Origin of the sequence: Maribacter aurantiacus (assembly GCF_005780245.1) — a bacterium.
Classification (GTDB): Bacteria; Bacteroidota; Bacteroidia; order Flavobacteriales; family Flavobacteriaceae; genus Maribacter; species Maribacter flavus.
This window is the reverse complement of record NZ_VBUK01000013.1, coordinates 1-57042: the sequence shown is the minus strand read 5'-3', so window position 1 is coordinate 57042 and position 57042 is coordinate 1. Positions and strand designations below refer to the sequence as shown.

At 42.0% G+C, this 57042-nt stretch carries 57 protein-coding genes (1 of these 57 only partly in view); 33 read left to right on the top strand and 24 right to left on the bottom strand.

All coding sequences use genetic code 11. The features are described from left to right. Together pyrE and FEK29_RS16395 are read left to right on the top strand one after the other, a co-directional pair. Positions 1-622 carry the 3' portion of an orotate phosphoribosyltransferase gene (gene pyrE, locus FEK29_RS16400; RefSeq protein ID WP_138259522.1) on the top strand. 20 nt of this gene lie to the left of the window's left edge, so 622 of the gene's 642 nt are visible here — the last part of the coding sequence; the start codon falls outside the window, past its left edge; its stop codon occupies positions 620-622. 4 nt (positions 623-626) lie between these two features. Continuing rightward, positions 627-1019 carry an SRPBCC family protein gene (locus tag FEK29_RS16395; protein WP_138259521.1) on the top strand — a complete coding sequence of 131 codons (393 nt, stop codon included), beginning with the start codon at positions 627-629 and terminating at the stop codon, positions 1017-1019. On the opposite strand, the gene FEK29_RS16390 is transcribed toward FEK29_RS16395, so the two are convergent. Continuing rightward, a complete protein-coding gene (locus FEK29_RS16390; RefSeq protein WP_138259520.1) occupies positions 1016-1747 on the bottom strand; it encodes a biotin--[acetyl-CoA-carboxylase] ligase in 732 nt (243 codons plus the stop codon). The genes FEK29_RS16395 and FEK29_RS16390 overlap by 4 nt on opposite strands. Before the next feature lie 94 nt (positions 1748-1841). Here FEK29_RS16390 and rsfS point away from each other — a divergent pair, with 94 nt between their 5' ends. From rsfS to FEK29_RS16360, 6 genes are all read left to right on the top strand, one after another. Further along, a complete protein-coding gene (rsfS, locus tag FEK29_RS16385; protein WP_138259519.1) occupies positions 1842-2219 on the top strand; it encodes a ribosome silencing factor in 378 nt (125 codons plus the stop codon). Between the two features lie 9 nt (positions 2220-2228). Then, a complete protein-coding gene (gene ftsH / locus FEK29_RS16380) occupies positions 2229-4232 on the top strand; it encodes an ATP-dependent zinc metalloprotease FtsH (protein ID WP_138259518.1) in 2004 nt (667 codons plus the stop codon). Between the two features lie 63 nt (positions 4233-4295). Further along, entirely contained in the window at positions 4296-4907 is a 612-nt protein-coding gene (locus FEK29_RS16375; RefSeq protein ID WP_138259517.1) for an LUD domain-containing protein, read from the top strand. Between the two features lie 93 nt (positions 4908-5000). Beyond that, a complete protein-coding gene (locus FEK29_RS16370) occupies positions 5001-5804 on the top strand; it encodes a phosphatidate cytidylyltransferase (protein WP_138259516.1) in 804 nt (267 codons plus the stop codon). Then, positions 5794-6477: a phosphatidylserine decarboxylase family protein gene (locus FEK29_RS16365; RefSeq protein WP_138259515.1), complete on the top strand. Its 684-nt coding sequence runs from the start codon at positions 5794-5796 to the stop codon at positions 6475-6477. The genes FEK29_RS16370 and FEK29_RS16365 overlap by 11 nt, the downstream gene beginning before the upstream one ends. Next, positions 6452-6721 (top strand): acyl-CoA-binding protein, encoded by a 270-nt coding sequence (locus FEK29_RS16360; protein ID WP_138259514.1) that lies wholly within the window; start codon positions 6452-6454, stop codon positions 6719-6721. The genes FEK29_RS16365 and FEK29_RS16360 overlap by 26 nt, the downstream gene beginning before the upstream one ends. Before the next feature lie 18 nt (positions 6722-6739). On the opposite strand, the gene FEK29_RS16355 is transcribed toward FEK29_RS16360, so the two are convergent. The 4 genes from FEK29_RS16355 to FEK29_RS16340 all read right to left on the bottom strand — a co-directional run bounded on the left by FEK29_RS16355 (position 6740) and on the right by FEK29_RS16340 (position 10883). Continuing rightward, positions 6740-7504 carry a creatininase family protein gene (locus FEK29_RS16355; protein ID WP_205123425.1) on the bottom strand — a complete coding sequence of 255 codons (765 nt, stop codon included), beginning with the start codon at positions 7502-7504 and terminating at the stop codon, positions 6740-6742. Positions 7505-7613: 109 nt separating this feature from the next. Next, the gene (locus tag FEK29_RS16350) at positions 7614-8855 is read right to left on the bottom strand and encodes a sterol desaturase family protein (RefSeq protein ID WP_138259513.1); all 1242 of its coding nucleotides are present in this window, start codon (positions 8853-8855) and stop codon (positions 7614-7616) included. Between the two features lie 64 nt (positions 8856-8919). Further along, positions 8920-9621 carry a response regulator transcription factor gene (locus FEK29_RS16345; RefSeq protein WP_240042773.1) on the bottom strand — a complete coding sequence of 234 codons (702 nt, stop codon included), beginning with the start codon at positions 9619-9621 and terminating at the stop codon, positions 8920-8922. Further along, positions 9618-10883: a sensor histidine kinase gene (locus tag FEK29_RS16340; RefSeq protein WP_138259512.1), complete on the bottom strand. Its 1266-nt coding sequence runs from the start codon at positions 10881-10883 to the stop codon at positions 9618-9620. The genes FEK29_RS16345 and FEK29_RS16340 overlap by 4 nt, the downstream gene beginning before the upstream one ends. 266 nt (positions 10884-11149) lie before the next feature. On the opposite strand from FEK29_RS16340, the gene FEK29_RS16335 reads away from it, so the two are divergent. Together FEK29_RS16335 and FEK29_RS16330 are read left to right on the top strand one after the other, a co-directional pair. Beyond that, a complete protein-coding gene (locus tag FEK29_RS16335) occupies positions 11150-12283 on the top strand; it encodes a transporter (protein ID WP_138259511.1) in 1134 nt (377 codons plus the stop codon). 20 nt (positions 12284-12303) lie between these two features. Then, on the top strand, positions 12304-12789 hold the full coding sequence (locus FEK29_RS16330; protein ID WP_193554892.1) for a hypothetical protein: 486 nt from the start codon (positions 12304-12306) through the stop codon (positions 12787-12789). Here FEK29_RS16330 and FEK29_RS16325 read toward each other — a convergent pair whose 3' ends face one another. The 3 genes from FEK29_RS16325 to FEK29_RS16315 all read right to left on the bottom strand — a co-directional run bounded on the left by FEK29_RS16325 (position 12790) and on the right by FEK29_RS16315 (position 16437). Continuing rightward, positions 12790-13380: a hypothetical protein gene (locus tag FEK29_RS16325; RefSeq protein WP_138259510.1), complete on the bottom strand. Its 591-nt coding sequence runs from the start codon at positions 13378-13380 to the stop codon at positions 12790-12792. A 127-nt stretch (positions 13381-13507) separates the two neighbouring features. Then, positions 13508-13675: a lmo0937 family membrane protein gene (locus tag FEK29_RS16320; RefSeq protein WP_123803448.1), complete on the bottom strand. Its 168-nt coding sequence runs from the start codon at positions 13673-13675 to the stop codon at positions 13508-13510. 104 nt (positions 13676-13779) lie between these two features. After that, positions 13780-16437, bottom strand: coding sequence for a valine--tRNA ligase (locus tag FEK29_RS16315; protein WP_138259509.1), 2658 nt, complete (start codon positions 16435-16437; stop codon positions 13780-13782). Positions 16438-16617: 180 nt separating this feature from the next. On the opposite strand from FEK29_RS16315, the gene FEK29_RS16310 reads away from it, so the two are divergent. Next, positions 16618-17010, top strand: a complete 393-nt coding sequence (locus tag FEK29_RS16310) for a DUF1573 domain-containing protein (RefSeq protein ID WP_138259508.1) — start codon at positions 16618-16620, stop codon at positions 17008-17010. A 140-nt stretch (positions 17011-17150) separates the two neighbouring features. Here FEK29_RS16310 and FEK29_RS16305 read toward each other — a convergent pair whose 3' ends face one another. Continuing rightward, positions 17151-18443: an aspartyl protease family protein gene (locus FEK29_RS16305; RefSeq protein ID WP_240042772.1), complete on the bottom strand. Its 1293-nt coding sequence runs from the start codon at positions 18441-18443 to the stop codon at positions 17151-17153. 309 nt (positions 18444-18752) lie between these two features. On the opposite strand from FEK29_RS16305, the gene FEK29_RS16300 reads away from it, so the two are divergent. The 9 genes from FEK29_RS16300 (at position 18753) to FEK29_RS16260 (ending at position 27938) form a co-directional block, all read left to right on the top strand. Then, the gene (locus tag FEK29_RS16300; RefSeq protein ID WP_138259507.1) at positions 18753-19943 is read left to right on the top strand and encodes a pyridoxal phosphate-dependent aminotransferase; all 1191 of its coding nucleotides are present in this window, start codon (positions 18753-18755) and stop codon (positions 19941-19943) included. Positions 19944-20034: 91 nt separating this feature from the next. Then, positions 20035-21051: a UDP-N-acetylmuramate dehydrogenase gene (gene murB / locus FEK29_RS16295; RefSeq protein WP_138259506.1), complete on the top strand. Its 1017-nt coding sequence runs from the start codon at positions 20035-20037 to the stop codon at positions 21049-21051. Between the two features lie 204 nt (positions 21052-21255). After that, on the top strand, positions 21256-21816 hold the full coding sequence (locus tag FEK29_RS16290; RefSeq protein WP_138259505.1) for an RNA polymerase sigma factor: 561 nt from the start codon (positions 21256-21258) through the stop codon (positions 21814-21816). Positions 21817-21818: 2 nt separating this feature from the next. Then, positions 21819-22577, top strand: coding sequence for an anti-sigma factor (locus FEK29_RS16285; RefSeq protein ID WP_138259504.1), 759 nt, complete (start codon positions 21819-21821; stop codon positions 22575-22577). A gap of 147 nt (positions 22578-22724) precedes the next feature. Continuing rightward, a complete protein-coding gene (locus FEK29_RS16280) occupies positions 22725-22928 on the top strand; it encodes a membrane or secreted protein (RefSeq protein ID WP_138259503.1) in 204 nt (67 codons plus the stop codon). A 26-nt stretch (positions 22929-22954) separates the two neighbouring features. Further along, entirely contained in the window at positions 22955-23506 is a 552-nt protein-coding gene (locus tag FEK29_RS16275) for an RNA polymerase sigma factor (RefSeq protein ID WP_394347776.1), read from the top strand. A 271-nt stretch (positions 23507-23777) separates the two neighbouring features. Continuing rightward, the gene (lipA, locus tag FEK29_RS16270) at positions 23778-24653 is read left to right on the top strand and encodes a lipoyl synthase (protein ID WP_138259501.1); all 876 of its coding nucleotides are present in this window, start codon (positions 23778-23780) and stop codon (positions 24651-24653) included. A gap of 58 nt (positions 24654-24711) precedes the next feature. Beyond that, positions 24712-25722 carry a type I glyceraldehyde-3-phosphate dehydrogenase gene (gap, locus tag FEK29_RS16265; RefSeq protein WP_138259500.1) on the top strand — a complete coding sequence of 337 codons (1011 nt, stop codon included), beginning with the start codon at positions 24712-24714 and terminating at the stop codon, positions 25720-25722. Next, complete coding sequence (locus tag FEK29_RS16260; protein ID WP_317129191.1) at positions 25719-27938, top strand: hybrid sensor histidine kinase/response regulator; 2220 nt, start codon at positions 25719-25721, stop codon at positions 27936-27938. The genes gap and FEK29_RS16260 overlap by 4 nt, the downstream gene beginning before the upstream one ends. Here FEK29_RS16260 and lpxK read toward each other — a convergent pair. Then, on the bottom strand, positions 27919-28926 hold the full coding sequence (gene lpxK, locus FEK29_RS16255) for a tetraacyldisaccharide 4'-kinase (RefSeq protein WP_138259499.1): 1008 nt from the start codon (positions 28924-28926) through the stop codon (positions 27919-27921). The genes FEK29_RS16260 and lpxK overlap by 20 nt on opposite strands. 51 nt (positions 28927-28977) lie before the next feature. On the opposite strand from lpxK, the gene FEK29_RS16250 reads away from it, so the two are divergent. From FEK29_RS16250 to FEK29_RS16240, 3 genes are all read left to right on the top strand, one after another. Then, complete coding sequence (locus FEK29_RS16250; protein ID WP_138259498.1) at positions 28978-30072, top strand: Nif3-like dinuclear metal center hexameric protein; 1095 nt, start codon at positions 28978-28980, stop codon at positions 30070-30072. 2 nt (positions 30073-30074) lie between these two features. Further along, a complete protein-coding gene (locus FEK29_RS16245) occupies positions 30075-30854 on the top strand; it encodes a zinc ribbon domain-containing protein (RefSeq protein ID WP_138259497.1) in 780 nt (259 codons plus the stop codon). 68 nt (positions 30855-30922) lie between these two features. Beyond that, a complete protein-coding gene (locus FEK29_RS16240; RefSeq protein ID WP_138259496.1) occupies positions 30923-31327 on the top strand; it encodes a DUF4174 domain-containing protein in 405 nt (134 codons plus the stop codon). Here the strand turns inward: FEK29_RS16240 and FEK29_RS16235 are convergent. Next, complete coding sequence (locus FEK29_RS16235) at positions 31324-32679, bottom strand: FAD-dependent oxidoreductase (RefSeq protein WP_138259495.1); 1356 nt, start codon at positions 32677-32679, stop codon at positions 31324-31326. The genes FEK29_RS16240 and FEK29_RS16235 overlap by 4 nt on opposite strands. Before the next feature lie 129 nt (positions 32680-32808). Between FEK29_RS16235 and FEK29_RS16230 the strand changes: the two genes are divergently transcribed. From FEK29_RS16230 to FEK29_RS16205, 6 genes are all read left to right on the top strand, one after another. Beyond that, entirely contained in the window at positions 32809-33438 is a 630-nt protein-coding gene (locus FEK29_RS16230) for a flavin reductase family protein (protein WP_138259494.1), read from the top strand. Next, positions 33439-33588, top strand: coding sequence for a DUF2256 domain-containing protein (locus FEK29_RS16225; RefSeq protein WP_138259493.1), 150 nt, complete (start codon positions 33439-33441; stop codon positions 33586-33588). Further along, a complete protein-coding gene (locus tag FEK29_RS16220; protein ID WP_138259492.1) occupies positions 33581-34882 on the top strand; it encodes a DASH family cryptochrome in 1302 nt (433 codons plus the stop codon). The genes FEK29_RS16225 and FEK29_RS16220 overlap by 8 nt, the downstream gene beginning before the upstream one ends. Positions 34883-34999: 117 nt before the next feature. Then, positions 35000-36571, top strand: a complete 1572-nt coding sequence (locus FEK29_RS16215; protein ID WP_138259491.1) for a cryptochrome/photolyase family protein — start codon at positions 35000-35002, stop codon at positions 36569-36571. Between the two features lie 452 nt (positions 36572-37023). Then, positions 37024-39684, top strand: a complete 2661-nt coding sequence (locus FEK29_RS16210; RefSeq protein ID WP_138259490.1) for a T9SS type B sorting domain-containing protein — start codon at positions 37024-37026, stop codon at positions 39682-39684. Between the two features lie 171 nt (positions 39685-39855). After that, positions 39856-40761: a PorP/SprF family type IX secretion system membrane protein gene (locus tag FEK29_RS16205; RefSeq protein WP_138259489.1), complete on the top strand. Its 906-nt coding sequence runs from the start codon at positions 39856-39858 to the stop codon at positions 40759-40761. Positions 40762-40850: 89 nt separating this feature from the next. Here FEK29_RS16205 and FEK29_RS16200 read toward each other — a convergent pair whose 3' ends face one another. The 4 genes from FEK29_RS16200 to FEK29_RS16185 form a co-directional block, all read right to left on the bottom strand. Then, positions 40851-41399: a ClpP family protease gene (locus FEK29_RS16200; protein ID WP_138259488.1), complete on the bottom strand. Its 549-nt coding sequence runs from the start codon at positions 41397-41399 to the stop codon at positions 40851-40853. An 84-nt stretch (positions 41400-41483) separates the two neighbouring features. Next, a complete protein-coding gene (locus tag FEK29_RS16195; protein ID WP_138259487.1) occupies positions 41484-42311 on the bottom strand; it encodes a mechanosensitive ion channel family protein in 828 nt (275 codons plus the stop codon). A 7-nt stretch (positions 42312-42318) separates the two neighbouring features. Continuing rightward, complete coding sequence (locus FEK29_RS16190) at positions 42319-42507, bottom strand: hypothetical protein (protein WP_138259486.1); 189 nt, start codon at positions 42505-42507, stop codon at positions 42319-42321. Then, positions 42507-43157 carry an RNA polymerase sigma factor gene (locus FEK29_RS16185; protein WP_240042771.1) on the bottom strand — a complete coding sequence of 217 codons (651 nt, stop codon included), beginning with the start codon at positions 43155-43157 and terminating at the stop codon, positions 42507-42509. Before FEK29_RS16185 ends, FEK29_RS16190 begins: the two co-directional genes overlap by 1 nt. Before the next feature lie 234 nt (positions 43158-43391). On the opposite strand from FEK29_RS16185, the gene FEK29_RS16180 reads away from it, so the two are divergent. Then, entirely contained in the window at positions 43392-44066 is a 675-nt protein-coding gene (locus FEK29_RS16180) for a hypothetical protein (protein ID WP_138259485.1), read from the top strand. A gap of 27 nt (positions 44067-44093) precedes the next feature. Next, positions 44094-45260, top strand: coding sequence for a hypothetical protein (locus tag FEK29_RS16175; RefSeq protein WP_138259484.1), 1167 nt, complete (start codon positions 44094-44096; stop codon positions 45258-45260). Positions 45261-45286: 26 nt separating this feature from the next. On the opposite strand, the gene FEK29_RS16170 is transcribed toward FEK29_RS16175, so the two are convergent. The 3 genes from FEK29_RS16170 to FEK29_RS16160 form a co-directional block, all read right to left on the bottom strand. Continuing rightward, on the bottom strand, positions 45287-46435 hold the full coding sequence (locus FEK29_RS16170; RefSeq protein ID WP_138259483.1) for an MFS transporter: 1149 nt from the start codon (positions 46433-46435) through the stop codon (positions 45287-45289). 5 nt (positions 46436-46440) lie between these two features. Further along, on the bottom strand, positions 46441-47715 hold the full coding sequence (gene kynU, locus FEK29_RS16165; protein ID WP_138259482.1) for a kynureninase: 1275 nt from the start codon (positions 47713-47715) through the stop codon (positions 46441-46443). Positions 47716-47888: 173 nt separating this feature from the next. Further along, on the bottom strand, positions 47889-48365 hold the full coding sequence (locus FEK29_RS16160) for a GNAT family N-acetyltransferase (RefSeq protein ID WP_138259481.1): 477 nt from the start codon (positions 48363-48365) through the stop codon (positions 47889-47891). Positions 48366-48426: 61 nt separating this feature from the next. Between FEK29_RS16160 and FEK29_RS16155 the strand changes: the two genes are divergently transcribed. After that, entirely contained in the window at positions 48427-49068 is a 642-nt protein-coding gene (locus tag FEK29_RS16155) for an O-methyltransferase (protein WP_138259480.1), read from the top strand. Here the strand turns inward: FEK29_RS16155 and FEK29_RS16150 are convergent. From FEK29_RS16150 to FEK29_RS16125, 6 genes are all read right to left on the bottom strand, one after another. Continuing rightward, positions 49034-49606 carry a phosphatase PAP2 family protein gene (locus tag FEK29_RS16150; protein ID WP_138259479.1) on the bottom strand — a complete coding sequence of 191 codons (573 nt, stop codon included), beginning with the start codon at positions 49604-49606 and terminating at the stop codon, positions 49034-49036. The two genes, FEK29_RS16155 and FEK29_RS16150, sit on opposite strands and share 35 nt — an antisense overlap. Positions 49607-49614: 8 nt before the next feature. Beyond that, entirely contained in the window at positions 49615-49953 is a 339-nt protein-coding gene (locus tag FEK29_RS16145; protein ID WP_138259478.1) for a Sec-independent protein translocase subunit TatA/TatB, read from the bottom strand. 80 nt (positions 49954-50033) lie between these two features. Next, complete coding sequence (locus FEK29_RS16140) at positions 50034-52343, bottom strand: M1 family metallopeptidase (RefSeq protein ID WP_138259477.1); 2310 nt, start codon at positions 52341-52343, stop codon at positions 50034-50036. Between the two features lie 60 nt (positions 52344-52403). After that, positions 52404-52955, bottom strand: coding sequence for a DUF6702 family protein (locus FEK29_RS16135; RefSeq protein ID WP_138259476.1), 552 nt, complete (start codon positions 52953-52955; stop codon positions 52404-52406). Between the two features lie 96 nt (positions 52956-53051). After that, positions 53052-53825, bottom strand: a complete 774-nt coding sequence (locus FEK29_RS16130; protein WP_138259475.1) for a carboxypeptidase-like regulatory domain-containing protein — start codon at positions 53823-53825, stop codon at positions 53052-53054. Next, the gene (locus tag FEK29_RS16125) at positions 53815-54558 is read right to left on the bottom strand and encodes a carboxypeptidase-like regulatory domain-containing protein (protein WP_138259474.1); all 744 of its coding nucleotides are present in this window, start codon (positions 54556-54558) and stop codon (positions 53815-53817) included. The genes FEK29_RS16130 and FEK29_RS16125 overlap by 11 nt, the downstream gene beginning before the upstream one ends. Positions 54559-54946: 388 nt before the next feature. Here FEK29_RS16125 and FEK29_RS16120 point away from each other — a divergent pair. Beyond that, positions 54947-57042, top strand: a 2096-nt coding sequence (locus FEK29_RS16120; RefSeq protein ID WP_138259473.1) for a hypothetical protein, incomplete at its 3' end; no start/stop codon positions are given.

Genomic DNA, 57042 nt, shown 5'->3' with positions numbered 1-57042 from the left:
GGCTAAAAAAACAGCTGAGCTTCTGCTGCAAATTAATGCAATTAAATTGAAACCCGAAAATCCTTTTACATGGGCTTCAGGCTGGAAATCCCCTATTTATTGCGACAACAGAATCTTACTTTCGTATCCTAGCATTCGCAACTTCATAAAGGACGAAATGGCAAAACAGGTAGAGTCCCTTTACGGTAAACCCGATGTAATCGCGGGAGTAGCTACAGGGGCCATTGGAATGGGAGCATTGGTAGCGGATGCCTTGGGACTCCCCTTCATTTATGTGCGACCGGAACCTAAATCCCACGGTAGGCAAAACCAAATTGAAGGCTACCTGGAACCACACCAAACGGTCGTGGTAATCGAGGATTTGATTAGTACCGGAAAAAGTAGCTTAAATGCCGTGGATGCCTTGGAGGCCTATGGTGCTAATGTAAAAGGAATGTTGGCCATATTTACCTATGGTTTTGAAACTGCCACCTTAAATTTTGCGGAACGAAAAGTGGAACTCCACACTTTGAGCAATTATGAGTATTTGATCGAGCAGGCATCGGAAACCAACTACATCAAGGAAGAACAACTGAACACACTAATGCAATGGAGGAAGAATCCTTCAAAATGGTTACAATAGTAATATGTTTATAGAATCGCCCAAATCAAAAGTATCCAAGAGTAAGGAAGAAACTTTCAACTTTTTGAACGACCTGGCCAATTTTGAAAAATTGATGCCCGAGAATATCGACAAGTTCGAGGTACTGAACGAAAACAGATTTCTATTCTCCCTAAAGGGAATGCCGGAAATCGTTCTTGAAAAAAAGAATCAGCAACCCTATTCCAAACTTGTTTTGGGCGCTGCCAGCGAAAAACTGCCATTCACCTTGACTGCCGATATCCATGAGCTGGAACCGTCCAAAAGTGAGGTAACCCTTAGCTTCGCCGGTGAATTTAATGCCATGATGGCCATGATGATAAAATCGCCCATTACCAACTTCATGAACACCTTGGCAACCAATTTGGAGAAAATTTAGTAAAGCAGGGTAATTTCCTTTATATCATATTCCGCAAGGCTATCGTCCTCCAATCGTATCCGTAATTTTCCTTCATTCCCAACTCCTAGAATAATGCCGTTGAAAGTTGATCCATCTCCAGATTTAAAGGTGCTCGCGACGCCTTTTCTGAACAGAATTGAATGATATTCGCGATGAATTACTTTCTCCTGACCGGATTGGAGCATCGACAAGGTAATCTCTAAATTTTGCATCAAACTGTGCAATAATTCCTCCAAATCATACAGGATACCCGTTTTATTGTATAAAGAGGATGCTTTAGGGTTTCCCGGAAAATAGGACTGGTTCACATTCAACCCAATTCCAATAATTACCGATTTTAAAGAGATACCCACAATACTGTTCTCTATTAAAATCCCGCAAATTTTGTGGGAACCTGACATAATGTCGTTCGGCCATTTTACGGTAATCCTAGGGATTTTCAATAAGTCCAAAGTCCTAAATACGGCCAAGGAAACGGCCATGTTGAGCTCAAAATGTTTATTAAGTTGGAATCCCTCCATTTTTTTCAAGACACTGAATGTTAGGTTTTTACCAGGTTCGGTACACCAATTTCCATCCATTTGCCCCCTACCCCTTGTCTGGTTTTTGGCCCAAACGACCGTAAAATCATCTAGGTAGCCGCTTTTGGCCAATTCCTTTAAAAAGGTATTGGTAGATGCCGTGGCATCAAGTTTGATTAATCGCATATATATTTGTTAAGGGCCTATCTTTAATCTATTGTTAAAAACTAAGCCTAAAAGAGCAAAAAAACAATAACTTTGTAAAAACTAAAACTTTTGAATGCAGAAAAGGAAAACTAGTGCAGATGAGCTAATTGCATTGATTTTACAGGGAATAGAAGAAGTAAAAGGACAAAATATAAATTTACTCGACCTAAGGGAAATCGAAAATACCGTTTGTGACTACTTTATTATTTGTAATGGTACCTCCAACACGCATGTAAACGCAATCGTAGGTTCTATCCAAAAAACGGTCAGTAAGGCAAGTAAGGACAAACCTTGGCATGTAGAAGGTACGGAAAATGCCGAATGGGTTTTAATGGACTATGTAAATATTGTGGTCCATGTCTTCCAAAAGCACATCAGGGAATTTTACGATATAGAAGGGCTATGGGGTGATGCAAAATTCACTACCATAGAAAGTAGCGTTAATAATTAATAAAATAGAATGGCAAAAGAGAATAATACGAGTCCCAAAAAACCAAAATTCAGTTCTTGGTGGATATATGGATTGGTAGCGGTATTGCTTATAGGGTTTCAATTGTTCAGTAGTGATGATTTGGCAAGTACCAAAAAAACCACCACTTCAGAATTACAGGAATATCTAAGAAATGGGGATGTTCAGAAAATATTGATAATTACCAATACCAATCAGGCAAAGGTATTTCTGACGGACGAAGCAATGACCAAGGAAGTCCATAAGGACGTTTCCGAAAAATCCTTTTTGCCAACATCGGGAAGTGTACCCCAATATACGCTGGATTATGGGGATTTACAGATTTTCCAGAACGAGATTACCGAAATAAAAAAGGACAACAACCTGGATACGATCATTGAATTTGGAAAGGAATCCACGGCTATTTTGGACTTTTTGCTATCCCTGTTGCCATTTGTACTGATTATTGGTATTTGGATATACCTAATGAGAAGAATGTCCGGTGGTGGAGGCGGTGGTGCCGGAGGGCAAATTTTCAACATTGGAAAATCCAAGGCCAAATTGTTCGATGAGAAAACGGATACTCGAACTTCTTTTAAGGATGTAGCCGGATTGGAAGGGGCCAAGGAGGAAGTTGAGGAAATTGTGGAGTTCCTGAGAAATCCGGATAAGTATACTTCACTTGGTGGTAAAATCCCAAAGGGAGCCTTGTTGGTTGGACCTCCAGGTACCGGTAAGACCCTCTTGGCAAAGGCCGTAGCCGGGGAAGCCAAAGTACCTTTCTTTTCACTATCCGGTTCGGATTTTGTGGAAATGTTTGTAGGTGTTGGTGCATCCAGGGTAAGAGATCTATTCAAACAGGCAAAGGACAAATCCCCCGCAATTATATTCATCGATGAAATCGATGCCATTGGTAGGGCACGGGGTAAAAATAACTTTACGGGTTCCAACGACGAAAGGGAAAATACGTTGAACCAGTTGTTAACGGAGATGGACGGTTTTGGTACCAACACCAATGTCATCGTCTTGGCAGCTACCAACCGTGCCGATGTCTTGGATAAGGCCTTGATGCGTGCCGGTAGGTTCGATAGGCAGATTTATGTGGACCTTCCGGATATTAGGGAACGAAAGGAAATATTTGAGGTTCACTTAAGACCGATTAAAACGGCCGAAACCTTGGATTTGGATTTCCTTGCCAGACAAACTCCAGGTTTTTCGGGTGCGGATATTGCCAATGTTTGTAACGAAGCAGCATTAATAGCTGCCAGAAAGGAACAAAAGGCCGTTAGCAGACAAGATTTCTTGGATGCCGTGGATAGGATCGTTGGAGGTCTTGAAAAGAAAAATAAAATCATAACTCCGGGAGAGAAGGAGACAATCGCCTATCATGAGGCCGGTCATGCTACGGTAAGCTGGATGCTGGAACATGCCGCCCCCTTGGTAAAGGTGACCATAGTTCCTAGGGGACAATCCCTAGGTGCCGCATGGTACCTGCCGGAAGAAAGACTCATTGTTAGGCCAGACCAGATGTTGGACGAGATGTGCGCCACCATGGGCGGTAGAGCGGCAGAGAAAGTAATTTTCGACAAAATTTCAACAGGCGCCTTGAGCGACTTGGAAAAGGTCACAAAACAGGCCAAGGCCATGGTTACCATTTATGGTTTGAACGATACGATCGGTAATCTTACCTATTACGATTCCTCTGGTCAGGATTCCTACGGATTCTCCAAACCGTACAGCGAGGAAACAGCAAGGAAAATAGACGAGGAGATTTCAAAGATTATAGAGGAACAATATCAAAGAGCCATTAAAGTCCTTACCGATAATAAGGACAAACTGACAACCTTGGCCCAAAGGCTTTTGGAAAAAGAGGTTATCTTTAAAGAGGATTTGGAAAAAATATTTGGAAAACGAACATTTGACAAAGACCTAAAGGAAGAGGAACGTCAAAAGTTGGAGACCTCCGAGTCCAAAAAAGATGCGGAAGAAGACGAGAAAGTAGCAGAAAATAGTTAATTATGTACTTCGATTTTGTATCGCAAATGAACGTTTGGACTATTTGGTAGATTAAAAAATTACATGGGGCTTTTAGATATTTTATTTGGTGGGGGGAAAAAGAAAATTTCCAAGGAAACTGCGGAAACGCGCGGTGAGCACATGCCAGATTTAGCCCTCCCGGTAGATGAAAAATTTACCATCCACTTCAAAAAGAACGGCGGCAAATTCATTTATTGCATATCTGACCAAGAAGTACTGAAGGCCATTCAAAACATTATCGAAGAAAATGGCTGGGAAGACCATCCGTTTTTTGCAATGAATCCCCAGTTGGTCAAGAAGTTCTCCAAAGAGCAAATCTCCTTTACTGAAAAAATATCGGAAAGCGAGGTGTTCCTGACGACTTGCGAACACTTGATCGCCCAAAACGGAAGTATTTTGGTATGCTCCAACCAGCTGATGGAGAAAAAAATAAATGAACTTCCAAGCAACGTAATCGTTTATGCCACCACAAGTCAATTGGTGGAATCCATTGGGGAAGGTCTTAAGGCCATAAAAAAGAAATATGGCCCCGCCATTCCGGCAAATATTACCACATTAAAACACTTTAAGGCCACTGAGGAAAATTCAGATGATTTTCTAACATATGGCAGTAGTACTAAAAATCTTTATCTTTTATTGCTGGAAGATTTATAGTATGAAATTCCCATTAGTAGAATATTTAAATCACACTGTCCATTTTTATTGGCGCATTACATCTGACTTATTAAATACATTAAATAATTTCAGATGAAAGAGGTTCTAAGAAGATCGCTTACGGGCGCCGTGTATATTATTCTACTATTATCGGCTGTATTTCTAAGCTCGGATGCATTTGATTTTCTTTTTATGATATTTGGGCTTGCCTGTCTCTATGAATATAAAAGACTCGTAAAACTTAAGGGATATTATATTTTTTTGGCCTACCTCTCCTTATGGTGGGCCTATATTTATCTGATACATGACCAAATTTTGATTAACATTTTAATGTTTATCACGATTTTTATCGATATATATTTATTATTCTATCTTTTTTCAAAAAAACAATCAAGTTTTACACCATTGTTTAAATTTTTGGTTGGTTTGTTCTACATAGGTGGTGGATGTATCTTTCTAACGATGATTCCCTATAAGAACGATGCGTTTGCCAAGCTATTGATAATGGGCATATTTATATTGATTTGGGTAAACGACTCTTTCGCATATATCGTTGGCAAGACCATGGGAAGGACCAAGTTATTCCCTGAAGTTTCCCCAAAAAAAACTGTGGAGGGGACGGTTGGAGGTTATATCTTTGCCCTTGGTGCGGCGTATATCATGGGTACCCAAGAACAAATTATAGGCCCCATACAATGGATGCTCCTAGCCAGTGTTATCGTTGTAACGGGAAGTTTGGGTGACTTGATCGAATCAAAACTAAAAAGGTCCGCAGGTGTAAAAGACAGTGGGGCCATATTGCCGGGTCACGGTGGCATGCTGGACAGATTGGACAGTTTGGTTTTTGCCGCCCCATTTGCTTATTTAACGTTAAATATTTTTACCTATGTTTCATAGAGAAGGTCAAAAAATAATCTTAATTACCTTTTTTATTACGGCACTGGCAGTTTTGCTGGCCCACTTCTTTGTGAATATACCTTGGATAAAACTAGCGATCCAAATTACCGCTTTGGTCATTCTTATCCTCATACTCCAATTTTTTAGGAACCCTAAAAGAAGATCCAACAAATCTTTCAATGAAATTTTGGCCCCTGTTGATGGTAAGGTTGTAGTTATAGAAGAAGTTGAGGAAACCGAATATTTTAAGGAGAAGCGCAAACAGGTTTCCATTTTTATGTCTCCAATCAACGTACATGTAACTCGGTATCCCGCGAGCGGAAAAGTAAAATATTCAAAATACCATCCCGGCAAATATCTTGTGGCCTGGCATCCAAAATCCAGTGAGGAGAACGAAAGAACGACCGTTGTAATTGGAACACCAAAATTTGGGGATATCCTTTTCAGACAGATAGCTGGGGCAATGGCAAGACGTATCGTAAATTACGCAGAAGTGGGTGAAAGCGTGCAGCAAGGTGAAGATTCCGGTTTCATCAAGTTTGGCTCTAGGGTTGACGTATTTCTTCCCTTAAACTGCCAAATAAACGTTTCCTTAGGACAAAAGGTAAAAGGAGCCATTACCTGTATAGCAACGTATGTTGACCCAAATGAGCAAGAAGAATCTAAATACTGATTTTCAAGAAGCGGTAGCGTTCGTAAGCAATTATGAATTTCCCATTCCAGCGGATATTTTATTGAAACTTTATGCCTATTATAAAGTGGCCACTAAAAATTTCAGCAATCCCGGAAGTAAGACTCCATTAATCAATGCCTTTAAGGCGAACGCATTGATTCAGGCACAAAATATCAGCATTGAAGATGCCATGAGAGAATATATAAACTTGGTAGAAAAAGAGTTGAAACCAGACGGTAAATAAACTCATCCAACAAGTAGGCTACTCGTAAAGATCCTCCAAATCGGCATCACACAAGTCCACAAATAGGTTACTTACTTTCGCGCAAACATCCCTAAAAAACCGTGCGCCCTTTTCTTTGGTGGCCAATTCCGGATTCCCGGTTCCAGTATCCTCTGTTATTTTGGACCATTCACGTTCTGCCCATACACCCCCTTGGGAAAAGGCCTTTATCTTGAACTTTTTGTGGTCGCCCCTACCCCATTGTTCTTTGGAAAGTACTAAATCCTCCCTTAAATAGAGCATGAGACTTGTTTCCATTTCATCGGCATGGTCGCCTGCCTTTTCAAAAAATTTGTACTTGTCCAGCATCTGTGGAAAGAAGCAAAAACTGATGAACATTTTAGGGAAGAGTAGTCCCAACTCGCGTATCATAGGTTTAAAGTCGTTACCTCCATGTCCGTTAAAAATAAGCAACTTATAAAGCCCTTGATTATTTAGCACGGTGATGATGTCCTTTAAAATGGCAAATTGGGTGCTTGGATTTAGGTTGATATCCAAGTAGATATCCTTCTGGCCGGTATTCACACCAAAGGGAATGGTGGGCAGCACAACCACTTTTTTTCCTTGCTCCCATGCGATTCTTGCCGACTCAGCGACCATAGCTTCCGCTTGAAAGTTGTCCGTCGCATAGGGAAGATGGTAATTATGGGCCTCCGTTGCGCCCCAAGGTAACACGGCCAATTGAAATTGTTCGTCCTTTAGATGTTTCCAATTAGTTTCGGCCAAAATGTAAGGTCGTATCATACCAATATTCTTTTCTTTTTAAACAGATTCGTAAAGTAAACTATCTTTGGGCAAGCCTACGAGTCATACTTCGAAAACGAATTATTATTTTCGAGGTAAGCCTTGGAGTTTAAACCCTTTGGCGGTGCCAATATATACTTCCTATTATGGTCGACAAAAAGTAAAGAAGTATGAGCGTTTTACCTGCCGAAAAATAGGAATTCAATCCGAACCAATCCCCAGTAGATAAAATAATCGTACAACCCAGCACCCCCCGGAAAACTTCAATCCATACGGCATAGGTATCACCATCCATTAAGGAAGTGTATCCATAAATTCCCAGAAAAACCAAACCTCCGTACCACAACAACTGATTGACCTCCAAGTTTCCAAAATTTGCGAACATGAACAGCAATAATAGTAGTGAAATGACCAATTGAAAAATCAAGTATGCATTGAATGCCTTGCTCGTTGGTGTGACATAACGTTCAAAATTGTACACATCGGTTATAACGTCCGTGGGATATTTGTCCTTGACATCACTGGGCCGCCAACCTGTTGGCATAAACCAAATCCTAATTTTATCCCAAAGATTTTTGGTCCTCCACGCATCTAACGACAACATCCACAGATGTTGAAAGTTGATTCTTATAGGATTCCAGGTTCTTGCAGGTTTCAAAATTCCATATTGTGGAGGAACATCTGGTAATTCTTCCTGAAACGTTCCGAACATTCGATCCCAAATACAGAAAACCTGACCCAAGTTCTTATCAATGTACTCGGGATTAATGGCATGGTGTACCCTATGCTGGGATGGCGTTACGATAATGTATTCCAACCATCCCATTTTTCCAATATGTTGTGTGTGATACCAAAATTGGGCAAATAGTTGTATGGGAGCCAAAATAGCGATGACCTCGTTGGGAACGCCCAAAAAGGCAGCAGGTAGCAACAAAAACGGGAAATAACCCAATACGTTGGAAACCGATTGTCGTAAGGCACAGGCCAAATTGAATTTCTCACTACTATGGTGGATCACATGTTGGTTCCAGAAAAAATTGACCTTATGGCTTAACCTGTGGTTCCAATACCCCGCAAAATCTATGGCAATAAAACCAATGACCCACGTAAGCCAGGTAGGTTCAATACTGGTAATGGCCAAATGTTCGAGCAAAAATGGGTAGGATATCAGTACCAAGACGATTCCTAGCGAGTCTTTAATAATGTTGGTAAGTCCGGAACTTATGCTGGAAACTGTATCCAACACCGTGTATTTTTGGTCCTTTAGAAAATGACCATAGGCCATCTCCATGATTAATAAGAGAATAAAAAAAGGTATGGCGTATAACAGTGCGGTTGCGTAGGTTTCCAAAACTCTCTATTTAACACTTAAAAGATACAAACTCCTTAAGAATGCCCAAAAGGCATATTGATTCTTATGGTTCAAATCGAAAGATATAGCCTTTGCCATGAACATTTTCGATTTTAATAGAGGCATCCTTTTCCAAAAATTTTCGCAATCGGGTAATGAATACGTTCAAACTTTTCTTGTTGAAATAATCATTTTTGCCCCAAATTTTGATGAGAATATCCTTGTGGGGACACAATTGGTTCTTTTTTTCGACCAAATATTTTAAAAGCTCACTCTCCTTCGTCGTTAGATTTATCTTTTGTCCGCCAACTAACAATTCTTGGTTAAGCGAGTTAAAATGATAGAGACCGATTATGTATGACTCGACTTCCTCTTTTTTAGGGATGGGTTTTTCCAGTCTTGAAAGAAGGTTCTCAATTCTAATGACCAACTCTTCCTCATCGATGGGTTTTTTCAGGTAATCCACTGCACCCAAATAAAACCCTTTAAGTACGTCTACTTTCAGGGACTTTGCGGTTAGGAAAATAAAGGGGAGTTCAGAAAAATTTTCATTTATTTTTTCTGCCAATGTAAACCCATCCATTTCCGGCATCATGACGTCCAATACGGCCAAATCGAATTTAGTTTGGTCCAATTTCACCAAAGCTTCCTTGCCGTTTTTTGCCCAAATGACCTCGAAGCTTTTCATTTTCAAGTATTCTGATAATAAATACCCAACTGCCTCGTCATCCTCTACCAAAAGGATTCTTTTCTTTTCTTCCATCATGATACTATAGGAATTGTTAATCTAACTTTTGTGCCTTTTTTCTCCTCACTGCTCATTTGAACCTTGCCCCCATGCTTTTTGATTACTTTTTTAACGTAACTCAGTCCCAAACCATACCCTTTCACACTATGAAGGTCTCCATTTGTAACTCTGTAAAATTTCTGAAACACCCTTTGTGACTCCTCCTTTGAAATCCCAATACCATTATCGGTCACCTTCACAATGAGCCTATGGCCATCTTTATAAGCCTTCAAATGGATTTCGGGCTCGGGGGAATATTTTTTTGCATTGTCCAGAATATTATTGATGGCGTTTTCCAAATGAAAGACTTCCGCGTTAAGTATATAGTTTTCCCCAGCCAAATCATAGTTAAAAATACCATTTTCTATGGCGACCAGTGTCTTGAATTCGGCACACAGGTTTTCCAAATATGGTTTAAAATCTACTTTGGTCAAGGTAATCACGCTTTTACCGGATTCCAGACTGGCCAACTCCAAGACTTTTTCTATGTGACCGGACAAACGTCCTACCTGTTGTCTGATTATTCCCAAAACCGGTTTTTGTTTTTCGTTCGCGGATTCATCCAAGATTTTGGTTGCCAATCCAATAGAAAATACCGGGGTCTTTAGCTCATGCGTAAGATTGTTGATAAATTCATTGGTAGTCGTAATGACATTACTTTGCCAATAGTAGGTACGCAATACCCAAAAAATAGTCGCACAAATCCCTATCAAAAACAATATGCTGGGAAATGTAAGGCCGTTTAGTTTCGCTAAAAAATAATTGTGTAGATTTTCAAATTTAAGATCTAACACAACCGGTTTGCCCAACAATTGGGGGAAATAACCCTCCAAATCAATGGGATAAGAATCAACATCGTCCATCCCTTCAAAGGTATTTGTGGAATGCAGTACATAGCTACTATCCTTGGCATAGAGGGTATAGGTAAAATCAGATTCAATACCTTGATTTAAAAGTTGGTCCCTAATAAAATCGTCCAAAAACATGTTTCCCACATTTTGCAGGCTATCAACACTGACCTTAAAAAATGAGGTATCCCTTCGAATGCCCTCACCAATTAAATACGTGAGTTTGTTTTCTTCATTTAGACTGTTAGCCACTAAAGTACCCACTCTATCTATTTTAGAATCGAACTGAACTTTTGCCAAACTTAGGCCTATACGTAAATACTGGTATTGTACAATTGCCAACCCCACAATTGAAACCAAAAACACCCCTATGTAGATATATCTCTTTTTCAAAATCCCTACGAAATAACTTAAATAAATGCGTTTATTAATGAAAATTAATATTCCGTTAATTGCATTAAACTTTCCTTAAACCTCTTTACCCTACCCTTAATGCTTCTGGATGCCTTATTACAGTAAGTTTGTCAATGTTAATAAATTAATCTTGAGTTAAGTTCATGTTTCATAACAGAATGTTTTAAAAGCCAACTCTTTGTAGCGTGGAGTTGGCTTTTTATACCGCTACTTTTCCCAACGACCAACTAAATACAAACCCAATCATGCAAAGAATTCCGTACTTCATCATTCTTCTATGTTTATTTTATCCATTATTCTCAACTTATTCACAAGGTTGTGTAGCAATACGGCATTTTTCTTCTTGTGTTGGCAGCAATTTAGAGAACAATTTATTAAGCACCGGAGATATTCAAATTGGAGTCAATTACCGGTATTTTAAGTCCTTTAGGCATTTTAGGGGTACGGAGGAAGAACCGGATAGACTCGCCAACAATACGGAGGTAATCAATCATTCCCATGCGTGGGATTTTTTTGCCACTTACGGAATAAACGATAGACTGTATGCCAGCATCACCATACCAACGGTAATAAATACAAGATCATCACTCTATGAACATGGTCGCAATGAAAGAAATGTAACATTTTCAAGAGGACTTGCCGATATACGGTTCGGGTTTGGCTATTGGGTTTTCGATATGGAAAAATCCCCAAACGGAAACCTTGCCTTGGGACTAGGTGTAAAGCTGCCAACGGGTAACTACAATGCATCGGATATTTTTTATAATGTGGGACCGAACGGGGAGCCTCAGACAAGACCAGTAGACCAGTCCATTCAACCAGGTGACGGAGGATTTGGGGTCACGGTCGACTTTCAATTCTATCAAAAAATAACCACGGATGTTTTTAGCTATGCCAGCGGATTTTATCTAATAAACCCCAGGGAAACGAATGGCGTTAGGACCTTTAGGGAGACCTTGAGCCCAATTTTGCAAAATGAATCCATCATGGCGGTACCGGACCAATATTCGCTCAGGGGAGGGCTTAGTTATAACATCTCGCCCACAATATCATCTTCGCTTGGCGCCCGGTTCGATTGCGTGCCCGTCAAGGATTTGATCGGTGGAAATGAAGGGTTCAGGCGACCTGGAAATGTACTATCCATAGACCCTGGAGTAAGTTTTATGAAGAGTAATTTTGTAATAAACCTGAACGTACCTTTCGCGGTCCGTAGGGAGCGGCCTCAAAGCATAACCGACTTGCAGACCGAACAGCTTACAGGTACCCCAAGGAATGGGGATGCCGCCTTTTCCGACTATGTTATAAACTTGGGTGTTACCTATCGCTTTGCCAATAACAAGGTAAGACTTGCCCCTGAACTTGAGAATAATTTCAAATAATCAATTCAAATACATACCAAATGAATATTCAAAACATTAAGAGACGCTATTTACAAATATCTATTGGACTGGTATATCTATGGTTTGGGACCCTTAAGTTCTTTCCCAATTTGAGTCCGGCAGAGGAACTTGCGAAAAAAACCATTGGAGAGCTTACCTTTTCATTGATACCATCAAATATTTCAATATTGCTCTTGGCCCTTTGGGAAGTTCTCGTGGGACTGTTTTTCCTTTTCAACCTTCAAAAAAAGACAACCATAAAAGTGGCCGTTATACACATGGTTCTAACCTTTACGCCGCTGGTTTTTTTCCCGGAACTGATTTTCAATGAGAACTTGTTAACGCTCACCTTGTTAGGTCAGTATATCATTAAAAACCTTATTATCCTAGGAGCCTTGGGTGTCCTTTGGATAGAAGTGATTCAGGAAGCTTCCGCTTCCATTGAAATAAAGGAAGAACTTACAGGGTCTGAAGTAAGCCTGAAACGTATTTTTAGATTCAGGTAATTAATTGGGTCCTACCATGATGTGGGCCCTGTGGGTACCGGGGTCCATCAACCAGGGCATTCCTTTGGCATGGGGTTTATCGGGCAGACCCGTGGATTCCGTTGTGGCATAGGGAATGTAGATCACATATCTAAATTGACCGTTCGCCAATTCCCCTGTAGAGGCGTTATAATCGGTATCCGTGCCATAATATACATACATCATACTTGGTTCCCTAGGCATGTCCAATGTACCGTTGGCAATCTCCTTGCCCCTAATTTCACGGATTTCCATGACATCCTTTCCTTCGGCCCTGAGTTCTCGTCCACGTTTCATAAAAGGTTCCAGTTTTTTGGAATAGCAGGAAACGCTGATACCTTCCTTTTGGGGGTCATCGGCCAAACAGACCAAATTACTTGTTCCCTCCCGTAGTACAACAAAATCCCCATTCGCATCATATCCATAGACCATAGTATCCGTACTGCTACCTTCCGGTACGGGTAAAATGGCCGTCTTAATTTGGATTTCTTTAGGTAAAATAGTTCCTTTCCCGTTCTGGGAGTATAGACAGGCAAATGAAAAAAGTGCAAGGAACAAAAAAGAATACTTCATAATTAAACGATTTATTTCTAGTAAGATACGAAATAATTTATTCTAAATTCCACCTAGGAATCAGTCGGTAAAACAAAAAACCAATCCTAGAACTAGGATTGGTTTTTATTTAATTCTAAGTGAAATCTTATAAGGGTTTTCGACCTGAAATAATATTGTACAGAATTACGATCACGGCAATGACCAACAAGATATGAAGCAAACTACCTGTTGCCAAGCCTGGCACCACGCCCAACATACCCAGCAACCAAATGATGATACAAATAACTGCAACTAACCATAATAGACTTTTCATAATTTTAGTGTTTTTGATTTGAATGGAAATTAGCTGATAATGAATCAACTATCGTCCTTTAACACTATGATTATTAACCCATTTGGTTGGCAAACGAGGTACTTTTAACCCAAACTGGCGAGGCTTTTTTCCAAGGTTTCTATCTTGGCCTCGGCATCGGCTTGTTTTTTACGTTCCATTTCGATCACCTGCTCAGGTGCGTTGTTTACAAATCGCTCATTGGAAAGTTTTTTCTGTACCGATGTCAGAAATCCTTTTATATACTTTAATTCGTCCTCAATTTTGGCCTTTTCGGCCTCCACATCAATGGCTCCGCTCATCGGAATAAAATATTCATTGGATTTCACCCTGAAGGACAAAGCTCCGTCCACCGTTTTATCCACATAGGAAATGGAAGAAAGATTTGTCAACTTCTCGATAACGGAATCCCAATCCCGAACCAAATTTTCCTCATTCAAAACCGATAGTTCCAAGCTTTCCTTCATGGGAATGTTCTTTTCCTTTCGTATGGTTCGGATACCGGCGACTACCTCCGTAACAAAATCAAATTGACCAATAAGGTCTTCATCAGCGGTATAGGGTTCCGGCCATTTTGAGATGATCAAAGCTTGGGAAGGGTCCCGCTCCGAAATATGCTGCCAGACTTCCTCCGTTAAAAACGGCATGAAAGGGTGCAATAATTTGAGGTTTTGCTCAAAAATTTGGATGACGGCCTTGAAGGTTTTTTTATCGATCGGTTGTTGGTAGGCCGGCTTTATAATTTCGAGCAACCACGAACTATAATCGTCCCAAACCATTTTGTAAATGGCCATGAGAGCATCGGAGATTCTGTATTTACCAAAGTGGTCCTCAATTTCCCGCAAGGTCTGGTTGAACTTCGCCCTGTACCAGTCTAAGCCAATTTTGGAGGCTTCGGGCTGGGGAATATCGGCCACTTCCCAACCCTTTAGGAGTCGGAATCCGTTCCAGATTTTATTTGCAAAATTCTTTCCTTGTTGGCATAGGTCCTCATCGAACATTAAATCGTTGCCCGCGGCGGAGCTTAATAGAAGTCCGACCCTCACCCCATCTGCACCATATTCCTCGATAAGTTTTAGAGCATCGGGAGAGTTGCCCAAGGATTTGGACATCTTTCTACGTTGCTTATCACGGACCAGGCCTGTAAAATATACGTTTTCAAAAGGCCTAATATCCCTGTATTCATATCCTGCAATGATCATTCGGGCTACCCAGAAGAAAAGAATGTCCGGCCCCGTAACCAAATCATTGGTGGGGTAATAGTATTTGACCTCTTCATTCTCTGGGTCAAGAATGCCATTAAACACGCTTATGGGCCATAACCAGGAAGAAAACCAAGTATCCAGCACGTCTTCATCCTGTTTTAAATCGGACATGGTCAAATTGGGATTCCCTGATTTTTCCCGGGCCCTATCCAATGCAACTTCGGCATCAAAGGCCACTACAAAATCATCTTGTCCATCCCCAAAATAGTAGGCGGGAATGCGTTGCCCCCACCAAAGCTGTCTGGAAATGTTCCAATCACGGATATTCTCCATCCAATGCCTATAGGTATTGTCAAACCTTTTAGGGAAAAACTTGATATCGTCCGACTCCAAAACTGCCCTTATGGCAGGTTTTACCAATTCCTCCATTTTTAAGAACCACTGATCGGAGAGCCTGGGCTCTATGACCGCCTTTGTACGTTCTGAAGTTCCCACTTTGTTCAAATGCTGTTCGGTCTTGACCAAAAAGCCCTTTTCCTCCAATTCCTTGGCGATTTCCTTCCGTACTACAAATCGGTCCTTGCCTTCATAATGCAGACCATAGGAATTCAGAGTTGCGTCGTCATTAAAAATATCAACGGTTTCCAAATGATGCTTTTCTCCCAGCGCTTTGTCATTTATATCGTGGGCCGGGGTCACTTTTAGGCATCCGGTTCCAAACTCTATGTCAACATACTCATCCTCAATGATTGGAATTACCCTATTGCAAAGCGGTACAACGGCCTTTTTGCCCCTTAAATGGGCATAACGTTCATCATTGGGGTTGATGCAGATGGCGGTGTCACCTAGGATAGTTTCCGGTCTTGTGGTAGCAATAGTAACGGTCTCCCCCAGCCCCTCCGAAGGAGAGGTGCCATCTTCATTGACAACTGTATATTTTAAGAAATACAAAAGCCCCTGTTTTTCCTCATAGATGACCTCTTCGTCAGAGAGGGTAGTTTTGGCCTCAGGGTCCCAATTGACCATTCGGTAACCTCTATAGATGAGTCCTTTTTCAAAAAGGTCCACAAATACCTTGATGACACTGTCATGGCGTTCCTTGTCCATGGTAAAAGCAGTTCTGTCCCAGTCACAGGAGCATCCCAGTTTTTTTAACTGTTCCAGGATGACCCCGCCGTATTCATGGGTCCAGTCCCAGGCATGTTCCAAGAATTCCTCCCTGGATATCTCGTTCTTATGGATTCCCTGTTCCTTAAGTTTTGCCACTACCTTGGCTTCCGTTGCTATGGAGGCATGGTCCGTACCCGGTACCCAACAGGCATTGCGCCCTTTGAGACGCGCACGTCGTATTAAAACGTCTTGTATGGTATTATTGAGCATATGCCCCATATGCAGCACCCCGGTTACGTTTGGAGGCGGAATAACGATGGTATAGGGTTCCCTGTCATCTGGCGTGGAATGAAAGTAATTGTGTTTCATCCAATAGTTATACCAGCGCTTTTCAACCTGATGCGGCTCATACTTAGAGGCTATTTCCATTTTGGAACAGTTTTTGAAATACATTGGGTGGAAAAAATAAAACGGAATGGATTTTCAAAGATCCGTACCGTTTTTCCACGATTAAAATACGAAACAAAAATAAGTAACGTTAGAGTATAACAAAAGGATTTTGGAGTTGTTCTGAAAAGAATTAATTTTGAGATTCATCCTAAATTAAGAATGATGAAAAAAATTGTACTTGTATTATTTGTCGGATTGCTTGGAATGAGTCTAAAAGCCCAGGATAGCGCGGCAAAAATTGAGTTTAAGGAGGAAACCGTGGATTACGGTGAAATCGAAAAAGGTTCGGACGGCGTCCGGGTGTTCGAATTCACGAATACAGGAAATTCGCCTTTGATCATTAGTGATGTGCGTTCAAGCTGTGGATGTACCATCCCTAAAAAACCGGAAGATCCCATCATGCCAGGAAAAACTGGGGAAATCCAGGTAAAATATGACACCAATCGTGTTGGCCCCATTAGAAAAGCGATAACCGTTACTTCAAATGCGGAGACTCCAACAAAGATTTTGAAAATTAAGGGAGAAGTAAAGGCTCCTAGCGGAACTAAGTAGTACGCTTCCCAATAATTTGAAAGCCCTCCCCAAAAGAGGGCTTTTTTATTGGAAAGGCCTAAGGATTTATTCCTCAAGGTTTTACAAGCAATGAAACATTCGTAAACTGCAAGAGCCTAAAAGACCTTCCTCAAAGTAGTTTACTTGAAAAGGTCCTTGAGCACAAAACTGAACAACAAATTGTTATTGGCCCTTTCCACAAGCACCTTCACCCGCTTGCCTTCCTTTTCATTGAGCATCTCCATTATTTCCTGGATTTTATATCGATGGATTCGCTTGCCGTTCACGGCCAAAATAATATCCCCTTCCTGTAAACCAGCGGAATGTGCCGGACTACCGGACCTGATACCGGAAACCACAATTTCTGGGACAAGGCTCAATCGGGTGGCGCCTTCCAACAAAATCTGAACGTTTCCGTACGTCCTTTCGCTACTTTCAACGATACCGTTAACATCGGCAATCCTTTCTGAAACATAACGAACTCCGACATGTTGCAGATCAATACCGCTTACGTTATAATGAAAAGGTTTTTTGAAATTCGAATTTTTCCTGAGACTGATTTTTCCGTTGGGATAATCGAATACGATGTTAAATCGCTTTAATATTTCCCCTCCCAAACTACCATTTCTATTGCCCAAGTCCTTGATGGTGCTAAAAGACAGCATATCCGGGAATGCGGCCTTTGCATCGTATAGTTCGAAACCCCCAATCTGGATTCCTTCCACCTTGGTTCTTTTTCCATAGATGTCCCCGGCGAGACCTTTTCCCAAATAATCCTCGTAATATTCCTTGGGCAATTGGATACGTTCGTCCTCAAAGAGCCAAATAGCGTCACTACTACCGGTATCCAATAACATTTTTACAGGAATAGCTTTCACACCCTTCAGCGAAACGGTGGCATCCATATAGGCCTTTCTGTTAACAACCTCAACTTGTAAGGTCTCATACCTATTTCCCAATTTTGGCGCATCAATTTCGGGGTTATAAAATTTAATGGTATTGGCAGAATAGTTGATGTCCACAATAAAATCCCTAAACAGATCGTAACCGATGATGCCATGAATGGGAACGCCCAAGCTTGGGGAGAAATTGATACCTGCGTCCATCACAACATATAGTTTTTGGGAAAAATTTCGGACGTTGCCCAACTTAAAATAATTTCCTTGGGAACTCAAGGCATTTATCGGTTCCCCTTCGCCAAGCCCATTGATGGTGATTTCGGAAACATTCTTTAGCTCTAGGGAATCCTGATTGGAAAGATTGAACAAAATAGGTGTACTGACCCCAGAATCTAGTACAAACGATAATTCCGTACCATTAACATCGATAGGGACAATGATCAAATTATTGATCAATTGGAACCGAATTTTTTCGAACTTTTGATCTTCGGGCAACGAATACCCTTGTGCACTACCAATTATGGGCAGTGCCATCAATAGCAACAAAAATTTCAAGCGCCTTATTAACATGTTCGTTTCCAATAGTTTGACCAACATTAAGATACGGAATTATTCACCACATCGGTATATTTTAACATTTCACAAAAACTTACTAGCTTCGGAAAGGAAAGATTTAATGGGTTATCTACCCAGGGGCAAATCCACGAAGAATCCATCGGCAATAATGAATGGATAGTGAGTGAAGCCTAGTATTTGTTTACCGATTATGATTACCAATAAATAAACAGCCCATATATTGTAGATTCCCCAATCATTTGCCACTTTTGTCAAAAAGTATTTGACATGCCTAAAATTTCCCAAAAAGGGCTTGCGATGCCGCAATCCCCCATTAGAAAATTGGTCCCCTTTGCGGAAAATGCCAAGAAAAAAGGTGCCAACGTAATCCACCTAAACATAGGGCAACCGGATATCAAAACGCCACAAATAGCCTTGGATGCCGTAAAAAATAACCAACTGAATGTTTTGGAATATAGCCGAACCGAAGGCTCAGAAGCTTACAGGGAAAAAGTGGCGGCCTATTACCAAAAAAATAAAATATCGGTCACTGCCGATGATATCATCGTTACCACAGGGGGCTCCGAAGCGCTCGCCTTTGCCATGGGCAGCATTGCCGATGCCGATGACGAAATCATAATCCCCGAACCATTTTACGCCAATTATAACGGTTTTGCCACGGCAAGTGGCGTGAAGGTCGTTCCCGTAGTATCCAAATTGGAAAACAATTTCGCGCTACCTCCCATTGAGGATTTTGAGAAATTGATTACCCCAAGAACAAAGGCCATCCTCATCTGTAATCCGGGGAATCCTACGGGATATCTTTACAGCGAGGAGGAAATTAGGAAACTGGCCAAAATCGTTCTCAAACATGATTTATTCCTTATTGCCGACGAGGTGTACAGGGAATTTGTATATGATGACAAGGAGCATTATTCAATTTTGCAGGAACCTTCTTTGGAGCAGCACGGAATTATCGTGGATTCCGTTTCCAAGAGATACAGTATGTGCGGGGCCAGAATAGGTTTTTTGGTTTCCAAGAACAAGGAAGTGATTTCAACGGCCATAAAATTCGCGCAGGCGCGACTTTCCCCGCCGACCTATGCGCAAATAGCTAGTGAGGCAGCCCTGGAAACCCCTCAAAATTATTTTGACGAAGTTAAGACCGAGTATGTTGCCCGTAGAAATCTTTTGATTTCCGAACTTGAAAAATTGGACGGAGTAAAAGTGGCCAAACCACAGGGCGCTTTCTATTGCATTGCGGAATTGCCCATTGAGGACGCGGATGATTTCGCACAATGGTTATTGGAGGACTTTAGGGTAAACAACGAAACCGTCATGGTTGCCCCGGCAGCAGGCTTTTATGCCACGGAAGGACTGGGCAGAAACCAAATTAGGATAGCCTATGTACTGGACCAGGCCTCCCTAAAAAGGGCGGTTCATATCTTGGGCGAGGCCCTTAAAACCTATATCTGTTAGGGAAACCTTCTTTGAATAATCATTATTGCCATCCGCACATTGGTAATAAGGATGTGTTCAATAAGCCAATTGCTGACCTAAATTACAAAGCATGCAAATACACGAAAATTATTCCCTAAAGGACTACAATACCTTTGGCCTCGATGCCAAGGCGAGGTTCTTTGTAGCAATAAATTCGGTAGCGGAACTTCAGCGGATTTTGGCCGACAATTCCTATCCAAACAAGTTTATTTTGGGCGGAGGCAGCAATATGTTGATAACCCAGGATATCAATGCCTTGGTCATCCATATCAACATAAAGGGCATTTTTATCGAAAATGAAAATGATTCCCGTGTTGAACTTAAAGTGATGGCCGGTGAAAACTGGCATGAAATGGTTTTATGGACCTTGGAACGGGATTTTGGTGGGCTGGAAAATATGTCGTTGATCCCCGGAAATACGGGAACCGCGCCCGTACAGAACATAGGTGCCTACGGGGTTGAATTAAAGGATGTTTTTGTGGGGTGCGAAGCCATACGAAGGGCCGATCAAGAATTGGTATATTTTTCAAAAGAAGACTGTCGGTTTGGGTATAGGGATTCATTTTTCAAAAATGAGGGCAAGGATAAATATGTAATTACTTCGGTAATACTAAGGCTTACCAAAAAGAACCATGCTATAAATACCAGTTACGGTGCCATAAACGAAGAATTGGAAAGAAACCATTGTAAATCACCTACCATAAAGGACGTCTCCAACGCGGTTATAACTATTAGAAACAGTAAATTACCAAATCCCAAGGAACTGGGTAATAGCGGAAGTTTTTTTAAGAACCCCGTAATATCCAAAGAAGTGTTTGAGGAGTTCATCGCTAAATACCCGGAGGCTCCCTTTTATAAAGTTTCGGAAGAAGCCTATAAGATTCCGGCTGGATGGCTGATTGAGCAAAGTGGTTTCAAGGGGAAACGTTTTGGGGATGCGGGAGTGCACGTGAAACAGGCCTTGGTTTTGGTAAATTATGGAAGCGCGACCGGAAACGATATATTAAACTTGGCCCATATGATTATTGAGGAAGTACGAATTAAATTCGGTATTACCATTGAGCCCGAAGTCAATCTCATAAAATAACCCCTGAAATAAAATCCCAGGGGCTATACCAAACCAAACTAACCAAAAACTAAGTGGCAGTTACCAGCTGCTCACTTATAAGATAATATTTTAGATAACGCCGCTTTAGCAATCAATTTTATAAATTAGCGTTTATGGATATACGGACGAACAACCTACCTTGGATCTTGCACCCCACAAAAAATTAAGCATCCCCGCTAGGCTATGAGCATACTACTTGAAAAACATATCGTTGAGTTATTGCAGGAGCGGAATGACAAGGCCATTTCCCTATTGTACGACAATTACGGGGACACACTTTTGGGGGTTGCCAATAAGGTACTTAGAAACGAGGAGTTGGCCCAGGATGTCTTACAGGAAAGCTTCGTTAAAATTTGGAAAAAAGCCGATTCCTACGACCCCACCAAAGCAAAACTTTTTACTTGGCTGTTCAGGATAACCAGAAATACCGCCATTGATAAATTAAGAAGTTTAAATACAAAAACCGATAAGGAAATCCAAATAGACGTTTCAGACGTATATAATTTAGGAATTGAAAGTACAAGACCTGAATTCATGGATGTTCAAGAACATCTGGACAAGATCGAGGAAAAGTATCAAATCGTCCTGGACGCTTTGTTTTTTCAGGGAATGACCCAACAAGAGGCCAGTGAAGAATTGGGGATTCCCCTTGGAACGATTAAATCCAGATTGAAAATTGGATTACGCGAATTGAGGAAAGTTTATGGCCCTGCAGTGCTTTTGCTTCTCATAAATATGATATAGTTATGAAGGATAAAATTAAAAAGTTCTTGGAAACGGATTTACTGGAAAACTATCTTCTTGGGACTACCACAGATTTGGAGGCTTCAAAGGTAGAGCAGTACATTGCCATGTATCCTGAGGTACGGGAAGCTTACAATGAACTACAGGAAAGTTTGGAGATTTTTGCAAAGCTCCATGCCATCAAATCCCCGGAAGGGTTGAAGGAAAAAATTACCGCCCGCATAAAGTCAGAACGGGTGGGAAGGAAAAAATTCTTCAGGTTTGCGATCGCGGCCAGTATCGTGGCAATGATCTTCGCGGGATCTTCCTTTTTCTTCTGGGACCAAAACCAGAATTTACAGGAAGAAAATTCCATGGTAAGCAACAAGATAAAATTGTTGGAAGCGGATATGAAACAACAATTGGAAGATGTTCGAAACCAATTCATTGTACTAAACAATCCAAGTACAAGAAAATTCAATGTTAACGGAAATAAAAAAGCGAAGGAACTGAAGGCGGTCGCATATATAAATCCTGTTAAAAAATTGTCCTATATCAATGTAAGCAACCTCCCTAATTTACCGGAAAACCAGTGTTTCCAAATGTGGGCCGAGGTGAATGGCGAAATGTTGAACCTGGGCATTATTGAAGAGGCAGGAGATAGTCAGAAATTATTGGCACTTCCATATGCTGAAAATGCGATGGGCTACATCACCATTGAGCCCCAGGGTGGCAATGAAATCCCTACGGTGGACAATATTGTGGCAAACATCGCATACTGATGTGCCCATATTATAAAGTAGTCTTAAAGCCCCAAATTGGGGCTTTATTTTTTTACCTTTGTAACGGATTAAAAAATCAGGATCCTGTACTATTGGAATCCAAGAGTTCTTCAGTTAGAAATCAGGATCTACAATAAAAGCACATACATGAAACTTATACTCCTTACCGTTGGACTTTTAGCATTGGCTATCTCTGGCATAGCCATAAAAATATGGGCCAAGAAGGACGGGAAGTTCGCCGGAACGTGCGCTAGCCAAAGTCCCTATTTAAACAAGGATGGCCAAGCATGTGGCATGTGCGGTAAACTTCCAGAGGAACAGGATTGCAAAAAGGAGGCCGTGACCTCCTAGGTGCCCATTAAATTTTTACCATCATATTGACAGAGGACGTTCATGACATTATCATTAAGGCCAAAGAAGGTAATCAGATAGCATTCAGTAGATTACTGGATAGGTTTTGGAATGAGGTCTATGGTTTTCAGCTAAAACGCACCGAAAACGAAAATGACGCCGAGGATATCACCATACAGACATTTTCCAAGGCCTTTGACAAAATTAATACGTACGACCCTCGATTCTCATTTAAAACTTGGCTGATAACTATATCAAAGAACATTCATATTGATTTGGTCAGGAAGCGGAAGAAAAGTCTTCTGGATTCGCAACGAAACGATGATGCCATAAAAGGAGTACATGACGATGCGCTTTCCATGGAGGACCAACTCATCCAAGAACAGAATTTGGCCGATTTGCTTCGGGATATCAAAAGCTTGAAACCCCATTATCAGGAGGTTATCAACCTTCGCTATTTCAATGAACTTAGTTATGCCGATATCGCAGAGAAGCTGAACGAACCCATCAACAATATCAAGGTGAAAATTCTTCGGGCCAAAAAGCTACTGGCCGAAATCATACGCAACAGAAGATAGTTCCGTTTATCCCGAAATATATATATTAGGAGCGCGTCGTGAAGATAAAAAGCATAAATAATGTGATTTGGAAATTTTGGCATAGCACCGCTATGGTAATATTGAAAATACAGCGTAACGTTTTATTTTGAGGCGATTTTTAACGGTAACAGCTTTTCCAGTGCATAATCCGGGATTATTGGCATATGGGCCATTCAGTAAGAATATGGCACACCCCTTTCAAGATTGAACTTTAGACTATTTACTTCGTATATTTGTAAAAAAAATTTGCATGTCCGAAGCAGTTAAAGAAAATGTAGCTCCTCCCAAAGGAAAACCAAAGTGGTTAAGGGTTAAACTACCTACCGGAAAGAAATATACCCAGCTTAGAGGTTTGGTGGACAAATATGATTTGCACACCATTTGCACATCCGGTAGTTGTCCAAATATGGGCGAATGCTGGGGCGAGGGTACAGCGACCTTTATGATCCTTGGTAATATTTGTACACGGTCCTGCGGCTTTTGCGGTGTTAAAACAGGACGTCCGGAAAATGTAGATTGGGCAGAGCCGGAAAAAGTAGCGCGTTCCATTAAGATTATGGGTATAAAACATGCCGTTATCACATCCGTGGACAGGGACGACCTCAAAGATATGGGTTCGATTATTTGGGCGGAAACCGTTAAAGCCATTCGAAGAATGAATCCCCAAACAACCTTAGAAACATTGATCCCAGATTTTCAGGGAATTGAAAAACATTTGGACCGAATTATATCAGTTTCCCCCGAGGTTGTTTCGCATAATATGGAAACGGTAAAGCGGTTGACACGCGAGGTTAGGATACAGGCAAAATATGAGCGTAGTTTGGAAGTCTTACGATATTTGCGTGCAAATGGTGTGAACAGGACAAAGTCTGGCATCATGTTAGGGCTTGGAGAATTGGAAGAAGAGGTTATCCAGACGATGCGCGATCTAAGGGATGCCAATGTAGATGTGGTGACTATTGGACAGTATTTACAGCCTTCCAAAAAACACCTTCCGGTAAAGGAATTCATTACCCCGGACCAATTCAAAAAATACGAGGAAATTGGACTGAAAATGGGTTTTAGACATGTAGAGAGCGGGGCTTTGGTTCGATCTTCCTACAAGGCGCATAAACATATTCATTAAAACGTATATTCTTGGAGACGTTGAGACCTAGAAAGATTTCGGTTAAATTGGGGTAACAATGAGAAAAATCAGAATAGGAATCAATGGTTTCGGGAGAATTGGCAGAACATTTTTCAGACTCGTTCAAAACTATCCAGACCTACAGATCGTTGCCATAAACGACCTCGCAAACTCAGAAACGCTTGCCCATTTACTCAAATACGACAGTATTCACGGTGTATTTAAAGGCACGGTAGCTTTTGAAGAAAACACGTTGATCGTAAACGGAACTAAAATAGCCTTAACGAACAATTTTCATCCAAAAGATATTGACTGGGGTCAGGACCAAGTAGATTTGGTCCTAGAAAGTACGGGGAAATTCAAAACCAAGGAGACTTTATCCCATCACATTAAAAACGGTGCAAAAAAGGTTATTCTTTCTGTACCACCCGCAGATCAGGATATAAAGATGGTGGTCTATGGTATAAATGAATCGGTCTTGACCAAGGAAGACCAAATTATATCCAACGCATCCTGTACAACCAACAACGCGGCCCCAATGATCAAGGTCATCAATGATCTTTGCGGCATAGAGCAGGCATATATTACCACCATCCATTCCTACACATCGGACCAAAGTCTTCACGATCAGCCCCACAAGGATTTAAGGAGGGCTCGGGCGGCGGGTCAATCCATCGTCCCTACGACCACAGGAGCGGCTAAAGCCTTGACCAGCATTTTTCCGGATTTGGAAGATGTAATTGGCGGCTGTGGTATACGCGTACCGGTCCCAAACGGTTCATTGACAGATATTACCTTCAATGTTAAAAGAAATACCACAATAAAGGAAATTAATGATACTTTTGAAAAAGCGTCAAAAAATGAACTAAGCAACATACTTTTTTACACGGAAGACCCCATAGTCTCCATTGATATAAACAATAGTTCTTATTCTTGTACGTTTGATTCACTAATGACCTCCGTTATTGGAAAAATGGTCAAAATTATTGGTTGGTATGATAATGAAACAGGGTACAGTAGTAGAATTATCGACCTCATACACTTAATGGTAACTAAAAAGTACATTTGAGAAAGACATACTTTCATAAAAAACTTTTAAAGCTACTACCACTTTTTGCTTTCTTAATAGTGGGATTATCCCTCCATTCCCAAGATTCGGTTCCCGTAAGGGATATGGATCCTTATTTTGACGAGGCGCGAAGACTCAGGAATCAGAACAAAATTGATCAGGCTCTTGAAACATTGGACAGAGCAGCGGAAGAAGCCGAAAAGGACGAGGATATAAAAGGGCTGATCGATTGTTACCATGAGCTTGCAATTCTCTATCTAAAGTTGGATAGGGAAAAAGACACTCAATTTTATTGGGACCGAACCAGTGTACTACTTGCCGATATTGCTTACCCCTATGGTGATGCCATTCACAAATATATTGAAGCGATCTTACTTTTTAGGGCGGATCAAAGCTATCAGGCCTTGTTTATGTTGAACGAGGCAAAACAACTCAATAACGACAGAAATTTTTTCAACAACATTTTACTGACTGAAGCATTGATCTACCTGAGGTTGGAAAAATATGAGAGTGCCGCAAAAAACCTGAATTCATTGGTGGTAAACTCCGATATTTATGAAAAGGACTACCTGTCCACACGGGGTTATTTAGGACTGGCAGAATTACATTTTAAGACCGAGAATTTTGAGGAGAGTGCCAAAAATGGTGAAGAGGCCCTGGCCCTTGCCAATACCAATGGTTTCTTTTCCGAAATTAGACAGGCGAATGCCCTGCTGGCAAAAGTCTATAGAAAATTGGGTGCCTATGAAAAGGCCTTAGCGAATAGCACAAACTTACTGGACATTCAAGATTCGTTGTTCACAATAGAAAAAGTTCGTGTCGAGGCAAAAACAGCGGATAAAATTAGGGACGATTACAAAACCGAGGAAATAGCACGACAACAAAATACCATTCAGGAATTGAAGGAATCCCAAAACCGTTCTGAGCTAACGGCGATTTTAACCTCCGCATTTCTTATTATAATCTCTTTATTGGCCGTTTCCCTATATAGAAACAATCAGATCAAATTAAAGACGAACGACCTTTTACAGACAAAAAATAGGGAACTGCAAGTAGCCAGGGATGGGGCCGTACAGGCCATGGAGGCCAAAACCAACTTCCTATCAACGGTTAGCCATGAATTGCGCACACCGTTGTACGCCGTAACCGGGCTTACCCATCTTTTACTGGAAGAGAACCCCGCCGAACATCAAAAAGAGCACTTAAAGGCCTTGAAGTTTTCCGGGGATTATCTCCTGAACTTTATTAATGACATTCTTCACATCAATAAAATCGATGCCAATAAACTGGAACCCTTGCACATGGAGTTCAATCTGAAAAAGGTCATCAATGAAGTGATGGATTCCCTGCAACAGAGTGCCAAGGAAAACAAGACAAAATTGATTTTGGATTATGATAGTGAGATTCCAAATCATTTGATGAGCGACCCGCTGAAGCTTTCCCAAGTCTTTATGAACCTTATTGGCAATGCCATAAAATTTACCCGTGGGGGTATCGTGGAGGTCATCTGTAAACTCAAGGAGAAAAATGGGGAGGATGTCACCCTTTATTTTGAAGTAAAGGACAACGGAATTGGTATTTCCAAAGAAAAACAGCAAAGTATTTTCGATGGCTTTGAGCAAGGCTCCATTCAGATAAATAGGGAATACGGTGGTACCGGATTGGGACTTACCATTGTAAAAAGTCTTTTGGGCCTTTTTGAGAGTAAGATTGAGCTGGAGAGCAACCTGGGTGAAGGAAGTTCCTTCAGTTTTGAGATCGATATGAAAAGTAAGGAAGAACTGGAGGATGAAATTGCTTTTGAAATTACCAAAGGCGAATATGATTTCAAGGGACTTCACATCTTGGTGGTAGAGGATAACAAGATCAATCAGGTGATTACCAAGAAAATGCTCAACAAAAAGGAAATCAGCTGTGATATTGCAGGTAGCGGGGAAGAGGCCGTTGCACTCGCCAAGGAAAATGAGTATGATGCCATATTAATGGATATTCACATGCCGGGCATTAGTGGGGAGGAAGCGACCATCCAAATTCGAAAGTTCAACCAAACCACCCCCATCATTGCACTTACGGCCATCTCTCTGGACGACAGCGTGGAGAGCTTTTACGCCGCTGGGTGTAACGATGTGGTAACAAAGCCCTTTAAGCCCGAAATCTTTTATCAGAAAATAGGGGAAAATATCTTTGATAAAAAAGTTAGGACCTCCCTTTCATAAGTTTGGTAAGGGCATCAAAGATAATACGCTTACCGTCGCCCATAAACCGATGCATTACAGGCAGATAATACAGGTTCGGTACGCAATTTCGCAACCGTACAAAATCTTTTTCTGTAGTGATGATCAACTGTTTCCGGTTCAGCAAATCGATTTCCTTTTGGTTGAAAAAATGATGGTCCTTGAACGCCAAATGCTCAAAGGCGAGACCCTTGGATTTTAGATAAGCTACCAAGGGTGCAGGGTTGACAATTCCTGTCACCAAGGTGATTTCCTTTCCTTGCAGGGCCTCAACTTCCATCTTTTCCGATAGTCCGTGAAAGGCATCCTCATAATCCAAAAAACTAAAAAGAACGACCTGATGTTTATGTGGTTTTAGCTTTTCCAAAATTGTACCTTGCTCGGTCTTTGTTATTTTCGAAGGACACTTAGTAACAACAATAATATCCGCACGTTGGGCCGCTTTTTTGCTGTCCCTCAAATTACCGGTGGGCAGATACCAATCATCCGTATACAAATCCCCATACGGCGTCAATAAAAAGGAAAAATGGGGCTTGACCTTTCTATGTTGAAAAGCGTCGTCAAGGATAATCATTTGAGGTTTTACGGCATCGGACAATAACCGGATTCCCTCCCTCCTATTGGCATCAACGGCAAGGGCTACACCGGGGAACTTTTGATGTATCTGATAAGGTTCATCGCCCAGTGCCTCCACGGTCGTATGTTCATCGGCCAATAAAAATCCATCCGATTTGCGCTTGTAACCCCTACTCAGCACGGCCAATTTATAATGAGGCTTCATTAGTTCGATAAGGAATTCCGTCATTGGGGTCTTCCCAGTTCCGCCAACGCTTAAATTCCCTATGCAAACAATGGGAACATCAAATTTTTGGGATGAAAAAACACCTTTATCGTACAGGAAGTTCCGTAAATGGACCACGAGGGCATAGATAAAGGAAAATGGGAACAGAAGTTTTCTCAAGAGTTGCATTAGAACGAAATTATAATATTTTATCTTTGAAAACCTTATAATTCATTGAAAATGACAGTTGGATCGGTTGCCCAAATTCTGGAAGAACTTGCCCCTTTGGATCACGCGGAGGATTTTGATAATGTCGGTCTTTTGGTAGGCGACAGTGCCATGGAGGTAAACGGAATTTTGGTGACCTTGGATACCTTGGAGTGTGTAGTGGACGAGGCAATTGCCAAGGATTGTAACCTCATCGTTAGTTTTCACCCCATTATTTTTGGGGGATTAAAAAAGATAACCGGTAAAAACTATGTGGAGCGCACCGTATTAAAGGCGATTCGGAACAACATCGCGATTTATGCCATCCACACGGCCCTAGATAATTCCTTTAACGGGGTCAATGCCAAAATATGTGAGGTCTTGGGCCTTATCAATAATGAGATACTGATACCCAAAAAGGATACAATCCGTAAACTCACCACCTATGTTCCAGTGGCCGAAGCGGAGAAGCTCAAGAAAAAACTTTTTGAAGCGGGTGCCGGAAATATCGGCAATTACAGCCATTGTAGTTTTACGCTTGAAGGAACAGGAAGTTATAAAGCGGGCGAAAACAGTAATCCAACGATAGGAGAAATTGGAAAGACGCATTCTGAAAGGGAAACAATGGTCCATGTGACCTACCTAAGGTCCTCTGAACGAAATGTTTTGGATGCTTTGATGACAAACCACCCGTACGAGGAAGTGGCCTATGAAGTATATTCCTTGGAGAACAGAAATCAACAGATAGGCATGGGAATGATCGGTGAACTTGAGGAAGGCATGTCGGAAACATCCTTTTTGGAACACCTTAAGAAGACGATGAAGGCCCAAGTGGTAAGACATTCCAATTTGAGGGATTCACCCGTAAAAAAAGTGGCGGTTTTAGGGGGAAGCGGGGCGTTTGCCATAGGAGCCGCAAAAGCCGCGGGAGCCGACGTTTTCGTTACGGCCGACGTTAAATACCATCAGTTTTACGAAGCCGAAAATAAAATGGTCATTGCGGACATTGGACACTTTGAAACTGAGCAGTTTACAAAAAACCTTTTAGTTGATTATCTTACGAAAAAAATTCCTAATTTTGCAATCCGTTTATCGGAAAGTATAACAAATCCTATCAAGTATTTTTAAATATGGCAAAAAAAGAAGAATCGTCTGTAGAAGCAAAGTTAAGGGCGTTGTATGACCTTCAATTGATTGATTCCAGAGTAGATGAAATAAGGAATGTACGTGGAGAACTACCCTTGGAAGTGGAAGATTTGGAGGATGATGTGCTTGGCCTAAAAACAAGATTGGATAAGCTTAAGACCGATTTGGAAACCATCAATTATGAAATTGGCGCCAAGAAAAACATTATTGAGGAGGCAAAAGCCTTGATAAAAAAATACAATGAGCAGCAAAAGAATGTAAGAAACAGCCGTGAATTCAATTCCATAAGCAAGGAATTGGAATTCCAGGAGTTGGAAATCCAGCTTGCTGAGAAAAACATTAAGGAATTCAAGGCACAGATAGAGCAGAAGAAAGAAGTGATTGCCGATACCAAAGAGAAGTTGGCAGAGCGTGAAGCGCACTTAAAGCATAAAAAAGGCGAATTGGACGCTATTTTGGCAGAGACCGAAAAAGAGGAGAAAGCGCTTTTGGAAGAATCCTTGAAATATCAGGATTTGATTGAGGAACGTTTGGTAAAAGCCTACGCCCGTATAAGGGGCAATGTTAAGAACGGATTGGCCGTGGTACCTATTGAAAGGGGCGCTTCCGGTGGTTCTTTCTTCACCATTCCTCCACAGGTTCAAGTGGAAATCGCTTCCAGAAAAAAGATTATAACAGATGAGCACAGTGGTCGGATTTTGGTAGACCCTGCCTTGGCAGACGAGGAACAGGAAAAGATGCAAAAACTCTTCGCTAAATTATAAGAGCGATATTGCAACTAAAGTTTTGAAAGCCGTCCCCAAAAGGACGGTTTTTTTGTATCTTCCTGTAGATGAAAATTTTAGCAGCCATAATTACACTACTTATGTCCATAAACACGGGATACACCCAAAACCTTTCCGATTACCAATGGAATAATAGGGTGCTAATCCTTTCCGATGCCACTGAGGAGGAAACCCAGTCCAACAACGCATTTAAACAAGTGACTACCCAAATGGAAGCTTGCGACGAAAGGGATATGATCGTTCTTTTTCTTAGAAACAACGAATTGACAACTCCAGATGGCCAAAAAATGAGCTACAAAATCAGCCTTCCTACTGAATTCAATGGCTATCTCCTGATCGGCAAGGATGGAGGCATCAAAATGAAAGGAGACTATCCCCTTGATTTGGAAAAGGTCTTTGACCGTATCGATGGTATGCCAATGAGAAGGGCAGAAATGCGAAATAACGATTAATGCGAGGAATCCTTGAGGGCTTCCAATATTTTGTCCTCGACTTCTTGGCTATCCCAAATCGTCTCAATATTGGGCATTGCCATTATATCTTTCATAATTTTTTCCTGAAAATCACCTTCGGCCAAGGCCTCGGCGTAAGGTCGGTCTGAAAAAGTAACCCTGCTGTATGCCGGTATCCATTTCTCTGGATGCTTTTCAGCGAAACGCTTTTCGATTTTCTTTTGCAGTAAAAATAGAGGATCAGCCGTCCTACTGCTCATTTCCATAAAATTTCGGTAACTCAATTCTGCAATAGCATCGGCGTTGGGCTTTCGCACTTCCTGATAGTTCCTGAAAATGGTCTCCCAATCGTCCCCGTTTGTACGTATGAGTTCGTTTAACACGTAAATATCCTCAAACCCGGCGTTCATGCCCTGTCCATAAAAAGGCACAATGGCATGGGCAGAATCGCCTACGAGCGCCACCTTGTCCCAATAGGTCCATGGAAAGCACTTCATGGTTACCATGGCACTGGTAGGGTTCTTGAAAAAATCATGGGTCAAATTTTCAATATCCTTACGTACATTGGGAAAATAGGTGCTGAAAAATTGAATGGCATCTTCCTTCTTTTTTATGCTTTCAAAGGAAACTTCCCCCTCAAATGGCATGAACAAGGTACAGGTAAAACTACCGTCCAAATTGGGCATTGCAATGAACATAAACTGACCCCTGGGCCAAATATGGAAGGAGTTCTTGTCCAGTTTGTGCGAACCATCCTCATTGGGCGGTATCGTTAACTCCTTATAGCCAACATCGATAAAATCCTGGGAATAATCAAACCGACTCCGTCTCTGCATTTTGTGACGTACCCGGGAAAAAGCCCCATCACAGCCAAATACCAAATCAAAATCATAGGCCTTCCATGCGCCTTTTTCCGTTTCTCCGGTAAACACTTGGGCATTGGGCAAATCCACGTCCCAGACCTTTTCCTCAAACCTGAACTCCACGCCGGCCTGCTCTGCCAAGTCGATCATTTTTTTGTTGAGCACGCCTCTGGAAATGGACCAAATCGCCTCCCCTTCCTTTCCATACTTTTGGAAGTATTCCGGCTTATCTATAACATGCATGGCCCTTTTATCCAAGGGTATCCCTATTTTACGTATTTCATCTTCTATCCCCACTTCCCTTAGGGCCTTCCAACCCCTATTGCTCATGGCAAGATTAATGGACCTACCGGAGAATTCCACCTCACGAATATCGGGTCTTCGGTCAAAAACGGTAATCGTATGCCCATACTTTTTAAGATAAATAGCTAATAAAGAGCCTACTAGCCCTGATCCTATGATGGCAATATTCTTTTTAGTCTGGGTCATAAATGGTATGCTTGGTCTATTTTAACGGTATTCGGAAAGGTAAAATAGAAATTAATTTAGGTTTTAGTTTAATATTAACTGTTTTTGTTTAGCCAATATTTAATTTTATTAAACATAAATAAAGAAGGAATGTATTTTAATCTTTCGGATTTAAAAAACCTCCCCAATAGATTTAGGGCAAATTTAATCAATAGTTCCACAGGGTACAGACCTGGCAACCTTTTAGGTACAAAATCGCCAGAGGGCATTACAAATCTGGCGGTATTTAATTCCATATCGCACATTGGGAGCGACCCTGCCCTGCTTGGTTTTATCCTAAGACCGCTTACGGTACGCAGGGATACCTATGGCAACATGAAGGCGACGGGCATTTTTACCATCAACCACGTAAACGCGTCCATTTTGGAGCAAAGCCATCAAACCTCGGCGAAATATGGGGATAACGAATCTGAATTCGAAAAAACTGGCTTGACCGAGGAATACCTCAACGGATTTCAGGCACCGTATGTAAAGGAAAGCCATATTAAACTGGGCTGTTCCTACGTAAATGAATACACAATCGCTGAAAACGGCTGCATCCTGATTATTGGGGCCATAGAACATATTTACCTTCCGGATGAAGCCCTGTTCGAGGATGGCAGCATCAACCTAGAATTTGCGGAAAGTATCGCCAATATTGGTCTGGATGGCTATGCCCTTCCAAAACTCCTGAAAAGATTCGCTTATGCGCGGCCAAGTGAGGCAATAAAAGAAAAATAGATGGCCCATAAAAAACAACATTTACCTTCAAAAACCTGTCCGGTTTGCGGACTTCCATTTAGTTGGCGAAAAAAATGGGAAAGACATTGGGACGAGGTACGATATTGCAGTGAAAAATGTAGAAAAAACAAAAACAATTTGCATGACTAATTTAGTCTGGTTCAGGAACGATTTAAGGGTACAGGACAATTCCTCACTTCTAAAAGCAAGTAAAGGGGAAAAGGTAATGGGCGTGTATTGTTTCGATACCCTTTATTTTGAAAAGGGGGATTTCGGTTTTAAAAAAACGGAACGGTTTCGCGCCAAATTTTTAATAGAATCCGTGCGGGAATTACGGGAAAATCTCAAAAAATTCAATATCCCGTTGTTCGTCTATGTGGGGAAATCAGCGGAACACATCCCAAAACTGGCAAAAGAACATCAGGTCCATAAAATATATCTCCAGAAAGAGTGGACGCGCGATGAGGTTTTTATATCGGATTCGGTAAAAAGGGAGGTGGGCGAAGCCGTACAGTTTGAGGAAACCTACGACCAGTTTCTTTTTCATCCAGAGGATATTCCATACAGGGAGTTTGAGAACATTCCTAAGGTTTTTACCGAATTCAGGAAAAAATGCGAAAAGTTTAGCATGGTTCGTCCTGAAGTTTCCTTTGAAAAGATATTCCCCATTACAAACTATGTGGAAAACCATACGAAGTTACCTTCATTGACAGATCTGGGTCTATCGGAACCGACACCGGACAGTAGGTCCGCCTTTCCTTTTCAGGGAGGGGAAACGCAGGCCTTACGGCGCATTGCCCATTATTTCTGGGAAACCAAAAAATTGGCCTATTACAAAAAAACCAGGAACGGCTTGGTGGGTACGGACTATAGCTCCAAACTTTCTGCATGGTTGGCAAACGGCAGTATTTCTGCCCGTTCGATTTACTGGCAAGTAAAGAAGTTTGAGAAAGAGGTCAAAAAAAACGAGGATACCTATTGGTTGGTTTTTGAGCTGATATGGCGAGATTTTTTCAAATATGTATCCCTAAAACATGGCCCCAAAATCTTTCGGCTTAAAGGAATTTTGGACAAGCAGTACGACTGGCAACTGGACCAGTCAAAACTGGACCAATGGATAGAGGGAAATATCCCCGATGCTTTTGTCAATGCCAATATGAAGGAGCTGGAAAAAACCGGATGGATGAGCAATAGGGGCCGACAGAATGTGGCGAGCTATTGGGCCAAGGAACTGGAACAGGATTGGCGCTTTGGAGCTGCTTATTTTGAGAGTATGCTCATCGATTATGACGTGCACAGCAATTGGGGCAACTGGATGTATAACAGTGGTGTTGGCAACGACCCAAGGGACCGAAAATTCAACACCAAATTACAGGCAGAGCGCTATGACCCCAATGGAAAATTTCAAAAACATTGGTTACAAGGAAGTTTGTTTGACCAATAACCTATAAGACATTGTTTTCGCTCTTTGAGAATCCGTAACTACGGATTGTACAATTCGCCAAAGAAAGGGAAAAAAAGCATAATAAAATATTGACATTCAGTAAATTAATAATAAAAGATGACTAAGGACAACTCCTCCCCTTCGGGGAGGTCGGGAGGGGCCAACTTGCGATTGATATTAGGAGATCAGCTAAACCAAAAACACAGTTGGTTTGACTCGGTAGATGATAATGTTACCTACCTCATGGCAGAAATGCGCCAGGAGACGGACTATGTGAAGCATCATATCCAAAAGGTAACGGCCTTCTTCCTGGCCATGCGAACCTTTAAGGAAGAACTCAGCGAAAAGGGACACCGGTTCATTTACCTTAAAATTAGTGACCCAAACAATCCACAGGACCTGGCCAAGATTATAGAAATGCATTGCGATGCCACCGATGCCCTGCGATTTGAATACCAATTACCGGACGAATACCGCTTGGACGTGCAGTTAAAACAAATTGCGAAATCCCTGAAAATCGACACCCATGCCGTGGATACGGAGCATTTCTATACCAGTCGGTACGAACTAAAAAACTTCTTTTCTGGGAAGAAACAATTGTTGATGGAATCCTTTTACAGGATGATGAGAAAGAAGCATGGTATCATGGTCGAAAACGGGCAACCCGATGGCGGAAAATGGAACTACGACCAGAGCAACAGAAAAAAGTGGAAGGGAACACCGGAAATTCCTCACGAGCGGGGATTTAGAAAGGATGTCACCGATTTACTGAAGGAAATAGAGCAAGCCGGTGTAAAAACCTTTGGGGAAATTGACCCGGAAAAGTTCAATTGGCCCGTAAGTAGGTCGGATTGCCTCTCGGTCCTGAACTATTTTTGCAAGGAACTGTTGGTTCATTTTGGCGATTATCAAGATGCCATGCATACGGAGGAGAAATACCTTTTTCATTCAAGATTGTCCTTCGCCATGAACGCCAAAATTATAAGTCCGAAGGAAGTTATTGATAAGGTTCTGGAACATTTCCATGAAAACAAGGAAGTTATCGACATTTCACAAGTAGAAGGTTTTGTAAGGCAAATATTGGGCTGGCGCGAATATATGCGTGGTATTTATTGGAAGGAAATGCCCGGTTATGCACAATTGAACAAGCTGGAAAACCACAACCCACTTCCCGATTTTTTCTGGACTGGGAACACCAAAATGAACTGCCTAAAGCATGCCATAGGGCAAAGCCTCTCCGATGCCTACGCACATCATATTCAACGACTTATGGTCATAGGGAATTTTGCCTTGTTGGCCCAATTGAATCCTGATGAAGTGGACAAATGGTATTTGGGCGTATATATAGATGCCATCGAGTGGGTGGAAATTACCAACACAAGGGGTATGAGCCAATTTGCCGATGGAGGAATCGTTGCCACCAAACCCTACGTGAGCAGCGCCAACTATATCAACAAAATGAGCGATTATTGCGGTTCCTGCCACTACAAACATACCCAAAAACAAGGGGACAATGCCTGTCCCTTTAATTTCCTCTACTGGAATTTTTTGGATGTAAAAAAGGAACATTTCAAGGACAATCAACGCATGACCATGATGCTCAGTCTACTTGAAAAGAAAAGTGCGTCGGAAATGGAATACATCAGAGAAAAATCAGCCGAAATCATTAAAAATCCAGATACGTTTTAACAAATAATTAAAGGTGGAAAAACATCCAATGAAGTATCTTTAACCGTCTATTAAGGGACTATTCCGCGAGAGCGTCTATATATATCCAAGAAGCTCCTTCACAAGAAAATTGTGAAGGAGCTTTTTTATGAAATAGGATATTTTAAAACATTTGACGCTTCCCTAGATTTATTCCTTTGAGATGTGCATTAAAATCCAATAAATAGAGCTTTTTATCGATACATGAACTTTTTCAGTTAAGGCCATTCATCCTTGATAAGTATTCTTTAATCGACATTCTATCCTTCCATCGAATAATTTATCTCTTAAACAATATTCTTAAAAACTCAATGAATATGTAAATATTTTTGAAATAGAAATTGACCCAATTCTTACATATTAAAACCAATTAAAAAATTTGGAAACCTTTAACCAAAAAATTCAAAGCGGTTTCCATTACCTACTAGCTATTCATGAATGTAAACTACCCCCAAACAAACTATTTTTTACCCAAACTACCATCTTTAAATTTAATAGGCCTTTTTGTTACTATTCTTTTTACAATCGGAGTTGCAAAAATCTATGGGCAAGGTATTTCATCTGGTGTAAATTTTAATTGGCAAGACACCCAAACAAACATTTGGGACCAGGCGACTCTGGAGTCGATTGATATTAATGGTGAAAACTATAACACTTTTGTGGTTCCTTCCAGTTACGAAATGACCCGGGTGGGTCCAAGTGGACATTCAGAAAATCATATTTGGTCAAACGGTGCCATGCTTATGGGCAGTAGTAATGATTATAATTGGGATTTAGAAGCCATAAATGCCTACCAATCCCTAAACCTTAATCATTATTTTGAATCGAATAGCAATGGAGTCAATTTTTGTGAAAATTATGGTGCCGCAGCATCCGTGGATACCCAAATACAGACTATATCCTACAACCCTGGTATTCCATCCAATCCAGATGGTGTCTTGGCAGTAACAGAACGTGGTGGCAACAATTGTCAATATCTCGAAATATATGGTATACCTGCCAATAGTTCTACTGAAGTTTTACTAGGTGCAACCTTTGTAAGAAGTCAAGGTAATTTAACAGGTATAAAACCCCAATTACCTCCGTTACCCAATTCCGATTATTGGTCCAGTGGAAGAAATAACGATAATGGTCAAATTATAGGTATTGCCCTTTTTAAGTTATCTGACTTAGCTCCAGTTGGTTCCATTATAACTTCAATAAAATATTTGGCAGCTACTACAGATAATGGAGATGGCAAGTTCTTTTTGATGCAAACCTATGCGGTTGATGATTATTTTGAAACAAACTTCAAGGAAAGTTTAAATGCCAATGTCGCCACCAATGACAACCTTCCGGATTTCTCTACATATTCTTTGCTTAACGACATGCAACCTTTATATGGTAGCGTTACTGTTGAAACCGACGGCACATTTATGTACACTCCAAATAATGACTTCAAAGGAATGGATCAATTTGAGGTTCAAGTTTGTCTTCCATACCCCAACGAGCACGTTTGTGAAACGTCGACAGTAATTATTAAGGTTAGGGAAGATAACAAACCCAATGCCCAAGATGACCATTTTTTAATAGTTCAGAACACGGCTGATATAGCATTAACCATTTTGGACAATGATACTTTTGGAGTGGACGGACCTAATGCAAACCTTGCTTTAGAGATTACCAGTTCCCCAAGTAACGGAATTTTGGCAATAGGCAATAATGGGACCCCTTTGGATAAAGCGGACGACTATTTCGTGTATACTCCTAATGCCGATTTTATAGGTTCAGACGATTTTACATATACGATTATTGATGGCAACGGAACCAGAGATACTGCCACTGTAACACTGACGGTTATAGAACTCCCTTCAAATGTTACCGTTGAAGTCTGTAACCCTACTCCCGCTGCTGATTATAATCCATCCTCAGGCACTTGTCCCATAGACACTGTTCTTACCGAGAGTATAAATGGCAACAATGACAATTGTCCTACGGAATATGTAATTACAAGAAATTGGACCATTACAGATTGTGTTGGTAATATCATAAACCATGAACAGGTGATTACGATAGTAGATACAACCGCTCCTACTTTTGTTGAACCATTACCTCAAAATGAAACGGTAACCTGTGATAAGATTCCATTTGCAGAGACCCTAACCGCGATAGATTCCTGTGAAAGTGACATCATGGTAAACTATACCGAAACCATATCAATTGATGGCAATTGCGCTACAGGATATGAAATTACAAGAATGTGGATAGCCAGTGATTGTGCAGGGAACACGGAAACCCATACCCAAACGATAACAGTAATACCTAACGGACCAATTATGGCAAGTCCCTATGAGGAACAAGTCACCATACTTTGTGGAGATGAAATACCTGAAGTACCTAATCTAACTTTTACTGGAGGTTGCGGTAATTATTCCGTTGATTTTAATGAGCAGCGAGAAAATGCTGACGATTCGGAAGATTATATGATTGTACGCTCTTGGAATGTAATAGATTTATGTGGAAACACCCCACTTTTTGAGCAGTTTATATTCGTAATGCAACCTCAACTTCAAGAAGTGACAATCGAGCTATGTATTGAAGATGAAGCAATAGACCTTATAAATTATTTGCCTTTTGGTTTTAAAACTGATGGAACGTTCAATGCGATTACTCAAGGTACGCAGATAACCGGAAGTATTTTTGACCCTATGCAGCATCAAACACAAACATATGTCGTAGAGTATAGCTCTACATCTGGGGAGTGCAACTACTTTGTGGATTTCACTATTGCTGTGAACAATAAATGTGTGCCTTGCTCCGTAGATAATTTTACGGTCTCAAAGGCAGTAACGGCCAACGCCGATGGTTTCAATGATTTCTTCGAAATTAAAGGAACCGAATTTTGTGATAATACTTTCGACGTGATGATTTTTAATAGATGGGGAAATAAAGTATTTGAAGCGAAAAACTATCAGAACAATTGGGGAGGAAGCTCTCCAAATAATTCCCTGGGCAACTCTGGATACTTACCTACCGGGACCTATTATTATATTATTAATTTAAATGGAGAACAGAGTCAACAAATCAATGGTTACATCTATTTAGGCTCGGAATAAACATTTCGTGATACACTAATTGCTTGCACCTATATTTTCATCAAACCCATTGCCAACAAACGAATAATCAAAGTAGTTAAACGGCTTTATACAAATATCAGCAAGCTACTGATTTAAATTTGCCAAACGTAAATGACCTACTTATTAGATAATGTTTTAACTCCCCGATTTATGAACGTTTACAAGAGAATTCTTGTATTGGCTATAACAATGTGTGCCACTTCCGTTAGTGCTCAACAGCTACCACAATTTACACAATATATGTACAACACCATTTCCGTAAATCCAGCGTATGCCGGAAGCAGGGAAACTTTGAACATAACGTTGCTACATAGAAACCAATGGGCAGGCCTAGAAGGAAACCCGAGAACAAACACTTTTTCCATCCATAGCCCGTTAAGAAACGAACGTATTGGCCTAGGTCTGTCCTACATAAATGATAGATTGGGTTTTGAAAGTACCAATTACGTATATGGAGATTTTTCATATACGGTGCCCTTAACCCAAGAAGTTAAAATGTCCTTTGGACTTAAAGCGGGGTTTACAAATTACAACTTGGAGAATCCTGACAGTAATGATCCTTTTTTCAATGCCAATTTTAATAGTTGGAAACCCAATTTTGGCGCAGGTATATTCATGGGTTCAAATTTATGGTATATAGGTGTCTCCTCACCTAGAATTGCAAATACGGATTTAAATCAGGGAGAGTTTAAAGCTTTGGAAAGAAATAGTTATTATGCAATTGGAGGGGTAGTGATGGATTTGTCCTATAACTTGAAGTTTAAACCGACGGTTATAGCTAAAATTACAAATGGAGCCCCGGTGACCTATGATCTAACGGCTAACTTTTTGTTCAATGAAAAACTCTGGTTAGGAGCATCCTATCGCTTCAACGATGCCTCAAATTTTGGCGGGATGGTCGATTATCAGGTAACGCGAGATTTTAGATTGGGATATGCCTACGATTTACCTACTTCAAGGGTTAAACCTTATACTGGAGGAACCCATGAGATTATTTTAATCTATGAAATGTTTAAAAGAAAAGTGGGGGGTATTAAATCACCCAGATACTTTTAAACCCACTTAAATTTCAACCTTGACAATATGTGATAACTAAAAAGTCCCGATAGGAATCTATAAGGACTTTTTGCAAAGATAACCAAATGTTATTCCAGAATCCCGTCGACAATACCATATTCAATGGACTCTTCGGCGTTCATCCAGTAATCCCTATCAAAGTCCCTCAATACCCTTTCATAAGACTGGCCACAGTTATCGGCCAAAATTTTTGCGCTCAATTCCTTGGTCTTAATGATTTCACGCGCCTGAATTTCTATATTGGAAGCCTGTCCCCGAGCGCCACCGCTTGGTTGATGGATCATAACCTGTGCATGGGGCTGTATAAACCGTCTTCCCTTTTTTCCCACGGATAACAAAATAGAGCCCATGGAGGCCGCAAGACCGGTACATATGGTAGAAACCGGACTTTTTAAAGATTTTATGGTATCGTACATGGCAAAGCCGGAAGTTACATATCCGCCTGGGCTGTTGATGTACAATTGTATTTCCTTATGGTTTTGCATATCCAAATAGAGTAACCTATCGATCACATGTTTGGCGGACTCGTCATCTACCTGTCCCCAAAGAAAGACCTTTCTTTCGGCCAACATTTTCTCGTCGATAGCTTCCTGTATTTTTCCCTTTTTAGAACTCATATGTATGTTTTTTAATCAAACCCAAAATTAAGGAATAAATTATGAATCCCTCTTATTTTGGTTCCGGCAAAAAATCGGCATTAATTAGTCGCTCACCTCAACGGTGCTGTCCACAATTTTCTTGATGGGCACTACCAATTTACCGGATTTTGTCTTTACGATCATGGAGATATTATCGATAGCCTCCACCTTGCCCTCGATCTTGCCAATTTTTACCTGGTCCCCCACCTCATAGATCTTTCTTGAGTAAAAGGTCCGCAAAAGATCGCCCACTACTTCCCTAGCGCCAAGACCTAAAGCCAAGGCGAAGGCCAATAAAAAGGCACCTAGTACCAAGGTGAAATTACTTGTAATGATTTGGGTTTCAACGCCCGCTTGGTTCAAGGCCGTAATGGAAACAAAAAAGACGATCAAATAAAAAAGGGTGCCACTCACCATCTTAGATCCGCCCACGCCCATGGAATCGAATAGCTTTAGCGTGGCTTGTTTAACGACCGTGGCCAAATAAAGCCCTCCAATAAGGATCAACAGGGCACTGATAAAGGTTGGCAAATAGCCTAATAAGGAATAAATGGCATCGGAAATGGCATTCAATTTCAACATTTGGGCAAGTACCACCGTAAACATTAAAATGAGAAGAATCTTGGTGGCGGACAGGGTTACCTTGAGCAAATCTATTTTAAGTTGTCTGTCGCCAAACAATTTCGCATCGGCGACGCGCTGGGACAGCACATCTATCTTGGCTGCTTTCAGAACCCGTTTTAGGATGAAAAGAATGATTTTAATAATCAACCAAGCGACGATCAAGCCTATTATTCCCACCACGATTTGCGGTATCATTTCAGCGGCGGACTCCAGTAAACTACCAAAACTGTCCGACAAAGTATCTTTGAGTTCATTAAGTGTTTTCATAGTTCAGTTATTTAGTTTTCTTGGTTTTTAATAAGCTTTCTATAAGACTGCCATAGTTGGACGTGAACAGGGTGGCCATTTCCATGATAAGTTTGGCCATGGCCACATCGTTCATCACTTTTTGACGTAGCTCTGGAGGGACATCCTTAAGGTCTCCCTGCATTCTCTTAAACGGATTTTGATCCTGTTCAAACATTAGGGCAATGCATTATATGCTTCTATTACTTTGGCCTTGGCTCTCTTTAATCTCATTTTTACGGCACTCGTACCCAGTTCCAGGGTGGACTCCAATTCTTTGATGGAAACACCGTCCTGATATTTAAGCATCAGGATGGTCTTGTCCTCACCGGGTATCATTTCCAATGCTTTTTTCAATTTCTCCACCTGCAACTCCAATAAATGCTCGTCCGTTACTTCTTGGGACAATCTATATTCCTCATCACCAATATCATTGGAGCGATCGCTTATTTTCCTTCCCTTGTCCCTGTTCACATAATTAACGCAAAAATTGTACGTGAAAGAATACAGCCAGGTTGAAAATTTTGAGTTCCCCTTGAAGGAGGCCAACTTCACGAATACCATCAAAAAAACGTCCTGTGTTAGGTCTTCCGCCTCCTTTTGTGATTTTGCAAATCCATAACACTTATTGAACACCATTTTGGCATAACGATCATAAAGGACCCCGAACATCATAGAATCCTTCTTCGCCACTATTTCCTTCACCAGATCTTCATCGGTGATGTCCTTGTATGGATCATTGGCACCCAATTCCTTATTGAATTGATTGCCCACAATGATTAGACACAGTTTGCGTAAGAAGGTCACCTTCAGAAAATTATTATGCAAAACAAAAATAGGTTAAAGTTTCTGTTATTGAAGTGGTTTAACCTTTTTGAATTGAAGCGAATCCCGATAGCTATCGGGAGAAAGCACTGTGCCCAGATGAAGGCTTTTTGAGCTTCATAGCTGGGCTACGAAGTGAGAAAAAGACGAAATATGGGTGCAATTGTGCAATTTTTTAGCCAATTTGAAAAAGTTTAAACCACTTCATTGTACCTTGTTACCTAAATGATACCCACCATGAAAAAATGCTTATTTGTGCCGATGCTCTTTTTGGTTTTATTTGGAAGTTGCAAGAACGACGAGAAAAAGCAAGAAGAAACCATTGAAAAAGAAAGAACCGTATTGGAGAAAATAGCCGATGCCAATGGCTACGAAAATTGGAAAAATATAGAGCGTATCAAATTCACGTTCAATGTGGATAGGGATTCGTCCCATTTTGAACGCACGTGGCAATGGCATCCAAAAACCAACGATGTCGTTTTTATGACCCATGAGGATACGCTCCGATACAACCGTACGAAAATGGACAGTGTGATAGCAAAAACCGATGCCGGTTTCATCAACGACAAATACTGGATGTTGGCCCCCTACCAATTGGTCTGGGACCGGAATAGCTTTCAATACACGCATACCGACTCTGTACAGGCGCCCATGAGCAAGGACACCATGCAACAACTGACCATTGTGTACGGAAACGAAGGTGGCTACACCCCCGGGGATGCCTATGACTTTTATTTTGGGGACGATTATATCATTAGGGAATGGGTCTTTAGAAGAGGCAACCAAGAGGAACCCAATATGATAACCAGTTGGGAGGACTACAAAAAAATGGATGGCCTCAACATCGCCACCATGCACAAAATGGGGGAAGGCAATTTCCAATTGTACTTCACAGGTATTGAAGTGGAGTAAACACAATTACCATTGAAATATGGGAACATGGGAAAATACCTACTGCTAACTTTTTGTTTTTATGGGGTGCTTATGTACGGCCAATCTGAAGTTGGTGCGATCATAATGGATACCGATGAAAAAGTTCCCTTGGAATTCGTGCATGTATTCAACAGGAAACATAGTACCATTAGCAATACGGATGGCAGGTTCCTATTGAAAACTTCACTGGATACGGTCCTATTCTTTAGAAACGGATACGAAAAAAAAGCGCTTTCATTAAAAGCCCTCAAGGATACCATTTACCTAGAAAAGAAGGTAGTGGCCTTGGACGAGGTGGTGGTGACCAACGCCAAGACCATTCTTCAGAGGATCAGGGATTCCATCAATTCCAATTATTTATTGACCCCGCATACGGAAACGTTTTTCATCCGGGCCTTGCTCCGTAAAAACGACACTTTGGTTCGGCTACAGGATATGACAGGTACGCTACTGCGTAAAACCTCCATTTACGGCAATGGCCTGGAAATGGAAAAAAAGGATTACGAGGTTGAGCTGGCGGAAATGCGGCAATTGGGAATCATTAGGGACGTGTACGGAGTTTACTTTGAGCTTCCCTCGCTGTACAACATTTTTGGCGAATTTATGCGGTTGAACGCCATGGGTCCGGAGTTCGACGTTATTGAAAAGCCCTATGAGAATAGTGAGGAGATACGGGTCGAATTTAATTCGCTTCCAACGGAGGATGGCAGTAGTGCAAAGGGTCACTACATTATAAATGAGGAGGATAATGCCATCTTATCTTTTGAATTATTTGTCAAAGGGGCTCAAAAGAACTCTAAAACAGATTTGGAGAAATATACCCATCTTTTAAAAGCTAGTTCCTTCATGTACTTTAAGGAAGATGTGGAACGAGGGCTGTACTATTTACACAGGGCAAAACGAACAATTTCCCTAGAAGTGAAAACGGAAAAACATCCCGCACCGGACGTTTATGAAGTAGAAATTACCTTATACACCCCGGATAGTTTTGGCAATGAAAAGGTGAAAAGCAATGTCAACGAGCATAAGGACATCTTCAAGTTAAAACATCCATACAATGAAGCCTATTGGCAAGAACAGTCCTGGCTTCCTTTAACGGAGGAAATCAAGGAGTTTATAGAGACTATTGGAGAGGCAGATTTCGGGTTAAAGACAAAAGGTAACATGAACTAAGGCTATCGGACCAACCAAATTTTCCCTTACCCCCTCCTCTTTTTAAGGATTGCCGTCGCACCCAATATAAACATAGCCACACCCAACAGTACTATAAAACTTGTTTTGAGGGAATAATTGTCCGCCAGAAAACCCAAAATAGGCGGCGCGCATAGAAACCCGGAATAGCCTGCCCCGGCGATAAACGAAACCCCCTTGGAGGAATCCACGCCCTTGACGTTTCCGCCGATTCGAAAGAGCTCCGGAACCATGGCCGAAAAACCTAGCCCACAAATGGCAAATCCCACGATGGCCAGATAGGTGGAAGTGGTCAGAACCAATACATAACCGATAATACTCATCAACGTACCCAAGGCTACCATTTTTACGGACCCGATACTCGCGCTGACCCCGTCACCCAGAAATCGACCCAAGGTCATCGTTACTTGAAACCCTAAAAAACCCGCGCCCCACAAGGCTTCAGGGGCCAAACTGACTTCCTTTAGGTAGAGTCCGCTCCAATCCACAATGGCACCCTCGCTTCCCATGGCGATAAAGGAAATAAGCCCTAACAAAAGCAACGGTTTAAAAAGTTTCAGGCTAAATGTTTCCTTTTCAATAGTCGCCGCAATCTCGTTCACGAAGTTTTTGTGGAATATGAAATTAACGATGAATACAAGCGCAATAGCCATTCCCATATGCAATACCGGATTGTCCAAGGGACCGATCAAAAAGCTGCCCAATCCGGCCAAAACTCCGCCCAGACTAAAAAAACCGTGGGAGGCCGACATGAATTTGGCGTTATCCTTTTTCTCCAGTTCGGTCACTAGGGTATTCATGGAGATATCCGTAAACCCGTTGGAAGCCCCGAACAAGAATAGACTGCCCATCAACGCGTAGTAACTTGGGCTCAGAATTGGAAGGATAGCGGTACAACAACTGATCAGCACCCCATACCAAGTGGCCTTTCCTACCCCAATCCGATTAATAATTGACGAAGCAAAAGGGAATACGATAAATACGCCTAAGGACAGGCAAAAAATAGCGATTCCTAACTGGGACTTGTCAATCCCAAGATTTTCCTTTACGGTTGGAATGTAAATGGCCCAAGTACCAAAAAGGATGTTGATACTTGCAAAAACCCATGAGGGTCCAAAATATCGGGCATTGGAAAAAATCAATCCGAGCGATTTCATCTTACTTATCGAGTGTTTTTTAAGATACCCTCCTTGAGTATCTGTCCAAATTGGTGCATATCCTCATACGAACAATAAAATGGGGCCGGTGCCAAACGGATCACATTCGGCTCGCGCCAATCCACGATTACCCCGTTTTGCATCAGATAATCGAACAAGGCCCTTCCCTGGCCGTGCAAGAAAACGGAAAGTTGACAGCCCCTATCCTTTGGAGTGATGATTTCAAAACTACTGTCCACTTCGGCATCGATTTGCTTCAACACGAATTCCAAGTACCCCGTAAGCGTTTTCTGTTTTTCGATGAGGGCGGGCATTCCTACCTCCTCAAAAAGTTCCAAGGATGCCAAATAGGGTGCCATGGACAATACGGGAGGATTGCTCACTTGCCATGCGTCCGCATTGGGCATGGGTTCAAAGTGGGGCTTCATTAAGAAGCGTTCTTCTTTTTTGGTTCCCCACCAGCCCTCGAACCTGGGGATATCCTTTTGATCCAAATGACGTTCATGTACAAATATGCCCGATGCATTTCCCGGCCCGCTGTTCATATACTTATAACTGCACCACGCGGCAAAATCGGCATTCCAGTCATGTAATTTAAGCTCCACATTTCCAACGGCATGCGCCAAATCCCAACCAACATTGGCACCTACTTTTTTTCCGGCCTTGGTAATCGCTTCCATATCCATCACCTGCCCGTTGTAATAATTCACCCCTCCAATGAGCACCAAGGCCAACTGGTCCCCTACTTCATCGATCTTGGCCAGAATATCCTCGGTCCGCCAAAAATGTTCGCCTTCGCGCTTTTTTACCTCTACAATGGCATCCTCGGCATCAAAACCATGAAAGCGCACCTGACTTTGTAGCATGTATTGATCGCTGGGGAAAGCCTTTTCCTCACAGAGTATTTTAAATCGGTTTTTTGTTGGGGTATAGAACGATACCATGAGAAAGTGTAGGTTTACGCTCAAGGTGTTCATAACCGTGACCTCTTCGGGTCTTGCGCCTACAACTTTTGCCAACGGCGGAATCAAACGTTCGTGATAGTCCCACCAAGGTTTTTCGGCATAGAAATGACCCTCCACGCCCAACTCGGCCCAATCCGTCATAATTTCGTCCACAAAAGCTTTTGCCCGTTTAGGCTGAAGCCCAAGGGAATTTCCCGTAAAATAAATTACCTCTTGGCCATTTACTTTTGGGTAAACGAACTCCTTACGGTACTTCGCCAACACATCCTTTTTATCCAATTCCTGGGCAAACCCCAAGGTATTTTGAAATTCCATAGGTCAATTTTATCCGATGAACTACCTTGGGGCAAGCCCACAAGGCATTAAACCACTTTCTTAAAAGAAACAACATTATTAGGTTTCGACGCAAGCATCGTAGTACTTAATCTCGATTATCAAGTAAAAATAGGGATATACGAACAAAGAAAAACTATGGTTTAGGTCCGATTTCAGGTTTTGGCCTCCGTAACCAATCGCATCTCAATGATGTGTCTTTTGAAACCCACTTTTTCATAGGCCGATAAGGCCGGTTCATTATCGTCATAGACGGTTAACCTGATTTCGGTAAGGCCCTTGGACAACACCCAACTTTTGAGTCCCTCGATGATTTTTCCGTTGATACCTTTGCCTCTAAATTCGGGAAGCGTATACATAAAACCCAAATAACCATAATGCGTATGGTCCAAATAATGGCGGGCCTCCTTGATAAGGGCGTATCCGCTTGCAACAACTTGCGTTCCGGAACGGGCGACAAGCACTTGGGCAGTATCGGAAGTTATCAGTTCCGAAAGATCGTAATAATTGACCTTGCCCTTTCGTATGGTAGGGTCCATGGGACGTTCCGCCAAAATGATTTCCTGTTCGAATTTCAAAAGTATGGGCAGGTCCTTTAGTACCGCTTCGCGAATTTCAATTCCGTTATCCATCTTACCGATTTACAAGGTTTAAAAATAATGCTTAAAAAGCTATTTTTGTAAAAAGAAAACCATGCATTTTTTATCGCAGGTTCTGGAAGATTACTTGACCGAACACTCCCAGGAAGAACCCCAAATCCTACAAGAATTGACCCGTGAGACCCACCTAAAGGTCATACAACCCAGAATGTTGACGGGCCGTTTTCAGGGAAGGGTGTTAAGCGTGCTTTCCAAAATAATAAATCCCCAATACATCCTAGAAATAGGCACCTATACCGGGTATTCCGCCATCTGTCTGGCCGAAGGGCTTCGGGAGAATGGCGAGTTACATACCATAGACATCAATCCGGAACTAGAGGAAATGCAGCGCACCTATTTCAATAAAAGCGGTTTTGGAGAACGTATTTACCAACATGTGGGCGATGCCTTGGAAATCATTCCTAAGTTGGACCATACCTTTGATTTGGTATTCATTGACGCCGAGAAAAAGCAGTACGACAACTATTTGGAAGCGGTGTTGCCCAAAACAAGATCCGGCAGTGTCATTCTATCGGACAACGTACTTTGGTCCGGTAAAGTTGTTGAGCCACTTAAAAAGTGGGATAAGGCTACCAAGGTTCTTTTGGACTACAACGCAAAACTGAGCAATCACCCAAAATTGGATACCGTATTACTGCCCATTAGGGACGGTCTAACGGTAAGTAGGGTGAAATAAGCAACACGTACAATTTGTGAAAAAGTAACGCCGATAGTATTCCGAAGAAAGCCCCTACAAGAACATCCGATGGATAATGCACGCCCAGATAGATTCTGCTGTACAGGAATAAAATCGGCCACAAATAAAAAACATAGCTCCACCTAAAACGTGTTCGAAGAATAGCATATACAAAAGTGGTTACGGAAAAGGATATGGCGGCATGGGCCGAAAAAAAGCCGTAGCTCGAGGGATTTGCCAATACCCGAATCCATGGTTTTAAGTATGCATCATTATTGGGGCGTAGCCGTTCCACAACCACTTTTGTAAGGTTGGTACAGGTCTCCATAAAAAACACCAAAATTCCGAGCACCAATAACAGTACCAAGGCTTCCTTCCAAGGTCTTGACTTGAAAATCAGAATAAGAAAAAGGATAAAAAGGGGTATCCAGGTTGGATATTTTGTGATGGTCCGCCAAAAACTATCAAAGGAGGTTGACCCTAAATTATTGAGGAATATCAGTATTTCTTGGTCCCATTGCAGCAATTGGTCCCACATAGACGCGGCTACTTTCTTTTTACGGTTCCGGAAACGTCGCCTATTTTCTTACCGACCTCGCCAAACTCCTTCTTTATGTCCTTGGTAATGCCGGTGTCGATACTTTTTTTGACATCGTTAATGTCCTTTTGGATATCCGTAATGACGCTGGTATCTATTCCTTGTTTATCCGCACTGCGTTGGATCTCCCTTTTGATATCATCCGTGGCGTCCCTAAGCTGTCGCATACCCTTGCCCAATCCCTTGGCAATGCCAGGAATCTTATCGGCTCCAAAAACCATCACCACAATGAACAGGATGAAGAATATTTCGGCACCACTAATGAATAAAAAATATGTTGAAATCATAGTACAAATATAATCAAGTTTGGATGCGCAATAAAAAAGCCCTGTTAAAGAACAGGGCTTTTTTTCAAAATTCTAGTGGATTATTTTCCCTTGATATTTTCCTTGAACTGATCAAAGTCGTTTTGTTCTTCTTTTTTCGGCCAGGAATTGTTGGTGGTATCTATATCCGCCGTTTCCATTTTTGGGTCTACCACGATACCTGTCAGTTCGGTGGATGAAGAGACAACAATGCTCACCTCGTCATCGTTCTTTCTCCATATTTCCGCCGGATAGGTAATGTTTTTCGTTGTCCCGTCCGCATAGGTATATTCTACGATCAGCGGCATGGGGATTCCTCCCGGCTTGTCATACGTAATTTCGTAAAAATACTTTGGCTCCTTTACGGCCGCCCTTTCTTCGGCGGTCATATTGTCCATCATAAACTCCTTGAGGGTCTGGGAACTTTCTGAAGGGGATTTTCCTTTTAGGTTCGGGTCAAAGTCCTCGCTGTCCTCTTCGGCCAAATATACCAAGGGTGGCAGATCTGCTTCCGTCATATTACGGGCCGCCAAATATTCCTGCATTTTCTCGGTGGGCTTGTCCGTCACGTAGTATTTCTTGATACCCTTAACCCCTATGTCCACATAATCCGTGGTATAGAACCATCCTCTCCAAAAATAATCCAAGTCCACGGCTGAGGCATCTTCCATGGTCCTAAAGAAATCCTCTGGGGTTGGGTGCTTGAACATCCATCTTTGGGCGTAGGTCTTGAAAGCATGGTCGAACAATTCCCTTCCCATCACGGTTTCCCTTAGGATATTCAAGGCCGTTGCCGGTTTGGCATAGGCATTTGGACCCAACTGGTATACGTTTTCCGGGTTGGACATGATGGGCGAAATGGTACTTTGGTCCCCGCTCATGTAGGGAACGATCTTCGCCGGGTCGCCCCTTCTAGAAGGATATTTATCGTTGGGGGCAATGGCTTCGGGGTAGGCTTCGCCAAATTCCTGCTCCGCCATATATTGCATGAAGGTATCCAGACCTTCGTCCATCCAGCCCCACTGGCGCTCATCGGAATTAACGATCATGGGGAAGAAATTATGGCCTACCTCGTGAATAATAACGCTCATCATTCCGTATTTCACCCTATCCGAATAGGTACCGTCCTCATTGGGCCTACCGTAGTTCCAACAAATCATGGGGTATTCCATTCCCTGATTCTTTGCGTGCACGGAGATGGCCTTGGGATACGGATAATCAAAGGTATGTGCGGAATAGGACCTTAAGGTATGGGCAACCACCTTGGTGGAGTATTCCTCCCACAATGGGTTCCCTTCCTTAGGGTACATGGATACCGCCATTACGTCCCTGTTTCCGATCTTTACCGCTTGCATGTCCAGAATGAACTTTCGGGAGGTGGCAAATGCAAAGTCACGCACATTTTCGGCCTTCAATTTCCAGGTCTTCGTTTTATTGGAAAACCCTTTTTCGGCAGCTTCCACTTCTTCCTGTGTTACGATAATCACAGGCTTGTCGTAGGATTTGGTCGCCTTCTCGTACCGCTGCATCATTTCCTTCGTATAGACCTCCTTGCGATTTTGAAGTACTCCCGTACCGTCCAGAATATGGTCTGCGGGCACGGTAATATCTACCTCGTAATTTCCGAAAGTTAGGGCGAACTCACCACTACCCCAGAACTGATGGTTCTGCCATCCCTCTACATCACTGTATACGGCCATTCTTGGGAAGAACTGGGCAATGACATAGGCGCGGTTGCCATCCTTGGGGAAATATTCATAGCCGGAACGCGCACGGTTTACGGTATGATCGGGAATGTTGTAGTTCCATTTAATGGAAAAGGTATATTGCTCCCCACTCTTTAATGGTGTTGGAATATCCACGCGCATCATCGTAAAATTGATGGTATAGGGCAACGCCTTGCCGGATGCGTCCTTTACATAGTCGATATTAAAGCCACCGTCAAAGGGTTCTCCCATATATTGGGAAGCAAAGGCGCTGGGCTGTTCGGCCAGGGGAACTCCCCCACCGTTTCGCAAAGGTGCCTTGGAATCCTTGGCACGCACGTTCTGATCCAATTGCAACCAAAGGTACTCAAGGTCATCTGGGGAGTTGTTGGTATAGGTGATGGTCTCTTCACCATAGATTTTGGCATTCTTATCGTCCAAGGTAATGTCCATTACATAATCCGCCTGTTGCTGATAGTAATCCGGACCCGGAGCACCCGAAGCCGAACGATAGTTATTTGGGGTTGCAAATTCCTCATACAGTTGCTTGAACTTGCTTTGGTTGTAGTGGCCCGGCTCCCTTTTCTGTTGCTCGGTTTCCTGTGCGAAGGAAACGGCGCCCATCAAAAACAAAAGCGAGGCAAAAGTGTACTTGAATAATCTCATTTTAGTGTTCATTTTAATGCGCGGGAAATTAAAGTTTTTTAAAGAATTTCTTAACATACGTTACAAATTTAACATTCCTTTAGTATCGGATTTTATGAGGACGAAACTCTTCTTTTGACCGTTGATCTTGAAGTGGACCACGTTCTGTTGATCGTCGAACAAATCCGTAAGGATTTCATTGGTTATGGCAATGGTAGAAACTTCAGGGAGGTTTATTTTGGGTACCTCTATGTAACAGATGACCATATCCGTATCGTATTTCTTGCCCAAAAAGGTATACTCCACTTTTTTGCCGTCAATTTCAAAGATGAATTTGGAGCGAAGGTACTTCTCCAAATACTCCCGGTCCATCTCGGATTCAGCTGCCGTACCCAACTGTGCATCGATACCATAACGCTCTTTTAGAACAGCGTTCATATCGTCCAAAAAAACACGGGTAATGACCTGAAGGGCATTGTCCTTTTCAGAATACCCCACATTGGTGACGCTAATATAGAATTTATGGGCCGCCGTAAAGGCCAGCAAGGGCAGGATAAAAAGAAACAGTCCTTTTTTCAGGTTCTTCTCTTTTCTTGCTTTTTTTATTAGGTCAATAGCTTTATACTTAAACATTTCCTTTTGTAGTGGTATTGGACTTACTATAACAAATCCCTCGATGAGGGTTTCACATTTTTATTGCATTTGAGCAAAGGACATGCCAAAAAGGCGCTAATCCAAATCATTGTTCTTTCGGTAGACCAAACTTCTTCGCTCAAGATATTCCCAAATCCGAATCAGGTCATGGCTATCCACTACCGATTGAAAAGCGGAATCCACTTCACAAAAATAAAAAAAGTCATCCGTCCGATCCTTGGGAATCTTTAGTTCCGTTTGGTAGAGGGAATCCGCATAAAACTCCCGTACACGTCCGGTACGGCTGTACAGATTATCGCGCGCTACACGTTTTTTGAGCATTTTGGTCCTTCCGGAAATTCCATTCAAAATAGGGTTTAAAGGTATACCTATGCTTCCCGAGGTGGCCTCATACAATTCCCGCTCAGCCTTGGTAGGAACTTTTACGTAAGCGTTTGGCAGTCCCAAGGTGGAAGCGGTTACTACAGGCTCCGTATTCAAAATTTTCAGGTCCTTGGAAATATCCCCGGATAGGTTATATGGGGTAACGACCACCTCGTCCAATTCTTCCAAGGCCTCGTCCAAGGGCACTTCTATATTGGTACTGCCAAAAATAGCGGGCGTGATTACAATTTGTTTTTTCTTGAACTGTACGGCCGAAAAGACCAAGGTATCGTTCACACGCACCGGGATGCTAAAAAAACCATTGATATCCGTGATACTGGCCTTTTGGGTGCTGATGTTCAACACGTGCGTGGCGGCGACATCACCATCCCTGCTGGTAACCCTACCTTCCAAATTTTTGGTTTCCCCGGTTTGTGAAAAAACGAGCACCGGAAAAATGAATACTAAAAGGAACTCACTCCTCATTCAAGGTCTCTCGGAAAGATTTACTGAGATTCACCAGGGAATCGATCAATTGAAATTCGTTCTCCTTGCGCAAGAGGGACCGTGCGGGTAATTTTTGGTCGCAATAGGTCAAAAAGGGTTCGATCTGACTCTGTTGCAATTGCAGGTCCTCCATAAAAAAACGATTGTCATAGATCCTGCGGAGCACATCGCTCACCGCTACCTGCGGGCCTTCATCGGGCGCATCTGCCTTGGCCTTGAAGATGGCCTTAAAGATGTTCACAAAGTTAAGTCCGTCCTGCATTCCACGGTCCGTTTGGGAAAGGGCGATATTTTCAACTTCCGTGCCCCTGTCAATTTCATACTCCACCTCTTTGAACTCCTCGTTCCGCAATTGCAAAAAGCGCTCCTCGTCTTCGGGGGTTACGACCACTTCGTCCAATTCCGTAATTTTTTCGTTTACGGTTACGATAATCCTATTTTTTTCCAGAATCTCCGGCGTGATCTTTACGATTTGGTACTGATAATTCACGGCCGTAAACACCAACTCGTCACCTTCCTTCACCCGAATGGCAAACTCACCGTCCTCATCCGTTTCCGTGGCCTCCTCACTGGTAGAGTTGATTACATATTCATTGGGCACGTCCACATTTTTATACAAAACGTGTCCGTAGATAATTCTTCTCCCATCATCCTGGGCATAGGACAAAAAGGTGAAAAGACACAAAAGCGAAGCTAGTAAGTTCTTGGCCATAGTATAATCGTATGAACTCGTCAAAGATAAACAAGTCCTGTTTAGTGCTCATAAATTACGTACATGTGCACATTTTAAAAAAAATCCAACAAATAAACTTTTGTTAATTTATTGGGTCTGAGAAAAGGTTCCATATGCCGAAGTCCGCCATGATATGACAAATAGCTTTCGTTAACATATTTTACGGGCTTTTTCCAAGATAGTTTATCTGGGTTTCCTTGGAAAGCATCTAAAACGCCCAACCCATGCATTCTATTAATAAGTTCACTTAAACCGAATTAATGTACCTTTTATCCGTACGGGCTATCTTTTTAACTATAAAAAAAGGTTTGGCCTAGAGATAATCCTATTTTTGTTTTTCCACTATTTTCAAGTCAAATAGCGCTATATGAAACGTCTCAGTATACTATCCCTTGTTTTGTCAATGGTTGCCTCCGTTGCCATGGCACAGATAAAAATTGGCGACAACCCACAGACCCTAGACCCGAGCTCCTTGTTGGAACTGGAAAGCAATTCCAGGGTCTTGGTCATTTCCAAGGTAAGCACGGCCCAGATGGAGGCCATTGCCCCACAGCGCGGGGGTATGGTCTACAATACGGATACGGAATGTGTCCATTATTTCAATGGTGCCCAATGGGTAAACCTATGCGATGCCGTAAGCTTTACCATTACGAACGACCCCATTGAAAACCTTAGAAGTACCATTGCCATTACCCAGACCCAGGGCAACTATAACCTGGAAGTGGCTACCAACAGTATACGCACGGAACAAATTGCCGATGGTGGTATTAATGGCGTGGATATACAGGATAACTCCATTGGAAGGAACAAACTGGGAGATGCGGCCGTAGGCCCGGATGAACTGGCAACGGAATCCGTGGATTCTGATGCGATCATAGACGGGACCATTCTGCCCCGTGATATTGGGTCCAGCGTTCCCAACCACGTACTCGCCACCGATATCAACGGGACTGTATTGTGGCAGGACCAAAACGACCTTTTTGAGCTGAGTTTTGACAAGGATACCAATACCTTGGCCATTGTGCCCTCGACGGGCTTAGGGAGCAATAGTATCAATTTGGAAGCTTTGGTAGGGTCGGATGATCAAACCTTAACACTAACGCCGGATAACCGTTTGCAGATTGAAAATGGTAATGAAATCGATTTGAGTTTTTTTAACAATGCCGGTACGGACAACCAGACTCTGAGCCTTACAGGTAATGTATTGGCAATTACGGGAGGAAACACCGTTAGTTTGGTAGATTATGTAAATACCGATAACCAGCAATTAAGTATTACTGGAAATCGTATTGAACTGACCGATGGCGGTTTTGTGGACCTACCTCCCGGAACCGTAGATACCGATGAACAGGATTTAAGTTTGGCCGGAACTATCCTCAATATTTCTAGAGGTACTGGAGTGGATTTAGCTCCAATTTTGGGAGATACCAATACGGACAATCAAGATTTAAGTCTTACTGGAAATACCTTGAATATAACTGGTGGAACAGGAATTGACCTTACCCCGATATTAGGAGGAACGAATACTGATGAGCAGGATTTAAGTTTGGCAGGTACTACCCTCAATATTACTAACGGTACAGGAGTAGACTTGGCCCCTATTTTAGGTGATGCCAATACTGATAATCAAAACTTAAGCCTCACAGGGAATACATTAAATATAACGGGAGGAACAGGGGTTGACCTTACACCAATTCTTGGAGGAACACAAAATGCAACACAAGTACCCTTTACGCCAACAGGTAATACTATTAGCGATAATGTCCAAGCTGCCATAGTAGAATTACAATCTGAAATAGATGGTATTTCAGCCGGAGGTACTGCAAATCCAAATGATGAACTGATAACCAGTTTTGCCCTTAACGGTACTGGTTTGGATATTGCAGAAGGAGCCAATGCTTTACCTACGGTTGATTTGGATGGAACTTTTGTTACAGAAGCAGAACTAACAAACGCAATCGCAGTTTCGGAGACTGCCGACGGGGACAGAAGTGCCACAAACGAAATACAAGATTTAGACCTTACGACCGACATACTTACTATTACGAACAACGGGGCAGCAACGCCGATTGACCTCAGTCCTTACTTGGACAATACCGACGCACAGACCGCAACTCTGGTCCCAGTGGCCACAACACCCGCAAACTATACCGCTGGCGCTGCCAACGTCGAGGCGCATCTTGTAGGTATCGACGCCGCACTTGCCGGTGGTTTTACCGACACCGACGACCAGAACATCGATGAGTTCCAAATCAGCGGGGCGAACATTCTCAGTATCTCCCTGGCAGATGACGGAGCGCCACCGAGCACAGTAAACCTTACTCCCTATCTGGACAATACCGACGCACAGACCGCAACTCTGGTCCCAGTGGCCGCAACACCCGCGAACTATACCGCTGGCGCTGCCAACGTCGAGGCGCATCTTGTAGGTATCGACGCCGCACTTGCCGGTGGTTTTACCGA

What these genes read in the sequence shown, in the direction of transcription:
- FEK29_RS16395 (WP_138259521.1), top strand. Translation starts at nt 627, where the DNA reads ATGTTTATAGAATCGCCCAAATCAAAAGTATCCAAGAGTAAGGAAGAA.
- FEK29_RS16390 (WP_138259520.1), bottom strand. Translation starts at nt 1,747, where the DNA reads ATGCGATTAATCAAACTTGATGCCACGGCATCTACCAATACCTTTTTA.
- rsfS (WP_138259519.1), top strand. Translation starts at nt 1,842, where the DNA reads ATGCAGAAAAGGAAAACTAGTGCAGATGAGCTAATTGCATTGATTTTA.
- ftsH (WP_138259518.1), top strand. Translation starts at nt 2,229, where the DNA reads ATGGCAAAAGAGAATAATACGAGTCCCAAAAAACCAAAATTCAGTTCT.
- FEK29_RS16375 (WP_138259517.1), top strand. Translation starts at nt 4,296, where the DNA reads ATGGGGCTTTTAGATATTTTATTTGGTGGGGGGAAAAAGAAAATTTCC.
- FEK29_RS16370 (WP_138259516.1), top strand. Translation starts at nt 5,001, where the DNA reads ATGAAAGAGGTTCTAAGAAGATCGCTTACGGGCGCCGTGTATATTATT.
- FEK29_RS16365 (WP_138259515.1), top strand. Translation starts at nt 5,794, where the DNA reads ATGTTTCATAGAGAAGGTCAAAAAATAATCTTAATTACCTTTTTTATT.
- FEK29_RS16360 (WP_138259514.1), top strand. Translation starts at nt 6,452, where the DNA reads ATGAGCAAGAAGAATCTAAATACTGATTTTCAAGAAGCGGTAGCGTTC.
- FEK29_RS16355 (WP_205123425.1), bottom strand. Translation starts at nt 7,504, where the DNA reads ATGATACGACCTTACATTTTGGCCGAAACTAATTGGAAACATCTAAAG.
- FEK29_RS16345 (WP_240042773.1), bottom strand. Translation starts at nt 9,621, where the DNA reads ATGATGGAAGAAAAGAAAAGAATCCTTTTGGTAGAGGATGACGAGGCA.
- FEK29_RS16335 (WP_138259511.1), top strand. Translation starts at nt 11,150, where the DNA reads ATGCAAAGAATTCCGTACTTCATCATTCTTCTATGTTTATTTTATCCA.
- FEK29_RS16330 (WP_193554892.1), top strand. Translation starts at nt 12,304, where the DNA reads ATGAATATTCAAAACATTAAGAGACGCTATTTACAAATATCTATTGGA.
- FEK29_RS16325 (WP_138259510.1), bottom strand. Translation starts at nt 13,380, where the DNA reads ATGAAGTATTCTTTTTTGTTCCTTGCACTTTTTTCATTTGCCTGTCTA.
- FEK29_RS16320 (WP_123803448.1), bottom strand. Translation starts at nt 13,675, where the DNA reads ATGAAAAGTCTATTATGGTTAGTTGCAGTTATTTGTATCATCATTTGG.
- FEK29_RS16315 (WP_138259509.1), bottom strand. Translation starts at nt 16,437, where the DNA reads ATGGAAATAGCCTCTAAGTATGAGCCGCATCAGGTTGAAAAGCGCTGG.
- FEK29_RS16310 (WP_138259508.1), top strand. Translation starts at nt 16,618, where the DNA reads ATGATGAAAAAAATTGTACTTGTATTATTTGTCGGATTGCTTGGAATG.
- FEK29_RS16305 (WP_240042772.1), bottom strand. Translation starts at nt 18,443, where the DNA reads ATGGCACTGCCCATAATTGGTAGTGCACAAGGGTATTCGTTGCCCGAA.
- FEK29_RS16300 (WP_138259507.1), top strand. Translation starts at nt 18,753, where the DNA reads ATGCCTAAAATTTCCCAAAAAGGGCTTGCGATGCCGCAATCCCCCATT.
- murB (WP_138259506.1), top strand. Translation starts at nt 20,035, where the DNA reads ATGCAAATACACGAAAATTATTCCCTAAAGGACTACAATACCTTTGGC.
- FEK29_RS16290 (WP_138259505.1), top strand. Translation starts at nt 21,256, where the DNA reads ATGAGCATACTACTTGAAAAACATATCGTTGAGTTATTGCAGGAGCGG.
- FEK29_RS16285 (WP_138259504.1), top strand. Translation starts at nt 21,819, where the DNA reads ATGAAGGATAAAATTAAAAAGTTCTTGGAAACGGATTTACTGGAAAAC.
- FEK29_RS16280 (WP_138259503.1), top strand. Translation starts at nt 22,725, where the DNA reads ATGAAACTTATACTCCTTACCGTTGGACTTTTAGCATTGGCTATCTCT.
- lipA (WP_138259501.1), top strand. Translation starts at nt 23,778, where the DNA reads ATGTCCGAAGCAGTTAAAGAAAATGTAGCTCCTCCCAAAGGAAAACCA.
- gap (WP_138259500.1), top strand. Translation starts at nt 24,712, where the DNA reads ATGAGAAAAATCAGAATAGGAATCAATGGTTTCGGGAGAATTGGCAGA.
- lpxK (WP_138259499.1), bottom strand. Translation starts at nt 28,926, where the DNA reads ATGCAACTCTTGAGAAAACTTCTGTTCCCATTTTCCTTTATCTATGCC.
- FEK29_RS16250 (WP_138259498.1), top strand. Translation starts at nt 28,978, where the DNA reads ATGACAGTTGGATCGGTTGCCCAAATTCTGGAAGAACTTGCCCCTTTG.
- FEK29_RS16245 (WP_138259497.1), top strand. Translation starts at nt 30,075, where the DNA reads ATGGCAAAAAAAGAAGAATCGTCTGTAGAAGCAAAGTTAAGGGCGTTG.
- FEK29_RS16240 (WP_138259496.1), top strand. Translation starts at nt 30,923, where the DNA reads ATGAAAATTTTAGCAGCCATAATTACACTACTTATGTCCATAAACACG.
- FEK29_RS16235 (WP_138259495.1), bottom strand. Translation starts at nt 32,679, where the DNA reads ATGACCCAGACTAAAAAGAATATTGCCATCATAGGATCAGGGCTAGTA.
- FEK29_RS16230 (WP_138259494.1), top strand. Translation starts at nt 32,809, where the DNA reads ATGTATTTTAATCTTTCGGATTTAAAAAACCTCCCCAATAGATTTAGG.
- FEK29_RS16225 (WP_138259493.1), top strand. Translation starts at nt 33,439, where the DNA reads ATGGCCCATAAAAAACAACATTTACCTTCAAAAACCTGTCCGGTTTGC.
- FEK29_RS16220 (WP_138259492.1), top strand. Translation starts at nt 33,581, where the DNA reads ATGACTAATTTAGTCTGGTTCAGGAACGATTTAAGGGTACAGGACAAT.
- FEK29_RS16215 (WP_138259491.1), top strand. Translation starts at nt 35,000, where the DNA reads ATGACTAAGGACAACTCCTCCCCTTCGGGGAGGTCGGGAGGGGCCAAC.
- FEK29_RS16210 (WP_138259490.1), top strand. Translation starts at nt 37,024, where the DNA reads ATGAATGTAAACTACCCCCAAACAAACTATTTTTTACCCAAACTACCA.
- FEK29_RS16205 (WP_138259489.1), top strand. Translation starts at nt 39,856, where the DNA reads ATGAACGTTTACAAGAGAATTCTTGTATTGGCTATAACAATGTGTGCC.
- FEK29_RS16200 (WP_138259488.1), bottom strand. Translation starts at nt 41,399, where the DNA reads ATGAGTTCTAAAAAGGGAAAAATACAGGAAGCTATCGACGAGAAAATG.
- FEK29_RS16195 (WP_138259487.1), bottom strand. Translation starts at nt 42,311, where the DNA reads ATGAAAACACTTAATGAACTCAAAGATACTTTGTCGGACAGTTTTGGT.
- FEK29_RS16190 (WP_138259486.1), bottom strand. Translation starts at nt 42,507, where the DNA reads ATGTTTGAACAGGATCAAAATCCGTTTAAGAGAATGCAGGGAGACCTT.
- FEK29_RS16180 (WP_138259485.1), top strand. Translation starts at nt 43,392, where the DNA reads ATGAAAAAATGCTTATTTGTGCCGATGCTCTTTTTGGTTTTATTTGGA.
- FEK29_RS16175 (WP_138259484.1), top strand. Translation starts at nt 44,094, where the DNA reads ATGGGAAAATACCTACTGCTAACTTTTTGTTTTTATGGGGTGCTTATG.
- FEK29_RS16170 (WP_138259483.1), bottom strand. Translation starts at nt 46,435, where the DNA reads ATGAAATCGCTCGGATTGATTTTTTCCAATGCCCGATATTTTGGACCC.
- kynU (WP_138259482.1), bottom strand. Translation starts at nt 47,715, where the DNA reads ATGGAATTTCAAAATACCTTGGGGTTTGCCCAGGAATTGGATAAAAAG.
- FEK29_RS16160 (WP_138259481.1), bottom strand. Translation starts at nt 48,365, where the DNA reads ATGGATAACGGAATTGAAATTCGCGAAGCGGTACTAAAGGACCTGCCC.
- FEK29_RS16155 (WP_138259480.1), top strand. Translation starts at nt 48,427, where the DNA reads ATGCATTTTTTATCGCAGGTTCTGGAAGATTACTTGACCGAACACTCC.
- FEK29_RS16150 (WP_138259479.1), bottom strand. Translation starts at nt 49,606, where the DNA reads ATGTGGGACCAATTGCTGCAATGGGACCAAGAAATACTGATATTCCTC.
- FEK29_RS16145 (WP_138259478.1), bottom strand. Translation starts at nt 49,953, where the DNA reads ATGATTTCAACATATTTTTTATTCATTAGTGGTGCCGAAATATTCTTC.
- FEK29_RS16140 (WP_138259477.1), bottom strand. Translation starts at nt 52,343, where the DNA reads ATGAGATTATTCAAGTACACTTTTGCCTCGCTTTTGTTTTTGATGGGC.
- FEK29_RS16135 (WP_138259476.1), bottom strand. Translation starts at nt 52,955, where the DNA reads ATGTTTAAGTATAAAGCTATTGACCTAATAAAAAAAGCAAGAAAAGAG.
- FEK29_RS16130 (WP_138259475.1), bottom strand. Translation starts at nt 53,825, where the DNA reads ATGAGGAGTGAGTTCCTTTTAGTATTCATTTTTCCGGTGCTCGTTTTT.
- FEK29_RS16125 (WP_138259474.1), bottom strand. Translation starts at nt 54,558, where the DNA reads ATGGCCAAGAACTTACTAGCTTCGCTTTTGTGTCTTTTCACCTTTTTG.